The sequence below is a fragment of the Nonomuraea glycinis genome, from assembly GCF_014646515.1.
Classification (GTDB): Bacteria; Actinomycetota; Actinomycetes; order Streptosporangiales; family Streptosporangiaceae; genus Nonomuraea; species Nonomuraea glycinis.
In genome coordinates this window covers 113,851-169,953 of the sequence record NZ_BMNK01000008.1, presented here as the reverse complement: position 1 = coordinate 169,953, position 56,103 = coordinate 113,851, and the positions used below count along the sequence as shown (strand labels likewise).

Annotated in this window: 50 protein-coding genes, 1 tRNA gene and 3 pseudogenes (1 of these 54 only partly in view); 33 read left to right on the top strand and 21 right to left on the bottom strand. The window is 71.0% G+C overall.

From position 1 onward, the window contains the following. Window positions 1-30 precede the first annotated feature (30 nt). Complete coding sequence (locus IEY87_RS23370) at window positions 31-582, top strand: CGNR zinc finger domain-containing protein (protein ID WP_189140882.1); 552 nt, start codon at window positions 31-33, stop codon at window positions 580-582. Between the two features lies 1 nt (window position 583). Here IEY87_RS23370 and IEY87_RS23365 read toward each other — a convergent pair whose 3' ends face one another. Together IEY87_RS23365 and IEY87_RS23360 are read right to left on the bottom strand one after the other, a co-directional pair. Next, entirely contained in the window at window positions 584-1,105 is a 522-nt protein-coding gene (locus IEY87_RS23365; RefSeq protein ID WP_189140881.1) for a GbsR/MarR family transcriptional regulator, read from the bottom strand. Beyond that, window positions 1,102-1,986, bottom strand: coding sequence for an alpha/beta fold hydrolase (locus IEY87_RS23360; RefSeq protein WP_189140880.1), 885 nt, complete (start codon window positions 1,984-1,986; stop codon window positions 1,102-1,104). Before IEY87_RS23360 ends, IEY87_RS23365 begins: the two co-directional genes overlap by 4 nt. 147 nt (window positions 1,987-2,133) lie before the next feature. Here IEY87_RS23360 and IEY87_RS23355 point away from each other — a divergent pair, with 147 nt between their 5' ends. Beyond that, a complete protein-coding gene (locus IEY87_RS23355) occupies window positions 2,134-2,583 on the top strand; it encodes a VOC family protein (RefSeq protein WP_189140879.1) in 450 nt (149 codons plus the stop codon). A gap of 3 nt (window positions 2,584-2,586) precedes the next feature. Here the strand turns inward: IEY87_RS23355 and IEY87_RS23350 are convergent, their stop codons facing one another. Beyond that, window positions 2,587-2,910, bottom strand: a complete 324-nt coding sequence (locus tag IEY87_RS23350) for a putative quinol monooxygenase (RefSeq protein WP_189140878.1) — start codon at window positions 2,908-2,910, stop codon at window positions 2,587-2,589. A gap of 177 nt (window positions 2,911-3,087) precedes the next feature. Here IEY87_RS23350 and IEY87_RS23345 point away from each other — a divergent pair, with 177 nt between their 5' ends. From IEY87_RS23345 to IEY87_RS23330, 4 genes are all read left to right on the top strand, one after another. After that, window positions 3,088-3,663 (top strand): HD domain-containing protein, encoded by a 576-nt coding sequence (locus tag IEY87_RS23345; RefSeq protein ID WP_189140877.1) that lies wholly within the window; start codon window positions 3,088-3,090, stop codon window positions 3,661-3,663. A gap of 171 nt (window positions 3,664-3,834) precedes the next feature. Further along, window positions 3,835-5,808 (top strand): elongation factor G, encoded by a 1,974-nt coding sequence (locus IEY87_RS23340; protein ID WP_189140876.1) that lies wholly within the window; start codon window positions 3,835-3,837, stop codon window positions 5,806-5,808. A gap of 53 nt (window positions 5,809-5,861) precedes the next feature. Beyond that, window positions 5,862-5,935, top strand: a tRNA-Met gene (locus tag IEY87_RS23335). 231 nt (window positions 5,936-6,166) lie between these two features. Further along, window positions 6,167-6,643, top strand: coding sequence for a GNAT family N-acetyltransferase (locus IEY87_RS23330; RefSeq protein ID WP_189140875.1), 477 nt, complete (start codon window positions 6,167-6,169; stop codon window positions 6,641-6,643). Here IEY87_RS23330 and IEY87_RS23325 read toward each other — a convergent pair. Beyond that, on the bottom strand, window positions 6,631-7,356 hold the full coding sequence (locus IEY87_RS23325) for a GntR family transcriptional regulator (RefSeq protein WP_189140874.1): 726 nt from the start codon (window positions 7,354-7,356) through the stop codon (window positions 6,631-6,633). The genes IEY87_RS23330 and IEY87_RS23325 overlap by 13 nt on opposite strands. Window positions 7,357-7,461: 105 nt before the next feature. On the opposite strand from IEY87_RS23325, the gene IEY87_RS23320 reads away from it, so the two are divergent. Then, window positions 7,462-8,148, top strand: coding sequence for an N-acetylmannosamine-6-phosphate 2-epimerase (locus tag IEY87_RS23320; protein ID WP_189140873.1), 687 nt, complete (start codon window positions 7,462-7,464; stop codon window positions 8,146-8,148). 67 nt (window positions 8,149-8,215) lie between these two features. Next, window positions 8,216-9,178 (top strand): ROK family protein, encoded by a 963-nt coding sequence (locus IEY87_RS23315; RefSeq protein WP_189140872.1) that lies wholly within the window; start codon window positions 8,216-8,218, stop codon window positions 9,176-9,178. 233 nt (window positions 9,179-9,411) lie between these two features. Here the strand turns inward: IEY87_RS23315 and IEY87_RS23310 are convergent, their stop codons facing one another. Next, window positions 9,412-9,711: a hypothetical protein gene (locus tag IEY87_RS23310; protein WP_225277542.1), complete on the bottom strand. Its 300-nt coding sequence runs from the start codon at window positions 9,709-9,711 to the stop codon at window positions 9,412-9,414. A 142-nt stretch (window positions 9,712-9,853) separates the two neighbouring features. Here IEY87_RS23310 and IEY87_RS23305 point away from each other — a divergent pair, with 142 nt between their 5' ends. The 9 genes from IEY87_RS23305 (at window position 9,854) to IEY87_RS47015 (ending at window position 21,538) form a co-directional block, all read left to right on the top strand. Beyond that, the gene (locus IEY87_RS23305; RefSeq protein ID WP_189140871.1) at window positions 9,854-10,981 is read left to right on the top strand and encodes an epoxide hydrolase family protein; all 1,128 of its coding nucleotides are present in this window, start codon (window positions 9,854-9,856) and stop codon (window positions 10,979-10,981) included. Between the two features lie 156 nt (window positions 10,982-11,137). Then, window positions 11,138-12,448, top strand: a complete 1,311-nt coding sequence (locus IEY87_RS23300; protein ID WP_189140870.1) for an MFS transporter — start codon at window positions 11,138-11,140, stop codon at window positions 12,446-12,448. Beyond that, window positions 12,448-14,478: a molybdopterin oxidoreductase family protein gene (locus IEY87_RS23295; RefSeq protein WP_189140869.1), complete on the top strand. Its 2,031-nt coding sequence runs from the start codon at window positions 12,448-12,450 to the stop codon at window positions 14,476-14,478. The genes IEY87_RS23300 and IEY87_RS23295 overlap by 1 nt, the downstream gene beginning before the upstream one ends. After that, window positions 14,475-15,869, top strand: a complete 1,395-nt coding sequence (locus IEY87_RS23290; RefSeq protein ID WP_189140868.1) for an FAD-dependent oxidoreductase — start codon at window positions 14,475-14,477, stop codon at window positions 15,867-15,869. The genes IEY87_RS23295 and IEY87_RS23290 overlap by 4 nt, the downstream gene beginning before the upstream one ends. Next, complete coding sequence (gene nirB / locus IEY87_RS23285) at window positions 15,866-18,295, top strand: nitrite reductase large subunit NirB (protein ID WP_189140867.1); 2,430 nt, start codon at window positions 15,866-15,868, stop codon at window positions 18,293-18,295. The genes IEY87_RS23290 and nirB overlap by 4 nt, the downstream gene beginning before the upstream one ends. Further along, window positions 18,292-18,618 (top strand): nitrite reductase small subunit NirD, encoded by a 327-nt coding sequence (nirD, locus tag IEY87_RS23280; protein WP_189140866.1) that lies wholly within the window; start codon window positions 18,292-18,294, stop codon window positions 18,616-18,618. The genes nirB and nirD overlap by 4 nt, the downstream gene beginning before the upstream one ends. Before the next feature lie 54 nt (window positions 18,619-18,672). Beyond that, on the top strand, window positions 18,673-19,407 hold the full coding sequence (locus IEY87_RS23275) for a class I SAM-dependent DNA methyltransferase (protein WP_189140865.1): 735 nt from the start codon (window positions 18,673-18,675) through the stop codon (window positions 19,405-19,407). Then, window positions 19,407-20,414 (top strand): iron-containing redox enzyme family protein, encoded by a 1,008-nt coding sequence (locus IEY87_RS23270; RefSeq protein WP_189140864.1) that lies wholly within the window; start codon window positions 19,407-19,409, stop codon window positions 20,412-20,414. Before IEY87_RS23275 ends, IEY87_RS23270 begins: the two co-directional genes overlap by 1 nt. Continuing rightward, on the top strand, window positions 20,414-21,538 hold the full coding sequence (locus tag IEY87_RS47015; RefSeq protein WP_308112977.1) for a glycosyltransferase family 2 protein: 1,125 nt from the start codon (window positions 20,414-20,416) through the stop codon (window positions 21,536-21,538). The genes IEY87_RS23270 and IEY87_RS47015 overlap by 1 nt, the downstream gene beginning before the upstream one ends. Here IEY87_RS47015 and IEY87_RS47010 read toward each other — a convergent pair. Beyond that, window positions 21,454-21,684, bottom strand: a pseudogene (locus IEY87_RS47010) (hypothetical protein); the annotation flags it as partial. The gene IEY87_RS47015 and the pseudogene IEY87_RS47010 sit on opposite strands and share 85 nt — an antisense overlap. A gap of 294 nt (window positions 21,685-21,978) precedes the next feature. Here IEY87_RS47010 and IEY87_RS23255 point away from each other — a divergent pair. Both IEY87_RS23255 and IEY87_RS47215 read left to right on the top strand, forming a co-directional pair. Next, a complete protein-coding gene (locus IEY87_RS23255; protein ID WP_189140862.1) occupies window positions 21,979-22,551 on the top strand; it encodes a YybH family protein in 573 nt (190 codons plus the stop codon). A 118-nt stretch (window positions 22,552-22,669) separates the two neighbouring features. Then, a pseudogene (locus IEY87_RS47215) lies at window positions 22,670-22,774 on the top strand (methyltransferase domain-containing protein); the annotation flags it as partial. Window positions 22,775-22,942: 168 nt separating this feature from the next. On the opposite strand, the gene IEY87_RS45925 reads toward IEY87_RS47215, so the two are convergent. Continuing rightward, window positions 22,943-23,179, bottom strand: a complete 237-nt coding sequence (locus tag IEY87_RS45925; protein WP_225277543.1) for a hypothetical protein — start codon at window positions 23,177-23,179, stop codon at window positions 22,943-22,945. A gap of 122 nt (window positions 23,180-23,301) precedes the next feature. On the opposite strand from IEY87_RS45925, the gene IEY87_RS23245 reads away from it, so the two are divergent. Then, complete coding sequence (locus IEY87_RS23245; RefSeq protein ID WP_189140861.1) at window positions 23,302-24,108, top strand: hypothetical protein; 807 nt, start codon at window positions 23,302-23,304, stop codon at window positions 24,106-24,108. Window positions 24,109-24,115: 7 nt separating this feature from the next. On the opposite strand, the gene IEY87_RS23240 is transcribed toward IEY87_RS23245, so the two are convergent. After that, window positions 24,116-24,775, bottom strand: coding sequence for a FadR/GntR family transcriptional regulator (locus IEY87_RS23240; RefSeq protein ID WP_189140860.1), 660 nt, complete (start codon window positions 24,773-24,775; stop codon window positions 24,116-24,118). A 148-nt stretch (window positions 24,776-24,923) separates the two neighbouring features. On the opposite strand from IEY87_RS23240, the gene IEY87_RS23235 reads away from it, so the two are divergent. Continuing rightward, the gene (locus tag IEY87_RS23235; RefSeq protein WP_189140859.1) at window positions 24,924-26,843 is read left to right on the top strand and encodes a Xaa-Pro dipeptidyl-peptidase; all 1,920 of its coding nucleotides are present in this window, start codon (window positions 24,924-24,926) and stop codon (window positions 26,841-26,843) included. Window positions 26,844-26,914: 71 nt separating this feature from the next. Here the strand turns inward: IEY87_RS23235 and IEY87_RS23230 are convergent, their stop codons facing one another. The 3 genes from IEY87_RS23230 to IEY87_RS23220 form a co-directional block, all read right to left on the bottom strand. After that, the gene (locus IEY87_RS23230; RefSeq protein ID WP_189140858.1) at window positions 26,915-29,734 is read right to left on the bottom strand and encodes a hypothetical protein; all 2,820 of its coding nucleotides are present in this window, start codon (window positions 29,732-29,734) and stop codon (window positions 26,915-26,917) included. Between the two features lie 116 nt (window positions 29,735-29,850). Then, complete coding sequence (locus IEY87_RS23225) at window positions 29,851-30,579, bottom strand: maleate cis-trans isomerase family protein (protein WP_189140857.1); 729 nt, start codon at window positions 30,577-30,579, stop codon at window positions 29,851-29,853. Window positions 30,580-30,782: 203 nt separating this feature from the next. Beyond that, entirely contained in the window at window positions 30,783-31,532 is a 750-nt protein-coding gene (locus IEY87_RS23220) for a hypothetical protein (protein WP_189140856.1), read from the bottom strand. 223 nt (window positions 31,533-31,755) lie between these two features. Here IEY87_RS23220 and IEY87_RS23215 point away from each other — a divergent pair, with 223 nt between their 5' ends. Then, window positions 31,756-33,030: a helix-turn-helix domain-containing protein gene (locus IEY87_RS23215; RefSeq protein WP_189140855.1), complete on the top strand. Its 1,275-nt coding sequence runs from the start codon at window positions 31,756-31,758 to the stop codon at window positions 33,028-33,030. 150 nt (window positions 33,031-33,180) lie between these two features. Beyond that, window positions 33,181-34,014: an SAM-dependent methyltransferase gene (locus IEY87_RS23210; RefSeq protein WP_189140854.1), complete on the top strand. Its 834-nt coding sequence runs from the start codon at window positions 33,181-33,183 to the stop codon at window positions 34,012-34,014. Between the two features lie 51 nt (window positions 34,015-34,065). Here IEY87_RS23210 and IEY87_RS23205 read toward each other — a convergent pair whose 3' ends face one another. Continuing rightward, window positions 34,066-34,884, bottom strand: coding sequence for a DUF4253 domain-containing protein (locus IEY87_RS23205; RefSeq protein ID WP_189140853.1), 819 nt, complete (start codon window positions 34,882-34,884; stop codon window positions 34,066-34,068). A gap of 130 nt (window positions 34,885-35,014) precedes the next feature. Between IEY87_RS23205 and IEY87_RS23200 the strand changes: the two genes are divergently transcribed. From IEY87_RS23200 to IEY87_RS23190, 3 genes are read left to right on the top strand one after another with little or no spacing between them, the layout of a single operon-like run. Beyond that, the gene (locus tag IEY87_RS23200; protein WP_189140852.1) at window positions 35,015-36,580 is read left to right on the top strand and encodes a carboxylesterase/lipase family protein; all 1,566 of its coding nucleotides are present in this window, start codon (window positions 35,015-35,017) and stop codon (window positions 36,578-36,580) included. A gap of 26 nt (window positions 36,581-36,606) precedes the next feature. Beyond that, window positions 36,607-37,212 carry a response regulator transcription factor gene (locus tag IEY87_RS23195; protein WP_189140851.1) on the top strand — a complete coding sequence of 202 codons (606 nt, stop codon included), beginning with the start codon at window positions 36,607-36,609 and terminating at the stop codon, window positions 37,210-37,212. Then, the gene (locus IEY87_RS23190; RefSeq protein ID WP_225277544.1) at window positions 37,209-37,787 is read left to right on the top strand and encodes an HAD family hydrolase; all 579 of its coding nucleotides are present in this window, start codon (window positions 37,209-37,211) and stop codon (window positions 37,785-37,787) included. Before IEY87_RS23195 ends, IEY87_RS23190 begins: the two co-directional genes overlap by 4 nt. Before the next feature lie 58 nt (window positions 37,788-37,845). Here the strand turns inward: IEY87_RS23190 and IEY87_RS23185 are convergent, their stop codons facing one another. Together IEY87_RS23185 and IEY87_RS23180 are read right to left on the bottom strand one after the other, a co-directional pair. Beyond that, window positions 37,846-38,490 carry a TenA family protein gene (locus IEY87_RS23185; protein ID WP_225277545.1) on the bottom strand — a complete coding sequence of 215 codons (645 nt, stop codon included), beginning with the start codon at window positions 38,488-38,490 and terminating at the stop codon, window positions 37,846-37,848. A gap of 68 nt (window positions 38,491-38,558) precedes the next feature. Next, window positions 38,559-39,566 (bottom strand): TIGR03118 family protein, encoded by a 1,008-nt coding sequence (locus tag IEY87_RS23180; RefSeq protein ID WP_189140848.1) that lies wholly within the window; start codon window positions 39,564-39,566, stop codon window positions 38,559-38,561. A gap of 223 nt (window positions 39,567-39,789) precedes the next feature. On the opposite strand from IEY87_RS23180, the gene ppgK reads away from it, so the two are divergent. Further along, complete coding sequence (gene ppgK / locus IEY87_RS23175) at window positions 39,790-40,548, top strand: polyphosphate--glucose phosphotransferase (RefSeq protein WP_189140847.1); 759 nt, start codon at window positions 39,790-39,792, stop codon at window positions 40,546-40,548. Here the strand turns inward: ppgK and IEY87_RS23170 are convergent. Beyond that, on the bottom strand, window positions 40,512-40,943 hold the full coding sequence (locus IEY87_RS23170; protein ID WP_189140846.1) for a MarR family winged helix-turn-helix transcriptional regulator: 432 nt from the start codon (window positions 40,941-40,943) through the stop codon (window positions 40,512-40,514). The two genes, ppgK and IEY87_RS23170, sit on opposite strands and share 37 nt — an antisense overlap. A 58-nt stretch (window positions 40,944-41,001) precedes the next feature. On the opposite strand from IEY87_RS23170, the gene IEY87_RS23165 reads away from it, so the two are divergent. Then, entirely contained in the window at window positions 41,002-41,358 is a 357-nt protein-coding gene (locus tag IEY87_RS23165; RefSeq protein ID WP_189140845.1) for a VOC family protein, read from the top strand. 234 nt (window positions 41,359-41,592) lie between these two features. Then, on the top strand, window positions 41,593-45,465 hold the full coding sequence (hrpA, locus tag IEY87_RS23160) for an ATP-dependent RNA helicase HrpA (RefSeq protein ID WP_189140844.1): 3,873 nt from the start codon (window positions 41,593-41,595) through the stop codon (window positions 45,463-45,465). A gap of 73 nt (window positions 45,466-45,538) precedes the next feature. On the opposite strand, the gene IEY87_RS23155 is transcribed toward hrpA, so the two are convergent. Continuing rightward, a complete protein-coding gene (locus IEY87_RS23155) occupies window positions 45,539-46,156 on the bottom strand; it encodes a Uma2 family endonuclease (RefSeq protein WP_225277547.1) in 618 nt (205 codons plus the stop codon). Between the two features lie 150 nt (window positions 46,157-46,306). Between IEY87_RS23155 and IEY87_RS23150 the strand changes: the two genes are divergently transcribed. Beyond that, window positions 46,307-46,978, top strand: coding sequence for an HAD family hydrolase (locus IEY87_RS23150; protein ID WP_189140843.1), 672 nt, complete (start codon window positions 46,307-46,309; stop codon window positions 46,976-46,978). 100 nt (window positions 46,979-47,078) lie between these two features. Here the strand turns inward: IEY87_RS23150 and IEY87_RS23145 are convergent, their stop codons facing one another. From IEY87_RS23145 to IEY87_RS23135, 4 genes and pseudogenes are all read right to left on the bottom strand, one after another. Continuing rightward, window positions 47,079-47,402, bottom strand: a complete 324-nt coding sequence (locus IEY87_RS23145; protein ID WP_189140842.1) for a DUF5709 domain-containing protein — start codon at window positions 47,400-47,402, stop codon at window positions 47,079-47,081. Window positions 47,403-47,736: 334 nt separating this feature from the next. Beyond that, a pseudogene (locus IEY87_RS47210) lies at window positions 47,737-47,952 on the bottom strand (hemerythrin domain-containing protein); the annotation flags it as partial. A 30-nt stretch (window positions 47,953-47,982) separates the two neighbouring features. Further along, window positions 47,983-49,236, bottom strand: coding sequence for an MFS transporter (locus IEY87_RS23140; RefSeq protein ID WP_189140841.1), 1,254 nt, complete (start codon window positions 49,234-49,236; stop codon window positions 47,983-47,985). A gap of 84 nt (window positions 49,237-49,320) precedes the next feature. Beyond that, window positions 49,321-50,484 (bottom strand): PucR family transcriptional regulator, encoded by a 1,164-nt coding sequence (locus tag IEY87_RS23135; RefSeq protein ID WP_189140840.1) that lies wholly within the window; start codon window positions 50,482-50,484, stop codon window positions 49,321-49,323. Between the two features lie 104 nt (window positions 50,485-50,588). Here IEY87_RS23135 and IEY87_RS23130 point away from each other — a divergent pair, with 104 nt between their 5' ends. Beyond that, window positions 50,589-52,700 carry a M6 family metalloprotease domain-containing protein gene (locus IEY87_RS23130; RefSeq protein WP_225277549.1) on the top strand — a complete coding sequence of 704 codons (2,112 nt, stop codon included), beginning with the start codon at window positions 50,589-50,591 and terminating at the stop codon, window positions 52,698-52,700. 301 nt (window positions 52,701-53,001) lie between these two features. After that, complete coding sequence (tnpB, locus tag IEY87_RS23125; RefSeq protein WP_189140839.1) at window positions 53,002-54,438, top strand: IS607 family element RNA-guided endonuclease TnpB; 1,437 nt, start codon at window positions 53,002-53,004, stop codon at window positions 54,436-54,438. 59 nt (window positions 54,439-54,497) lie between these two features. Here tnpB and IEY87_RS23120 read toward each other — a convergent pair whose 3' ends face one another. Further along, entirely contained in the window at window positions 54,498-55,373 is an 876-nt protein-coding gene (locus IEY87_RS23120; protein ID WP_189140838.1) for a hypothetical protein, read from the bottom strand. 74 nt (window positions 55,374-55,447) lie between these two features. On the opposite strand from IEY87_RS23120, the gene IEY87_RS23115 reads away from it, so the two are divergent. Next, window positions 55,448-56,103 carry the 5' portion of a tyrosine-protein phosphatase gene (locus IEY87_RS23115; protein WP_189140837.1) on the top strand. Its footprint extends 127 nt past the window's final position, so only the first 656 of its 783 coding nucleotides appear in the window; its start codon is at window positions 55,448-55,450; its stop codon lies beyond the right edge, outside the window.

The window sequence follows — 56,103 nt, the reverse complement described above, 5'->3', positions numbered from 1 at the left end:
ACTGCCTTTGATCGGTGAGATACTGGGGGCATGACCGAGGTCGAGCTGGTGGGAAACGCGCTGTGCCTGGACTTCGCCAACACGGTCAACGCCCGTCCGGTCGCCCGGCACGACTGGCTGGGCACGCCGGAGGAGGCGGTGACCTGGGCCGCCGCGGCCGGGCATCCGATCGGGGACCCGGACGGGCTCGCGGCGGCGCTGCCGGACGCCCGGCGGCTGCGGGAGACGGTGTTCCGGGTGTTCGAGGCGCTGGCGCAAGGAGGCAGGGCGCCGGGGCCGGATCTCGGCGCCGTGCTCGCGCTGCACGGTGACGGCATCGCCCATGGCGGGCTGGCGGAGGCCGACGGGGGTTTCCGGCTGACCTGGGGGACGCCGCGCACGGTGCGGGTGCTGCTGTGGGAGGTCGCGGCCTCGGCGGTCGAGCTGCTCACACACGGGCCGCTGGATCGGCTCGGCTCGTGTCCGTCGTGCTGCTGGGTGTTCCTGGACGTCAGCAAGAACCGCCGCCGCCGCTGGTGCAGCATGACCACCTGCGGCAGCCGCGACAAGTCCCGCCGCTACTACGCGGGGCGCTCCTCCTGAGTCAGGGCCGCTCGGCGCTGCTCCCTCGGCCGTCTACTTCGCCGCCGACGGGGGTGCGGGCCGCTCGGTGCTGCTCCCAGCGGGTCCAGAGGGCGGGGAGCTCGGCTTCGAGGAAGCGGTACAGCTCGGCGACGCCCGCCAGGCGGGCGGTGCGCTCGGGGGCGGCGCCGGCGAGGACGGCTAGGCCGCGCTCGGTCACCTCACGGAACGCCGAGGTCTTGGCGTAGCGGGCGGCGAGCATCCGGCTCCAGCCGTCCTCGGCGATGCGGAAGTATTCCTGCCGCTCGCCGCGCTTGCGGAAGCCCGTCACCAGGCCGCTCGGGGTGAGCAGGCGCATCGTGGAGCTGATGGAGCTGCGGCTGATCAGCAGGGCGCTCGCGAGCTGCGCGGCGCTCTGCTCCGCCGGGTCGCAGATGAGCAGCCACCCGACGACCCGTCCGGCGATGTACGGCAGGCCCTCCTCGGTGAAGAAGGCCGCCACGTCGTCGACGAAGTCGAGCTCGGCGCTCGTTGGCTCGGTCATGATCCCATTTTCTCCGGAAGTGGCCGGAGAAAGTCCGCGATGAGGGAGTTGACGCGGCCGGGGTCCTGCCGGTTCGCCCAGTGTCCCGCGCCCTCGATGAGCTCGAACCGTGCTCCCGGTACGGCCCGCGCGGCGGCCCGGGTGTGCTCCGGGTCCACGCCCGCGTCGCCGCTGCCCTGGATGAACAGCGCCGGGCAGGCGATCCTGGGCAGGTCCGGGCGCAGGTCGACGCGCATCCGGCGGAAACCGATCGAGCCGTTCTGCCAGTCGGAGGAGCCGGCGCCGTTACGCAGCACGTCGGCGTGGTACTCGTCCACGATCGCGTCGAAGTCGTCGACATGGCCGCCGGCGAAGAGGCCGCGCCGGGCGAACCAGGCGCAGGCGGCGCGGCTGCGGAAGACGAGCGACGGGAGCGTCCGGTTGAGCAGGGACCACCTGGCCGTGACCCAGAGCAGCTGGTGGACGACGGGCGGGAAGGAGATGACGCCCGCCGGGGCCAGGGCGACGAGGCGCGACACGCGCTCCGGGTGCTCGACGGCGTAGCCGAGGGTGATCGCGCCGCCCTGCGAGAGGCCGACCAGCGCGGCCTGTTCGAGGCCGAAGTGGTCGAGCACGGCCGTGACGCAGCCGAGCATCCGGTCGTGATCGGCGGTGCCGTTCCAGGGTCTGCTGCCGCCCTGCTTGGGCCAGTCGAGGGCGAGCACGCGGTGCTCGGCGGCCAGCGCGGGCAGGGCGTGCCGCCAGCTCAGGGCGGCGTTGTCGACGCCCGCGCCGCTGAGCAGGAGCACCGGCGTGCCCGCCGCGCCCCGGGTGATGACGTGCAGGTTTCCTTCGGGCTGGGGGACGAGCACGCTCTCGCCGAGCTCGGCGGTATCAACCATGGTCCCATTATTACGGTAATTGCAGTAGTTACTGCAATGTCAGGATCTGGGAATCTTCGAAAGAAGTTCTGGGAAGGGTGTCGATCCGGCGGGTGGCCGTTCGACGCGTCTGTGAAAGACCGGACAGCGAGCGCGAAGGACGCCACCATGCAGAAGATCAAGACTTACCTGTGGTTCGACAACCAGGCCGAGGAGGCCGCCACCTTCTACACCTCCCTCTTCCCGGACTCCGAGATCGTGTACGTGCAGCGCGCCGGCGAGGCGGTGATGACCGTGACGTTCACGCTGGCCGGGCAGGAGCACATCGCGCTCAACGGCGGCCCCCACTTCACCTTCAACGAGGCGGTCTCGCTGTACGTGGACTGCGAGACGCAGGAGGAGGTCGACGAGCTGTGGGCCAAGCTCACCGACGGCGGCGAGGAGAGCCAGTGCGGCTGGCTCAAGGACAGGTACGGGCTGTCCTGGCAGATCGTCCCGAAGGCCCTGCCCGAGCTGGTGCGGCAGTCCGACCCGGCCACGGCCGAGCGGGTCATGAAGGCCATGTTCGGCATGAGGAAGATCAGCGTCCAGGGACTCCTGGACGCCGCCGCCTCCTGAGGCTCACTCGACGGCCATCTCGCCGAGAAGCGACCAGTCGTCCTGCGGGATCGTCGCGTTGATGATCCGCGGCGTCTCGGCGAGGTGGCGCGGCAGGGTCCGCTGCGCGGTGCGGAAGTGCTCCGACTGCACGTGCGCCGCGCCGGCGTCGCCGTCACGGAAGGCCTCGACCAGGACGTACTCGGCCGGGTCGTCGAGGCTGCGGGACCAGTCGAACCACAGGCAGCCGGGCTCGGCGCGGGTCGCCCGGGTGAACTCGGCGGTGATCTCGCCGAACCGGTCGGCGGACTCCGGCAGCACGCGGAACTTCGCGGTGATGAAGATCATCAGGCTTCTCTCTCCTCAGGGCGGCGCATCAGACACCGATGCTAGGGGGAACGAGGGGGCGACGTCCTGATCAGCGCGCCCCGCCGGCGAGGTTCGCCCAGGGGTGTCCGGTGCCCGGTGCAGTGGGTACACCACGTCTACGCCGAAAGGGTGCAACGAGGTCGAGGGGGGATCGCCGTGACGGACGAACTGGCGGGAGTGGCCGGGGTGCTGTACGAGTTCGGGCTGCTCAAGCGGTACAAGCGCACCGGCTGGCTGGTGGCGGGCGTACGTGATCCGGAGAGCATCGCCGAGCACTCCTTCCGTACGGCGGTCATCGCCGGTGTCATCGCCAAGCTGGAGGGCGCCAACGCCGAGCGGGCGGCGTTCATGAGCTTGTTCCATGACACCCAGGAGACCCGCATCACCGACATCCCGTACATCGGCAAGCGCTACCTCAAGGCCGCCCCGAACGAGGAGGTCACCGCGGACCAGATGCGCGGCCTGCCCGCGCCGGTGGCGGAGATGGTGCGCGGGGCGGTCGGTGAGTACGAGGAGAAGACCAGCCTGGAGGCGGTGTGCGCGCGGGACGCCGACAAGCTGGAGTGCCTGATCCAGGCGGTCGAATACCGCGAGCAGGGGCACCAGAACGTGCAGCCGTGGATCGACAGCTCCCTGGCCGCGCTCCGGACCCCCACCGGTAAACGCCTGGCCGAAGAGGCTCTGCGCACCGGGACCCTGGACTGGATCATGCCGGTGCTCAACGGCGACTGAGGCACGCGGCGGCCGAGGGTGACGCCCGGCCGCCGAAAACCCGTTGTCCCGGCGGGCGTCCGTCTGGTGCACTACCGGAGCATCATCGATCGACCGAGGAGCAAGCGATGCGCGCAGCGTTCATGTCTGACCAGCTGAGAATGACCATCCACTCAGAGGACATGACGCTTGGTGAAATCGCTCAATCTAGGAATTCTGGCGCATGTCGACGCCGGTAAGACAAGTCTGACCGAGCGGCTGCTGCACGCCGCCGGAGTCATCGACGAGATCGGCAGCGTCGACGCGGGCAGCACCCAGACCGACTCGCTGGAGCTCGAACGCCGGCGCGGCATCACGATCAAGTCCGCCGTCGTCTCCTTCCCGCTCGCCGACGTGACGGTCAACCTGATCGACACGCCCGGCCACCCCGACTTCATCGCCGAGGTGGAGCGGGTGCTGAACGTGCTCGACGGCGCCGTGCTCGTCATCTCGGCGGTGGAGGGCGTACAAGCGCAGACCCGCGTGCTCATGCGGGCGCTGCACCGGCTGCGCATCCCCACCCTCATCTTCGTGAACAAGATCGACCGCCGGGGCGCCCAGGACGAGCGCGTGCTGCGGAGCATCCGCGACAGGCTGGCCCCGGCCGCCGTCGCGCTGGGATCGGTCACCGGCCTCGGCGCCCGCGACGCGCGCTACCTGCCCTTCGCCGCCGCCGGCGACGACCTGGTGAGCGTGCTCGCCGAGCACGACGACGCCCTTTTGGCGGCGTACGTGGACGGCACGCAGGCTCTCTGCCCCGGCAGGCTCAAGGACGAGCTCGCCGCGCAGTCACGCCGGGCGCTGGTGCACCCGATCCTCTTCGGCTCGGCGATCACCGGAGCGGGGGTCGCGGAGTTGATCGACGGGATCAGGGAGCTGCTGCCCGGCGTGGCGGGCGACACCGGCGGGCCGCCCTCGGGCACCGTCTTCAAGGTCGAGCGCGGCCCGGCCGGGGAGAAGATCGCCTACGTCCGGATGTTCGCCGGCACGATCCGGCTGCGGGACCGGGTGCCGTTCCGGGACGTGGCGGGGAAGGTCACCGCCATCCGGGTGTTCGACCGGGGCACGGCCGTACCGGCCTCCTCGGTCGAGGCGGGGCGGATCGGCAAGCTCTGGGGGCTCGGCGACGTCCGGATCGGCGACGAGCTCGGCCTGCCGCGCACCGAGCCCGCCGAGCGCCGTCACTTCGCCCCGCCGACGCTGGAGACCGTCGTGGTGCCCGCCAGGCCCGCCGACAAGGGCGCGCTGCACGTCGCGCTCTCCCAGCTCGCCGAGCAGGACCCGCTGATCGACCTGCGCCAGGACGACATCAGGCAGGAGACGTCCGTCTCCCTCTACGGCGAGGTGCAGAAGGAGGTCATCCAGGCGACGCTGGCCGAGGAGTTCGGGCTCGACGTCACCTTCCGTGAGACGAGCACCATCCACGTCGAGCGGCCCGTGGGCACCGGCGCGGCGGCCGAGTTCATCGCCAAGCCGCCCAACCCGTTCCTGGCCACCGTCGGGCTGCGCGTCGAGCCGGCCCCGATCGGCTCCGGCGTGGACTTCAGGCTGGAGGTCGAGCTCGGCTCGATGCCGTACACGTTCATCAGGGCCGTCGAGGAGACCGTCCGGGAGACCCTGCTCCAGGGGCTGCGCGGATGGCAGGTCACCGACTGCGCGGTCATTCTCACGCACACCGGCTACTGGCCCCGGCAGAGCCACGCGCACGCGGTGTTCGACAAGAGCATGTCGAGCACGGCGGGAGACTTCCGCAACCTGACGCCGCTGGTGCTGATGGAAGCGCTCAGGCAGGCCGGCACCCGAGTGTACGAGCCGATGCACCACTTCCGGCTGGACCTGCCCGAGGACGTGTTCGGCACGGTGCTGCCCGTGCTGGCCCGCCTCGGCGCCGTCCCCGGGACGTCCACCCCGCAGGGGGCGTCCTACCTGGTGGAAGGGGTCGTCCCGGCGGCCAGGGTGCACGAACTCGAGCAGCGGCTGCCGTCGCTGACCCGGGGCGAGGGCGTCCTGGAAAGCGCCTTCGACCACTATCAGGAGGTTCGCGGTCAGGCCCCGGCCCGGCCCCGGACGGACCACGACCCGCTCAACCGGAAGGAGTATCTGCTGCACGTCCTCCGGCAGGTCTAGGTGTTTCGTGGTTCGGGCGGTCCAGGAGTGCGTTATAGTTAAGGAGAAGCCGACGCGGGGTAGAGCAGTTCGGTAGCTCGTCGGGCTCATAACCCGAAGGTCGTAGGTTCAAATCCTTCCCCCGCTACTTATCGAAACGCCTTCCGAGGATCCTCTCGGAAGGCGTTTCGCGTATCCCGCCCAGCGAGGGTAGTCGTCCGACATGCGCTTGGGGAACTGGGACGTCAGGCCGCTCGGCGGGGCCGCCGGCTGCGTCACCATGATCATTCTGTCCATCGTGCTTTCGATCCTGCTGACGCTGGTCATCAACCTGCTGCTGTGACCGAAACCGGTCCGGAGGTCCTTTAGCCTGTGGCGCATGATTCGCTATGCCACCCCTGACGACGTGTCCGTGATCAACGAGCTGATCCGCGAGCTGGCCGACTACGAGAAGGCCCTGCACGAGGTGGAGGTCACCGAGGAGCAGTTGCGGGAGGTCCTGTTCGGGGAGCAGCCGTCCGTGTTCGCGCACGTCGCCGAGAGCGACGGCGAGGTGGTCGGCTTCGCGCTGTGGTTCCTCACCTTCTCCACCTGGACCGGCACCCGCGGCCTCTACCTGGAGGACCTGTACGTACGTCCCGGGCACCGAGGCGGCGGGCACGGCAAGGCGCTGCTGACGGAGCTGGGCCGGATCAGCGTCGAGCGTGGGTACGAGCGGCTCGAGTGGTCGGTGCTCGACTGGAACACCCCGGCGATCGACTTCTACGAGTCCCTCGGCGCGCGGCCGCAGGGCGACTGGATCCGCTACCGGCTGGCCGGGGAGCCGCTGCGGCGGTTCGGCGGTCAGGTCCGGTAGATCGTCAGCTGATAGGTGTAGCGGTCGCCCCGGTAGAGCGACTCCGCCCGCTCGATGGCCCGGCCACGGGCGTCGAAGGTGGTGCGCTGCACCAGGAACGCCGGTGAGAACGGCGGCACCCGCAGCGCCCGCGCGCTGTCCTGGTCGAGGACCGTCGCCCTGATCGTCTGCTCCGCCCGGTGCGGGACCAGGCCGTACCGGGCGTTCAGCTCCTCGTACAGCGAGCCGTCCAGCGCCTCGCCCAGGTCGTCGGGCACCAGGGCGGCGGGCAGGCAGCTGTCCTCCAGGCAGATCGGCTCGCCGTCGGCGGTGCGTACCCGGCGGAGGCGCAGCACCTCCTCCGCCGGGCTGATCCGCAGCGCGTAGCCGATCTCCGCCCCGGCGGGGACCCGCTCGGCGGTGACGGCGAGCGAGCCGGGGGTCAGGCCCCGCGCGCGCATGTCCTCGCTGAAGGAGGTCAGCTCGACGGACTTGGCGATGCGCGGCTCGCTCACGAAGGTGCCCGAGCCCTGCACGCGGTAGACCTGCCCCTCCAGCTCCAACTGGTCCAGCACCCGCCTGACGGTGAGCCGGCTGAGCGAGAACTCCTCGGCCAGGCTGCGCTCGGTGGGCAGCCGGTCGTGCGGGGCGAGCCGCTCGCGCAGGAGCGTACGCAGGTGCCGGCGGAGCTCGGTGGACTTGACCGGGCCGCGCGTCACCTCACCGTCCGTCATGAAGCCTCCTGCTTGACCGGCTTGTCGGAATTGGGCTATACCAATCACATCATATTTCTCCATATTTATGGAGAAATCGGGCAAGGCTACTGAGATTGGGCATGTATGGGCACCGACGGGGTCTCCGCGCTGGAACGGATCGGCGGCGGGCTCGTCGTCTCCTGTCAGGCGCCCGAGGGGCATCCGCTGAGAGACGCGGCGACCATCGCCCGGCTCGCCCGGTGCGCCGAGCTCGGCGGAGCCGCCGCGCTGCGGATCAACTCCGCCGAGGACATCCGCGCCGTCCGCCGGCGCACCGCGCTGCCGGTCATCGGCCTGCACAAGGTCCCGTACGCGCACCGCCACCTGATCACGCCGACCCTGGCCCTGGCCGAGGACCTGGCGGCGGCCGGCGCCGACGTCATCGCGATCGACCTGACCCACGAGTCGCCCGCCTCCGGAGCGCTGATCACCGCCGTCCGCGAGTCGCTGAGCGTCGCGGTGATGGCCGACGTGTCCACCCTGGAGGAAGGACTGGCGGCCTGGGAGGCGGGGGCGGAGGTGGTCGGGACGACGCTGTCGGGGTACACGGCGCGGCACCTGCCCACCCCCGGCGATCCCGACATCGCCCTGGTGGGGGAGCTGGCCGCGCGCGGCGTACGGGTGGTGGCCGAAGGGCGTTACCGTACGGCGGAGCAGGTGCGGCAGGCGTTCGAGGCGGGTGCGTGGGCCGTCGTGGTGGGCGGCGCGATCACCGATCCCGTCGCCATCACCGCCCGGCTGGCCTCGGCGGCCCCGGCGGGAGCCCGATGAGAACTCCTGTCACGTCCTGGGCGGGGATGCCGATGTCCCGAAATTTCTGGTTTTTGGGTAGGTGGAGGTGAACGGGTCCCCGCTGGTGGTGGCCGTCGACATCGGAGGCACCAAGATCGCGGCGGGTCTGGTGGACGCCGGGGGACGGCTGTACGAGCAGCGGAGAACGGCCACCCCGGCGGCCGAAGGCGGCGAGGCGATCATGGCGGCCGTGCTCGACTGCGCCCGTCCGCTCCGCGACCTCGGCGGCGACCGGGTCATGGCGTGCGGCATCGCGACGGCGGGTGTGGTGGACCCGGCCGGCCGCATCGCCGGCGCCACCGACCTGCTGAAGGGCTGGGCCGGCACCGACGTGCGGGGCATTGCCGAGCGCGGCCTGGGACTTCCCGCCCAGGTGGTCAACGACTGCCACGCGGCGGGCACGGCCGAGGCACGCATCGGCGCGGCACGCGGTGCGAGGACCGGTCTCGTGGTCGCCGTCGGCACCGGGATCGGTGGCGCGCTCGTGGCGGACGGCGCGACGGTGACGGGCCGGTCAGGGACGGCGGGCGCCATCGGTCACGTGCCGGCCCCGGTGGCCGGCGTGACGACGAGGGCCATGGGGGCGCCTGCGACGGCGACGGTCGTGGCCGGGCGTAGGTGCTCCTGCGGTGCGTTCGACCATGTCGAGGCGCATGCCTCAGGACCGGCGATCGAGCGCTCGTACAGGGAGGTGACAGGGCGGGTGCTGGAGTTGAGGGAGATCGCGTCCCTGGCCCGGTCGGGGCAGCCGCAGGCCCGTCACGTGATCACGGCGGCGGCGAGCCTTCTGGGGCGGGTGCTCGGCGGCGCGGCCAACCTGCTGGACCCGGACGTGATCGTGCTCGCGGGCGGCGTGTCCAGGCTCGGCTCACTGCTGCTGAGCCCGGTGCGCCGGGGCTTTCGGGCCGAGGCGCTGACGGGTGTGCGTGGTGTCCCCATCCGGGAGGCCGTTCTGGGGGAGAGGGCCGGCCTCGTCGGCGCTGGGTTGTCCGCGTTGTACGCGACGTGAGAGCGACTCTGTCAGAAGGGCTGGTGCGTCGATCCCGACGAACTGCCTGATGAGCTGTTGATCAGTGCCATTACGACTGCGGAGTTGTCGGTCGGCGTCCTGGCGGCAACGGGACCCCGGGAACTGGCACAGCGATTGAAGGTTCCGGTGTCCCGCCCGAAGTGAACCTCGGGCGAGATGGCAGGCCGCGGGTCGCGTCCCCCTGACGCGGCCCGCGGCCTGGTTCTTGGGCGTCAGACGCCGGAGCCGGCGCGGATCCGGTCCGTCGTGCGATGCGTGGTCTCGCCGCGCATGCCTTCCGGCATGTCCTCCTCGCCCTGGTGCGTCTCCTCGATGCGGAGCGCGACCCCCATGGCGAAGAAGGTCGGCGCCCACTGGCCTACGAAGATGCCCCACCGGTCGGCCCGGTCTATGCCGGCTCGTTCGCCCTCTTTCGAGGCGAACCAGGTGGCGAAGGACAGGGCGATCGACCCAAGTCCAGCCAGGTACATGTGATTCGACTTAATGCCCATCTTGTGCAGCTTTTTGATCATGTTTCCCCCCTTGCGTTTGCTGTTACCCCAGGTTGGAGCCGATAACCCCAGCCCGGATCGGGCCCGGCGTATCCAGCGGCCTGGGGGAAAGCTCCTGGCATCGAGGCAAGAAGTCTTCCGCTATCGCTGGGATCGTTTCCGTATGAGCGAAGAGATCAGGACCTTCCGCGTCGACATCCCCCAGGCCGACCTCGACGACCTGCGCGAGCGGCTGAGCCGTACCCGGCTGCCCGTCCAGACGCCGGGGGCGGGCAGCGAGCGCGGCCTGACCGCCGCGCGGCTGCGCGAGCTCGCCGACCACTGGGCCACCGGCTACGACTGGCGCGAGCACGAGGCCCAGCTCAACGCCCACCCCCAGTACGTCACCACCATCGACTCCCAGGACATCCACTTCCTGCACGTACGCTCACCCGAGCCCGACGCGACCCCGCTGATCCTCACGCACGGCTGGCCCAGCTCCGTCGTGGAGTTCCTGGACGTGATCGGCCCGCTGACCGACCCCCGGGCGCACGGCGGCGACCCGGCCGACGCCTTCCACCTGGTCATCCCGTCGCTGCCCGGCTACGGGTTCTCCGCCCCGCTGACCGGCACCGGCTGGACGCTGGCGCGCATCGCGCGGACCTGGGCCACGCTGATGGCCAGGCTCGGCTACGACCGCTACGGCGCGCAGGGCGGCGACTGGGGCGCGGGCGTGTCCAGGGAGCTGCGCTTCGCCGACCCCGAGCACCTGATCGGCGTGCACGTGAACTACCTGATGACCTTCCCCACGGGAGAGCCGGGCGAGCTGGCGGGGCTGAGCGAGTCCGACCAGGCCAGGATCGAGGGGCTGGAGCGGTTCACCGGCGAGCTGGGCGGATATATGGCCATCCAGTCGACCCGGCCGCACACGCTGGCCTTCGGGCTGGCGGACTCGCCGGCCGGGCAGCTCGCCTGGATCGCGGAGAAGTTCGACGACTGGACCGAGGCAGGCGTCGACCGGGACCGCCTGCTCACCGACGTCTCGATCTACTGGCTGACGAACACGGCCGATTCGGCGGCGCAGCTCTACTGGGAGTTCTCCCACGCGTGGAGCATGCCGGAGCAGTCGCCCGTCCCGGTCGGCGTGGCCGTCTTCGCCCACGACTACGTCCGGCCGGTGCGCAGCCTGGCCGAGCGCACCGACAAGGTCGTGCACTGGACGGAGTTCGCCGACGGCGGCCACTTCCCGGCCATGGAGCAGCCCGAGGCGCTGGTCGCCGACATCCGGGCGTTCTTCGGAGGGCTGGACTGACAGCTTGGATTACCAACGTGTTTCCGCCGTGACGCATATGTATTGCGTGTTGCGCGGGTGAGTTACATGTAACTCCCGCACAGCCACGGATCGTCGGTGTGCGTAACCCCGGCTTCCTAACGTTCGAGTCCTGGCCACCCGAGCGTAGGAGGAACGATGGCGCGCTGGATCGCCGAGTGGCATCCCGACAACCCGACTTTCTGGCAGAACACCGGCCGGAAGGTCGCCCGTCGGAACCTGATCTTCTCGATCCTGGCCGAGCATCTCGGCTTCACCGTCTGGACGCTGTGGAGCATCGTGGCCGCCCAGATGGGCGCCTACGCCTTCTCCACCGACCAGCTCTTCTGGTTGATCGCGCTGCCGAACCTGATCGGCTCGGTGCTGCGGGTGCCGTACACCTTCGGCCCCGCCAGGTTCGGCGGGCGCAACTTCACCGTCGTCAGCGCGCTGCTGCTGATCATCCCGGCGGTGCTGCTCGGGGTGGCGGTGAGCGACCCCGCGACGCCGTACTGGATGTTCCTGGTGATCGCGGCGCTGGCCGGGTTCGGCGGCGGCAACTTCGCCTCCAGCATGGCCAACATCACCTACTTCTACCCCCGGGAGAAGCAGGGGGTGGCGCTCGGGCTGAACGCCGCGGGCGGCAACATCGGCGTCAGCTCGGTGCAGCTCGTCATCCCGCTGGTGATCGGGGCGTTCGGGCTGGCCGCGGCCGGCTGGTTCTGGATCCCGTTCATCGTGCTGGCCGCCGCCTGCGCGTGGTTCTTCATGGACAACCTGACCAGCGCCAAGGCCAGCCCGCGCGAGCAGATGGCGGTGGCGGGCAAGGCGCAGACGTGGATCATGTCGTTCCTGTACGTGGGCACGTTCGGCTCGTTCATCGGCTACTCCACGGCCTTCCCGCTGCTGAGCAAGAGCCTGTTCCCCGGCTCGCCGTGGGCGGTGGTGGCCTTCGCCGGGCCGCTCGTCGGCTCGCTGATCAGGCCGGTCGGCGGCTGGCTGGCCGACAAGTTCGGCGGCGCCCCGGTCACCCTGTGGAACTTCGCCGCCATGGGCGGCGGGGTGCTGCTGGTCTGGCTCGGCTCCGTCTCGGGCAACTTCTGGCTGTTCTTCCTGGCCTTCCAGCTGCTCTTCCTCACCTCCGGCATCGGCAACGGGTCCACCTACCGCATGATCCCGGCCATCTTCCAGGCCAAGGCGGTGGCCGAGCGCGGCACCGACGAGGCGGCCCTGCTGTACGGCAAGCGGCAGGCCTCCGCGGCCATCGGCATCATCTCCGCCGTCGGCGCCCTCGGCGGGTTCCTCATCAACCGGGCGTTCGGCATGTCGTTCGCGGCGACGGGCAGCCCGTCCCTCGCCTTCGCCGCCTTCGGGATCTTCTACCTGGCCTGCGTGGGGGTGACCTGGTGGTGCTACACCCGCACGGTGGGCGTCACCCGGGCCCCCAGCCTGGCCTACGCGAGGGTTTGATGGACGCACCGGTGAAGACGCACTGCCCGTACTGCGCCCTGCAGTGCGGGATGGCGATCGGCGGCCAGGGCACCGAGATCACCATCACCCCGCGGACCGACATCCCGGCGAACGCGGCCGGGGCGCTCTGCCAGAAGGGCTGGACGGCGGCCGAGCTGCTGACCAACGGCGAGCGACTGACCAGCCCGCTCCTGCACGGCGAGCCGGTGTCCTGGGAGGTGGCGCTCGACCACGTGGCCGAACGGCTCAGCGGCATCGCCGCCGAGCACGGCCCCGACGCCGTGGCCGTGTTCGGCGGGGGCGGGCTCACCAACGAGAAGGCGTACCTGCTCGGCAAGTTCGCCCGGGTCGCGCTGCGTACCAGCCAGATCGACTACAACGGCCGCTTCTGCATGTCGTCGGCCGCGGCCGCCTCGATCCGGGCGTTCGGCATGGACCGCGGCATGCCGTTCCCGATCACCGACCTGGCCGGGGCCGACGTCATCCTGCTGGCGGGCGGCAACCCGGCCGAGACGATGCCGCCGTTCGTCCGCCACCTGGACGGCGCCCGGCTGATCGTCATCGACCCGCGCCGCACCCCGACGGCCAAGCTCGCCTGGCTGCACCTGCGGCCCACGCCGGGCACCGACCTGGCGCTCGCGCTCGGCCTGCTGCACCTGGCCATCGCCGAAGAGCTCGTCGACGAGGCGTACATCGAGGAGCGGACCTCGGGCTTCGACGCGGTGCGCACCTCGCTGGCCGCCTGGTGGCCCGAGCGGGTGGAGCGGATCACCGGCGTGCCGGTGCCGCGCATGCGCGAGGCCGTACGCGCCCTCGCCGCCGCGAACAGCGCGTACGTCCTGACCGGCAGGGGAGCCGAGCAGCACGCCAAGGGCACCGACACGGTGACCGCGTTCGTCAACCTCGCCCTGGCGCTGGGCCTGCCCGGCCGGCAGGGCTCCGGGTACGGCTGCCTCACCGGGCAGGGCAACGGCCAGGGCGGCAGGGAGCACGGCCAGAAGGCCGACCAGCTCCCCGGCTACCGCAAGATCGACGACCCGGCGGCACGGGAGCACGTCGCGGGCGTGTGGGGCGTGCCGCCGGAGGACCTGCCGGGGCCGGGCCGCTCGGCCTACGAGCTGCTCGACGCCCTCGGCACGCCGGACGGGTCGCGCGCCATGCTGGTGTTCGGCTCCAACCCGGTCGTCTCGGCGCCCGCCTCGGCCCACGTCGCCGACCGGATCAAGGCGCTGGACCTGCTGGTGGTCTGCGACGTGGTGCTGTCGGAGACGGCGGCGCTGGCCGACGTGGTCCTTCCGGTCACGCAGTGGGCCGAGGAGACCGGCACGATGACCAACCTCGAAGGCCGCGTCCTGCTGCGCAGGCAGGCCGTCGAGCCGCCGGCCGGCGTCCGCAGCGACCTGGAGGTCATCGCCGGACTGGCCCGCCGGCTCGGTCACGACTTCGCCGACGAGCCCGGCAAGGTCTTCGAGGAGCTGCGCCGGGCCAGCGCCGGCGGCCCCGCCGACTACTCCGGCATCACCTACGAGCGGATCGCGGACGAGACCGGCGTGTTCTGGCCCTGCCCGGCGCCCGAGCACCCCGGCACGCCGCGGCCGTTCCTCGACTCCTTCGCCACCCCCGACGGCCGCGCCAGGTTCGTGCCCGTCGAACACCGGCCGCCGGTGGAGGACATCGACGAGGACTACCCCGTCTACCTGACGACGGGCCGCGTGCTGGCGCACTACCAGAGCGGCGCGCAGACCCGCAGGATCGCCTCCCTCACCAAGGCCGCGCCGCAGCCGTACGTGGAGCTCCATCCCGATCTGGCCGAGCGGCTGAAGATCGAGGCGGGGGACCAGGTGCTGGTGACGAGCAGGCGCGGCGAGAGCCGGGGCGAGGCCAGGATCAGCGACGCGATCAGGAGCGACACCGTGTTCATGCCCTTCCACTGGGAGGGGGCGAACCGCCTCACCAACCCGGCGCTCGACCCCACGTCCCGGATGCCCGAGTTCAAGGTCTGCGCCGTCAGAGTGGAGCGAGACGCATGAGGCTCGTCGTGGTGGGAAACGGCATGGCCGGATCACGGCTGGTCAGTGAGGTACGGGCGCGCGACCCGCACCTCACGATCACCGTGTTCGGCGCCGAGGAAGGCCACCCGTACAACCGGGTGCTGCTGTCGAACGTGCTCGCCGGCAAGGCCAGGGCCGAGCAGCTCCGGCTGCACGAGCTGTCCTGGTACGGCGCCAACCGGGTGGAGGCGGTGTCGGGCAGCGCGGTCGCGTGGATCGATCGGGAGACCCGCGCCGTGCACACCACCGACGGGCGCCGCGAACCGTACGACCTGCTCGTCCTGGCCACCGGCAGCGAGGCGTTCGTGCCCCGCATCCCCGGGGTCGAGCGGGCCATCCCGTTCCGCACCCTCGACGACTGCGACCGCATCCTCAAGGCCGCCGAGCACAGCCGCCGGGCGGTGGTCGTCGGCGGCGGGCTGCTCGGCATCGAGGCGGCCCGCGGCCTGGCCGGGCGCGGCCTGCCGGTCACCCTGCTGCACCTCGCCGACCACCTGATGGAGCGCCAGCTCGACCCCGAGGCCGGGCTGGTGCTCGGCGAGACCCTCACCGGGCTCGGCGTGGACATCCGCACCGGCGTGGTGGCCGAGGCCGTCGAGGAGGACGGCGTCCGGCTGGCCGGTGGCGAGCTGGCCGACGGCGACCTGGTCGTGCTCGCCTGCGGCGTCCGCCCGCTGACCGGCCTGGCCGCCGAGGCGGGCCTGGAGGTGCGCCGCGGCATCGTCGTCGACGACGAGATGCGCACCGACGACCCGTCGATCTTCGCCATCGGCGAGTGCGCCGAACACGACGGCAACGTCTACGGCCTGGTCGCGCCCGCCTGGGAGCAGGCCGCCGTGGCCGCCGACGTGATCACCGGCGGCAAGTCCCGCTACCGGGGCTCGCGGCTGGTGACCAGGCTCAAGGCGAGCAGCGTCGAACTCGCCGCGATGGGCGAGACGCAGCTCACCGACGAGCACGCCGAGGTGGTGCGCTTCAGCCACCGGGCGAAGGGGACCTACCGCAAGCTCGTCATCCGCGACGGCCGGCTGGTCGGCGCGATCCTGCTGGGCGACAGCGACGCCGTCGGCACGCTCACCCAGCTCTTCGACCGTGGCGGGCCGGTGCCGGGCGACCGGGCCGGGCTGCTGTTCCCGGGGCTGGCGGCGGCGCCGGTCGCGGAGAGTCCGGTGCTGATGCCGGACGCGGCCAAGGTCTGCCAGTGCAACAACGTGACCAAGGGTCAGATCCGGGCGTGCTGGGAAGCGGGCGCCAGGAACGTGGCCGGGGTGGCCGCCGCCACCAGGGCCACGACCGGCTGCGGCACCTGCCGTGACGCCGTGGAGGGGATCGTCGGCTGGTTGTGCGAACAAGAAGGGATCTCCGCGTGAAGAAGATCGTTGTGGTCGGGTACGGCCCCGCCGCTCACCGGCTCGTGGAAGCCCTGCTCCAGCGCGGCTTCGACGGCCGCATCACGGTGATCGGGGAGGAGCCCCGCCCGGCCTACGACCGGGTGGCGCTGACCTCCTACCTGTCCGGCGTCAGCGCCGAGGACCTGTCCTACCCGGTGCCGGAGCAGGCCGTGGTCAGGCTCGGCAGCCGCGTCACCGGCATCGACCGGCAGGCCCGCGTGGTCACCGTCGAAGGCGGCGCGCGGGAGCCCTACGACGTGCTGGTGCTGGCCACCGGGTCCGCGCCGTTCGTGCCGCCGGTGCCCGGCGCCGAGCACGCCTACGTCTACCGCACCATCGACGACCTGGACGCGATCAGGCTGGCGGCCAAGGAAGCCGCCGACGGCGTCGTCGTCGGCGGCGGGCTGCTCGGCCTGGAGGCGGCCGACGCGCTGCGCTCGCTCGGACTGCGCACCCACATCGTCGAGATGAGCCCGTGGCTGATGCCCCGCCAGGTGGACGAGGGCGGCGGCTCGGTGCTGAAGGCGCACATCGAGGAGCTCGGCCTGAGCGTGCACGCGGGCGCCGGCGTGCAGGAGATCGTCACCGACGACAAGGGGCAGGTCGCCGGGCTGCGCAAGCCCGACGGCACGATCATCGACGCCCAGGTGGTCGTCTTCTCCGCCGGCATCAGGCCGCGCGACGAGCTGGCCAGGGCGAGCGGGCTGGAGGTGGGCGAGCGCGGCGGCATCGTGGTCGACTCCGCGATGCGCACCTCCGACCCCGACATCTACGCCATCGGCGAGTGCGCGCTGTCCGGCGGCATGATCTACGGGCTGGTCGGGCCGTGCTTCACCATGGCCGAGGTGGCCGCCGACCGGATCCTGGGCGGCGGGGCCGGCTTCGAGGGCGCCGACATGTCCACCAAGCTCAAGCTCCTCGGCGTCGAGGTGGCCCAGTTCGGCGCCATGACGGGGGCGCTCGACGTCACCTACATGGACCCGGTGGCCGGCGTCTACAAGCGGCTGTTCATCAGCGACGACGCCCAGACGCTGCTCGGCGGCATCTGCGTCGGCGACGCCTCGCCGTACACCTCGTTGCGCTCCTTCGTCGGCAAGCCGCTGCCCGCACCCCCGTCCGACCTGCTGTTCACCGGCGGCGGCGCGCAGCTCGAGCTGCCGGACGACGCGCAGGTCTGCTCCTGCAACAACGTCAGCGCGGGCGCGGTCCGCTCGGCCATCGCCGACCACGGCTGCGCCGACGTGCCCGGCATCAAGGCCTGTACGCGGGCCGGCACGACCTGCGGGAGCTGCGTGCCGATGCTCAAGCAGCTTCTGGAGAAGTCGGGCGTCGAGGTCAGCAAGAACCTCTGCGAGCACTTCGCCTACTCCAGGGCCGAGCTGTTCGACATCGTCCGGGTGCGCGGCATCACCACGTTCTCCGAGCTCATCGCCGCGCACGGGGACGGCCGGGGCTGCGACATCTGCAAGCCCGCCGTCGCCTCCATCCTCGCCTCCCTGCACAACGGGCACGTGCTCGACGGCGAGATGGCGACGCTGCAGGACACCAACGACCGCTTCCTGGCCAACATCCAGAAGAACGGCACCTACTCCGTCGTCCCGCGCATCCCCGGCGGCGAGATCACCCCGGACAAGCTCATCGTCATCGGCGAGGTGGCCCGCGACTTCGGCCTCTACACCAAGATCACCGGGGGGCAGCGGATCGACCTGTTCGGCGCCAGCGTCGACCAGCTCCCGGAGATCTGGCGCCGGCTGGTGGACGCCGGGTTCGAGTCCGGCCACGCCTACGGCAAGGCGCTGCGCACGGTCAAGTCGTGCGTCGGGTCCACCTGGTGCCGCTACGGCGTGCAGGACTCCGTGGGCCTGGCCATCGAGCTGGAGCTGCGCTACCGGGGGCTGCGCTCGCCGCACAAGCTCAAGTCCGCCGTCTCCGGCTGCGCCCGCGAGTGCGCCGAGGCCAGATCCAAGGACTTCGGCATCATCGCCACCGAGCAGGGCTGGAACCTGTACGTGGGCGGCAACGGCGGCTTCAAGCCCCGCCACGCCGACCTGCTGGCCGGGGACCTGAGCACCGAAGAGCTGCTCAGGACCATCGACCGCTTCCTGATGTTCTACATCCGCACCGCCGACCGGCTGCAGCGCACCGCCGCCTGGGTGGAGTCGCTCGACGGCGGCCTCGACTACCTGCGCTCAGTGATCATCGACGACTCGCTGGGCATCTGCGCCGACCTCGACGCGCACATGAGCCAGCACGTCGCCACGTACCAGGATGAATGGAGGGCAACGTTGGAAGACCCGGAGAAGCTCAGCAGGTTCGTCAGTTTCGTCAACGCGCCGGGCGTCCCCGACCCGTCGATCGTCTTCGCCACCGAGCGTGGCCAGATCAAGCCGGTGGTGCTGTCATGAGCTGGGTGAACGTCTGCGGCTATCAGGTCCTGCAGCCCGAGCGGGGCGTGTGCGCCCTCGTCGACGGCCGGCAGGTGGCGCTGTTCCGCACCCACGACGGTGTGGTGCACGCGCTGGGCAACCAGGACCCCTTCAGCGGGGCGTACGTGCTCTCGCGCGGCATCGTCGGCACCAGGAAGGGCGAGCCGACCGTCGCCTCGCCGCTGCACAAGCAGGTGTTCTCGCTGGTCACCGGGCACTGCCTGGACGAGCCCGCGGTCACCGTGCCGGTCTACCAGGTCCGCCTGGACGGCGAGCTCGTGCAGGTCGCGGTGAGCGTTTAGCCGACCTGCCCCAGGGCATCCACCTGCTGAAACCTGGGGGACAGGGGGTGCAGGGTGCCGGCGTTCGACGCCTCCGCCTATGGTCGCGGCATCGCGGACATCTACGACGCCACCGTGCGTGACCTGCCGACCGAGCAGGCCGTCTCGCGGCTGTACGAGCTCGCCGCGGGCGGCCCGGTGCTGGAGTTCGGCATCGGCACCGGCCGCCTGGCCCTGCCCCTGATGGCGCGGGGCCTCACGGTGGCGGGCATCGACGGCTCGGCCGACATGGTCGAGGTGCTGCGTGCCAAGCCGGGCGGTGAGCGGATCCCGGTGACCATCGGCGACTTCGCCACGGCCACGGTCGACGGCGAGTTCGCCCTGGTGGTGCTCTCCACCAACACCATCTACGCGCTGCCGTCGCAGGACGCCCAGGTGGCGTGCTTCGCCAACGCCGCCGCGCACCTGCGTCCCGGCGGGCGGTTCGTGGTCGAGGCGTGGGTGCCCGACCTGACCGCCTTCACGGGCGGCAGCGCGCTGCGACTGCTGTCCATGAGCGAGGAGGTCGTCGTCGCCGAGGCGGCCCGGCTGTCGCCCGCCGAGCAGCTCATGCACACGACCAGGGTGCGGCTGAGCGCCGAAGGGGTGCGCATGCTGCCCGCCGACCACCGCTACGCCTGGCCGGCCGAGCTGGACCTGATGGCCAGGCTGGCCGGGATGCGACGCGAGCACCGCTGGTCGGACTGGACAGGAAGTCCGTTCGGTGACGAGAGCCGCGCGCACGTGTCGGTCTACCTCTGGAGTGCCTGATGCGCCTGCCCGCCGCCCGTGGCCCGATCACCGCTGAGCTCTTCGCCCGCCTCGGCGGCTCGCCGGACCGGATCGGCCCGCTGCCCGACTGCCCGCCGGGCGCGGTCCTGGACGACGACCTCCAGCTCGCCCTGTTCGCCTGTTACGAGCTGCACTATCAGGGCTTCGACGGGGTCGACGACCGCTGGGAGTGGGAGCCGTCGCTGCTGCGCGCGCGTGCCGTGCTCGAGAGCCGGTTCGAGGACGCGCTCGCCCAGGCCGTGCCCCGGCCGCAGCCGGTGGCTCCCGAGCACGTGCGCCGGGCGCTGACCGCGCTCACCGTCGCCGACGAGGGGCCGCCGATGGCGCAGTTCCTGCAGCGTACGGCCGAGCTGGAGCAGTTCCGCGAGTTCGCCGTGCACCGCTCCATCTACCAGCTCAAGGAGGGCGACCCGCACACCTGGGCGATCCCCCGCCTGCAGGGCGGCCCCAAGGCCGCGCTGGTGGAGATCCAGGCCGACGAGTACGGCGGCGGCCGCCGCGAGCGGATGCACTCCGAGCTGTTCCGCACCACCCTGCGCGGCCTCGGCCTCGACGACTCCTACGGCGCCTACCTCGGCCGCGTGCCCGGCATCACCCTGGCGATCTCCAACGCCATGTCGCTGTTCGGCCTGCACCGGCGGCTGCGCGGCGCGCTGGTCGGCCACCTGGCCGCGCTGGAGATGACTTCCTCGCTGCCCAACCGGCGCTACGCCGCCGGCCTGCGCCGGCTCGGCGGCGACGACGCCGCCGCCCGCTTCTACGACGAGCATGTGCAGGCCGACGCCGTGCACGAGCAGGTCGCGGCCAACGACCTGTGCGGCGGCTTCGCGGCCGCCTTCCCGTCCCTGGTCAACGACATCCTGTACGGCGCGGCCTGCGCGCTGACGCTCGAACGACTCTGGGCCGAGCAGGTCATGGACCGCTGGCAGTGCGGCGCGAGCTCGCTGCTCGAACCCGATCTGGCGGACCTCGTCGCGGGACAGTGATGGACCTCGACTATGTGCTGCCGCTGCGCTGGAGCGACGACGCCGGGCTGGAGGAGCTGACCGGCTACCTGCGCCGCCTGGCCCGGCACGCTCACGTGATCGTCGTCGACGGGAGCGCCGGGGAGCTCTACGACCGGCACGCCCGCCGCTGGCACGGCCTGGTCACCCATGTCCGTCCCGACGGCGGCCTGCGCTGCGCCAACGGCAAGGTCGCCGGCGTCGCCACCGGCCTGCGGCTGGCCCGCGCGGACCGGGTGGTGATCGCCGACGACGACGTCCGCTACGACGAGCGCGGCCTGCTCGGCATGTGCCGGCTGCTCGCCGAGGCCGACCTGGTGCGCCCGCAGAACTTCTTCGACCCGCTGCCCTGGCACGCCCGCTGGGACACCGCCCGCACCCTGCTCAACCGGGCGCTCGGCACCGACCATCCCGGCACCCTCGGCGTCCGCAGGTCCTTCTACCTGCGGATGGGCGGCTACGACGGCGACGTGCTGTTCGAGAACCTGGAGCTGGTCCGCACCGTGCGGGCCCACGGCGGGCGCGTCGTCACCGCGCCGGACCTGTACGTGCGCCGGCTGCCCTGCGAGGTCCGGCGCTTCTGGTCCCAGCGGGTCCGCCAGGCCTACGACGACCTGGCGCAGCCCGTCAGGATGGGGCTGTTCCTGTCGGTGCTGCCCGCGCTGACCGCCGCGCTGCTGCGCCGCCGCTATGGCGTGGTGGCGGCGGGCGCGGGGCTGGCCGTGATCACGGCCGAGGCGGGGCGGCGCCGGGCGGGCGGACGAGCGGTCTTTCCCGCCGCCGGGTCACTGTTCGCGCCGGTCTGGGTCCTGGAACGCGCCATATGCAGCTGGCTGGCTCTCTGCGCGGCACTCACCGGCGGCGTGCCGTACGCGGGACGCCGGGTGCGGCGGGCCGCCCACTCCACCCGCTGGCTGCGCCGTCACGCGGTCTCACCGCCGGGCGCCCGGAACCCGGTCACCTTGTGCGAGCCGTCGCAGAACGGCTTGACCGAGGAGTGGCCGCACCGGCACAGCGCCACGGTCGCCCGGTCGCAGGCGATCGGCTCGCCGTCCGGGGTGCGAAGCTCGAACGGTCCGCGCAGGAGCAGCGGGCCGTCCTCGTAAGCCGTCACCGTGACCGGCTCATCCCTGTCGTGCGGCATGTGTCCCGGCTGCCCGGTGAAGCGCTTCGGAAACGCCGCTAGGAGCGGCGGTCCAACTCCAGGGGTGGGTAGACGTGCGCGCCTGGATGGGCCGCTGGAAGGACGCATCGCCGTTCGGCGTCGGCGCTGTCGCAACGCTCCGCGTCTTCACGCTGGGGCAGAGGTTCAGGGGGATGAACGCTTAGGCTCGCCTTATTTTTCGGCACTGGCACGACGGTATCGGCGGCGCACCGGGGCTCAGGTCTCTAACCGGCAACGATCGTGGCTCTGAACGATCTCTCCAAATTCAGTGAAGGGTGACAGTGATTAAGGTTCGCGCCCGTGGCCGGAGGTGGTAAAGGGCCTGTGCGAACTGGATAAAGTGCGCATTCGCCCTTGATCGGGGCGGGAATCAAAGCGGCTATGAGCACGACTTCTCTGCGCAGGGGCATCCTGCTGGCCGCCATCGTCCCAGCCCTCCTCACCGCCGGCTGCGCCGCCGGCGGCACCGGACAGGCGATGAAGGGCGCGGCCAGTCCGCCGACCGCACCGTCCGACACGGCCACCGACACCGGTCCGCCGGCCGACATGAGCCCGCCCGCCACCGACACCATGAGCCCATCACCGTCCGGCACCATGTCGCCCTCAGGGGGAGCCGACGCGGCGGCGCCCCGCGCCGTCGTCGAAGAGTTCTTCAGCGCGATGGCGGACAAAGACACCGACAAGGCCGTGGCGCTCTTCGCCCCCGACGCGGTGGCGGCGGTGGACGGCGAACCGACGGCGGAGGGCACTGAGGGGTTGCGCAGCCTCATCAAGGGTGAGGAGGAGGAGACCACCGGATCGCCCACGATCGAGGAAGCGATGGTCGTGGACTCCTGGGCCTTCGTCCGTGCGACCAAGGGGGAGGGCGCCGACGAGACGCGGGCGTTCTTCGTGCTCAGCAAGGAGAACAGCGACTGGAAGATCGACCGCCTCATGACCAACAGCGCCTCCTGACGCCTCCGCACGCCGCCGCACCACCCCGCCGCGGTGACCGAGGTCGTCGCCGTCGAGCCGGACCATCTGCTGGCGCGCCGCCGCCGAGCGGGCCGCGGCCACCGCCCCGGTCCGCGTCGTGGTGGTGCCGCGGCAGGCCGACTCGCTGCCGTACGAGGAGGACGCTTTCGACGCGGTGGTGATGTCCCTCGTCCTCTGCTCGGTGCCGGACCAGCTGGTGACGCTCATGGAGGCGCGGCGGGTGCTCAGGCCCGGCGGCGAGCTGCGCTTCTTCGAGCACGTCCGCTCGCCCGGCCCAACGTCGCGTGACCTCGGGTGTCGTACGGGCGTGCGGGGTGGGGTGGGATGCTGTGCGCGGGCGGGTGGGGTTCGCCCGGTGGCGTCGTGGGCGTCAGGTGCCTTTGGGCATGCGTGGGGAGATGCGGCCCTGGTCGACCAAGGACAGGTAGGCGCCGAAAGCGCCCTGGATCCACAGCTGCGCCTGCGTCGTGGTGAGAGTGAGCTCTTCCCCCTCGTGGGAGACGATCACGTAACCGTCCAGGGGGGCACGCCGCCATGCGAGCAGCATCCCCTCGTACACGAGCACGTCGAGCATCCCCGTCAGATATTCGCGGCCGGTGGCGAACACCGCGCGAGCCTCCTCGCTACTCCGCCTGATCCCCGTCTACCCCCGATTGTGCATCGTCCGGACGCGCAATGGGGAGGGGAACCTGAGCGGCTTGGCCGGTGTATTCAGGCCGGAGGTGTGACATGAGGAAATACGTGGTCATCCTGGCCGCCGTCGCCGCGCTCCTCACGGGAGGGCTGCCCGCTTCGGCGGCCGGCGGGTGGGCGGTGACCTATCTGGACCCGGTGCCCGGCGCGCTCGCTCCCGGGACCTCGTACACGATCGGGTTCTGGGTGCTCCAGCACGGGGTTCATCCGTTCGAGGGTGACCTGGGCACGACGGGGCTCACGCTGACCGACGCCAAGGGGCGGCCGACGACCTTCACGGGCACGCCGCTACCGGAGGCGGGGCACTACGTCACCGCCGTGAGCCTGCCGAAGGGGACGTACACGATCGAAGGCGTTCAGGGGATCTTCGCGCCGTACGAGGTCGGCACGCTCACGGTGCCCGGCGGCATCGAGATCCGGCCGGTGCCGCCCGAGCTGCGGGACGCCGGGGCCACGGAGCAGGACCACTGGGGCGCGATCCGGCCGCCGGGCTTCCCGGCGGGCAAGGGGACGCCCGCCCAGACCTCCGCCGCGCCGACCTCGGCCCCTGCCGCCGCGCCGAGCGCCGCACAGGTCGCTGCCGAGCAGGAGTCGGCCACCGCGGTGCAGGAGCGTGTCGCGGGTCAGGAGGGTGGCGGGTTCCCGCCGTACACCCTGTTGCTCGCCGCCGTCGGCGGCGCGCTGTTCACTCTGCTCGCCGTACGGCTGGCGCGTCGCAGGCGTGAGCCGGATCCGTCCGAGCCCTCGGGGAGGTCCTCGGGTGAGACCTCGGAAGGGCTGTCTGACGGGGGCGGGGACGGGCGTTCGGGTGAGGAGGGGGACGTCGTCGTCTTCAACGGGTGAGGGGCTCTCACAGGTCGCGTTCGTGCTTGTCCAGGATGCCCACCGCGACCGTCACCGCGCCGGCCGCGTCGCGGTCCGCGATGGCGCGTAGCAGGTCGTGGTGGGAGGGGTCCGGTTCGAGCGCGGCCTGCTCCATGCTCCGCACGCTGTCGCGCAGTGCCTCGCTCATGCTCCGGTAGAGGTCGCTGAGCAGGGGGTTGTGGGCGGCGTCGGCCACCTTGAGGTGGAAGGCGACGTCGGCGTCCGCGAAGCCGTCCAGGTCGCCCGCCCGCGCGGCGGCGTCCCTGAGCTCCAGCGTCGCCCGTATCCCGGCCAGGTCGTCGTCGTCGCGCTTGGCGGCGGCCAGCCGGGCGGCGACCAGGTCGAGCCCGCGCCGCACGTCGAGGATGTCCAGGGCCGCCGCGGTGTCGAGCCGCCGCCGGAACGCCACCTGGGACTCGTCGGTGGCGGTCACATAGGTGCCGTCGCCCTGCCGGGTGCTCAGCAGGCCGGCGTGCACCAGCACCCGCAGGGCCTCCCGGACCGACAGCCTGCTCATCCCGAGTGTCTGCGCCAGCCGGGTCTCCGAGGGCAGCTTGGTGCCCACCGGCCACGCCCCGCCGGTGATCTGGTCGCGAAGCTGCTGGATGGCGGCGTCCACGAGGGAGGTCCGCGCCACGTTCCGCATGTGCCTCCTTTGATCGCGTGTCCACTTTAGGACGCCGGGTGACCCGTGAGCCCCGGACTGTCCTCCGGACGCCCCGCGAACAGATCTTGTCAGGGTCGCGGATGTCTGAGAAGTTGCACATACTTCTCCACCGTCACGGAGGTCACGCGTGCCACGATTACGCCCGGCCCTCATCGCCGTCGCCCTCATCCTGGGTACGGCCACCCCGGTTCACGCGGGCGCCGGACCCGCGATCACCATCGAGAACGGCCGTACGCAGCCGGTCTTCTCCTATGCTGACGCCGTCCGCGAGCACGTGTACGTCGAGTCGAGTGTCGACAGTGACGCCGACGGCCGGCTCGACCGGGTGCGGGTCGACATCATCAGGCCCAAGGAGTCCGGTCCGGGGCTCAGGGTGCCGGTGGTCATCGACGAGAGCCCCTACTACGACAACTCGGGGCGGGGAAACGAGGCAGAGCGGAAGGTCTACGACGCCGCCGACAATGTCACGAAATTTCCCCTGTACTACGACAACTTCTTCGTGCCGCGCGGCTATGCCGTCCTCAACGTGGACATGCTGGGCACCACCCGTTCCGACGGCTGCCCCGACCTCGGCGGCAAGGCCGACGTGCTGGGCGGCAAGGCGGTCATCGACTGGCTGAACGGCCGGGCCAAGGCGTACCGGGCGGACGGCGCCCCGGCCGTGGCCGACTGGACCACGGGCAAGTCCGCGATGATCGGCAAGTCGTACGACGGCACCCTCGCCAACGCGGTGGCCGCCACCGGCGTGCGCGGCCTGGAGACCATCGTGCCGATCTCGGCGATCAGCTCCTGGTACAAGTACCAGCGCTCGAACGGCGTGATCTACAACTACGACTATGCCTCCTGGCTGGCCAACTACGTCGACACCGACCCCGAGGCCAAGTGCCAGGCGGTCCGCGACCGGATGGACGCCGAGGACGGCGACGACACCGGCGACCACAACGCCTTCTGGGACGAACGCGACTACATCGACGGCCTGCTCGGCGACGCCTCCAAGGTCAGGGCGAGCGTCTTCGTCGTGCACACCACCAACGACCTGAACGTCAAGCCGGACAACTACTCCACCTGGTGGCAGGCGCTGGCCGAGCGGAACGTCCCCCGCAAGATCTGGGTGGGCCAGTACCAGCACGTGGACCCGTTCGACTTCGAGGGCCGCAGGGACCTCTGGGTGGACACGCTGCACCGCTGGTTCGACCGCTGGCTGCACGGCGTACGCAACGGCATCGACCGCGAGCCGCGCGCGGACGTGCAGGTCGGCCCCACGCAGTGGATGACGCAGCGCGACTGGCCGGCCCCGCACGCGCTCAAGGTGGCGCTGCGGCCCGCCGCGGACGGCACGCTCAAGCTGGGGCGGGACCGGAACGCCACCGCCACGTTCACCGACCTGGCGCTGACCGAGTCCGAGCTGGTGGCCGACGTGGGCACGGCCAAGCCCGGCCGGGTCGCGTTCACCACCGGCGCGCTCCCGCTGAGCCTGCGCATGTCCGGCGCCCCCGTCGCCGACCTGCGGGTCAAACTCGACAGGCCCACCTCCAACCTGACCGCCCTGCTCGTCGACTTCGGCGACGACGTCCGCCTCGACTGGCGGCGCGGCCAGGGCATCACCACGCTCACCGACGAGGACTGCCACGGCGAGAGCACCACGGCCGACGACGGCTGCTACCGCAAGGTCGTCACCAACGTGGTGAACCGGCCGCTGGAGATCGTCGCCCGTGGCTGGATCGACGTCCGCAACCGAGACTCGCTGAGCCGGCCCTCGCCGCTGCCCGTGGGGCGGTACGGCCAGGTCAAGTGGCAGACACTGCCGCACGACTACACCTTCAAGAAGGGCCACAGGATCGGGCTGGTGATCGCGGGCACCGACGCGACCTACAGCTCCGAGACGGGCACCGGGGCGAACGTCACGGTGGACCTGGCCAAGAGCAGCGTGGTCCTGCCGTTCGTGCTGGGCACGCCGCTGACGGAGGTGCCGCAGGACGGGTCGAGGTTCCGCGGCCCGCAGGAGCCGAACCTGCCGGAGCCGGAGCCGGGGTTCACGTTCTTCTGAGGTGACGTGTGAAGGCCCTGGGCGCGCAATCGCGGCCAGGGCCCGCACATGTGGCTGGTGCATCCGGTGCGTCATTCGTTCTTAGGGCAGTTGCTCCAATAGCCGCCTCCGTTCGTGTCGGGGATGTACGCGCCTTTGTTGCTGGTGACCGTCCAGGAGACGAGCATCGTGAGGGTGCCGTCGGCGGCCGTGGTGCCCTCGGTGCCGCGGCCGTCGCCGGTGGCCGTGCCGGACCAGCCGATCGTGACCACGCCCGACTCGGTCACGGGCGGCCCGGAACAGCCCGGCCGCTCTGCGGGGGCCGCGACGGTGAAGGTGTTGCCGGAGATCACGATGCCGTTCGAGGCGGTGACCGAGGTCACCTGGCAGTCGCCGGTGCACGACAGCTTGAACGTCCCCGTACGCCGGGTCCCGAGCTGTACGGACTCCGGGGACAGCCGCGCCACCGGGGCGGGCGGCGCCTTCCCGGCCGGTGCGGCGTCGCGCGGCGCCCCGTCCTGAGGGGTGGCCGCCCCGGTGGGCGCGGCCGGGCCGGTCGCCTTGGCCGTGCCCGTGGGCGACCTCTGATCGGTCGCCCCAGCCGTGGGGGCGGCCGACCGCAGGGTGGGGGCCTCCTTGGCGGGGTCGGCGGCCTGGGCCGGGGGAGCCGCCGCGGAAGGGCCGGGCGCCAGGGCCGTCGGGCCGGTCACCGAGGCGGCCTTCCCCGACGTCTGGTGCCGGAAGACGGACCAGGTGAGCCCTCCGGCCACCATCACCAGACCGATCACCAACGCCATCCGGACCAGCCAGCGCAGGGAGATCCGCGCCTCGGGATCGTCCTCGTCAGGCCGCCCCTCCCAGAACTCCTCCCACTGCTCGTCCCCCACCTCCCACACCTGCGACTTACCGGCCTCCGGGACAACCCCCCGCTCAGGCTCCCGAACGCGCGCCCCGCCGGCCTCCTGGGCGGCCACCCGCTCGGGCTCGCGCACCCGCGCCCCGCCGGTCTCCGGGACGACCATCCGCTCGGGCTCCCGGACGCGCGGGGTGTCGGGGTTTCGTACGTTCTGGCGGTCAGGGCTCTGCGTGAACAGGCGGTCGGGCCGGCTCGCACCCGGCCGTGGGGGTTGAAGCGCCCATATCTGCTCGCGCTTCGCCTGCGGGTCCCGTACGGGCGGCGAGGGTCTCACTTGCGCCTGCTCGGCTTCTCGTACGGGACGGTCGGTCTCTCGTACGGGACGGTCGGCTTCTCGTACGGGACGGTCGGCTTCTCGTACGGGACGGTCGGCTTCTCGTACGGGACGGTCGCGTTCCTGTGCGGGACGCTCGCGGGAAGGGCGTTCGCCGGAGAAGACGAGTTTGTCCCCAGGTTCGGCGCTTCGGCGCGGGGTGCTGTCGTCCGGGGCCTCGACCTGGTCGGCGGCTGTCTTGAGGAGCCGGCGGGCGAGGTCGGGCGGCTCCTGCGCTGAACGGCTTTCCTGCCGGGTGGGGGTACGCCGCTGCGACGGGATCTCCGGAAGGCCGGTGGGTCGGTCGCGTAGTTGGTCGGGTCCCGCGAGGGCGGTGGGTCGTTTCCCCTGTTGTTCGGGAACCGTGGGGCCCGGGGGGTGGTGTTCGCCTGGTTGGTGTGCCGTGTCCAGGAGGGCCGTGACGGACGGAGAGAGGGGTTCTCTGCCACGTCGGGTGCCGCCTGCGGGGTCCCGGCTGTGTGGCGTGCCGCCGGTCGCGATGCCTGGGGGAACGCCGGAAGCCGCCGCTGTCGGCGCGGTGGTGGTGATCGCGGCTTGGATGCCGTTGGCCGCCGCCTGCGCGGGGATGTCCTCGCTCGCGGGCCTCAGGGGAGCACCGGGTGCTGTTCCGAAGGGCGCCTTGCCGATGGGGGCGGACAAGGGAACGCCGCCCCTTCCCGGCGTGCCCGCACCGTCTCCCGGCCCGTCCCCTGGCGCGGCGCCGGACGCGATGCTGCCGGACGACACCCTGGAAGGCGTGCCGCCGGTCGCGGCACCTTTGGGGGCACCGGCGGGGGCGGTTGCGGTGAAGGGGGCGGTGCCGGTTCTGGGGGGTTCCTGGCCGGTGGCGGCCGCGCCCGCCACCGGCCAGGAGGGTTCCCTGGTCTCCGTCGTGGGGCCGGGGACCAGGGAGATCATCGCCGGAGGGGGTTCCACCAGGCCGCGGGCCTGGTGGGGGAATCCGTCCGGTCGCCAGAGGGGGTCGTCGGCGGGCAGCGGCCGGCCCCAGGCGGGCTGGTCGCGCAGCGTGCTGGGCACGGCGGCCAGGGGCAGGCGGTGCAGCAGAGTGGTGGCCCGTACGGTCCGAGGAGCCGCCCGGCAGCCCGAGCAGGACAGGATGTGCCGGGCGATCCGGGTACGGTTCCGCCTGCCCGGCGCCTTCGTCCAGTCGGTGACGCGGGTGGCCAGCCGAGGGCACCCCTCGCGGGTCCTGGCCGCGCGGACGGCGGCGAACCACTCCTCCAGGGTGTCGGCCGCCTCGGCGACGATGGCCGCCACCTCGAACGCCTCCGCGTCGAAGATCACGGCGATCTCCGCGTTCGTGAGGCCGTGCCGTACCGACAGATCCAGCAGTTCCCGGTGCGGCCCGTCGAGGGCCATCAGGCCCTCGGGCACCAGGTCGGGGGCCACGCCGGGCCGTGACCACGAGCCCGTGCTGGCCGGCCTGGTCGTCGCGATGGCGGCGCGGTGGGCGCGGGCGAGGGCGTACAGCCAGGGCCGCAGCAGCCGCGGCTCCGCCAGCCGGTCCCCGTGCGCGTGCGCCGACAGCAGCGCGTCGGCGACCGCCAGCTCGGCGTCGGAGCCCGCCAGGGCCGTGCGGCAGTAGTCGTAGAGGTGGCGTCCGTGCTCGTCGCACAGCTCGCCGATGCGCTCGCGCGCCTCGCTCGACAGCGTCCGCCACATCTGATCGACACTCTCCTCACGTCAGCGCGGTGACCCGCGCCCGGCCTCGCCCCGGCCTGCTCCCGGAGAGGCCCGCTAGACGGGCTCCACGGCGGCGGGGTACCGGTCGGGGTCGTTCATGAGGCTTTCCCGTGGGCGGCCGCGCGGTGCGGCGTCCGGTTCAGCGTGACCGGCTTGCCCGTCGCCCGGGACAGCGCCCACCAGGCACTGCACAGGTTGGACGTCAGCAGGACCCGGTCGTTTCCCGCGCCCAGGGTGCCCAGCGCCGGCAGCGTGGCCATGCCGCTGCCGGTGAACAGCAGCACCGCGTCCAACGGCAGCCGGGCCTGCTTGACCTGGTCGACGAGCTCACCGGGAGTCATGGAGTACGGCGCGTAGCCGCCCTGCGCCCGTACCGGCAGCACGCTCGCGATCCGCAGCCCGGCCGCCTTCCAGAACCGCTCCGCCAGCTCGGTGAGCCACGGCTGGTACGGCGAGATCAGGTGGATCTCCTCCAGCCCGAGATGTCCGACCGCCTCCAGGACCGCGACCGTGGCCGAGGCGAACGGCACTCCGCACTCCTCCGTCAGCCGCAGGCACCCTTCGCGGTCCTCGTCGGGGTCGAGCAGGTAGCGAGGGCTGTCGCAGGCCATGATGAGCGCGTCGAGCGGCAGGTCGCCGAAGGAGTAGGCCATCGCGGGCAGCGCCTCGTTGTAGCTCTCCAGCCGTTCGGCCAGCGCCCGGCCGGGCCGTACGGGGAAGCGGCTGACGTGCATGTCGGCCCGGGAGCCGAGCAGGCGGGTCAGCTCGGGCTCCGCCGACGGGTTGCCGGGCGGCACCATCACGCCCACCCTGCCCCGGCTCATTCTGACCTCCCGCGTCGCTGTCGGTGCGGCCGGCGCCGGTGCACGGACCCGACCGTGGCCACCGGCGTCCGCCGTTCGCGTGCGGCGACGCCGTGCGGCGGCCGGTACGGGCCACGAACCTCGTCAGTGCGCATCATCACTCCTGTCGGTGCCGGTTCGCCCCGGCTACGGGGAGGCCGGGGTGAGCGGGCGGATCATCACGCCTAGGCGGCGTAGCTGTCCGCTGGGATGGCGGGGACGGAATCCAGGAGGAAGCCGGGTGGCCGGTTGGGCACACTGGCCGCGACCATGCGCTCCGACAGGCCCGTGGTCAGGCGGGTGAGGCCGATGCTCGGCGGCGCCTGCCCGCCGGCGACCGTGGTGGCGACCCGGCCCGCCAGGGACAGGTGCTCGCCGCAGCGCTGCCGCACCGTGGCCTCCAGCCCGGCGACCTGCGCCAGCCTGAGCCGCAACGGCTCCAGCGAGGCGATGCGCTGCAGGCCGTCGAGGTCGGCCAGCCGGCCGGGCCAGCGCAGCTCCTCGCGGATGCGGGCTTCCACCTCGGGGACGATCCGTTCGGCCGGCAGCCCTTCCTGGCACAGCCGGGTGGCGATGGTGACGGCCATGAAGGACGTCAGGTCGAAGTCGGCGAGCCGCCCCGCCAGGGCGGCGTGCAGCACCCTGACGCGGTGCGTCAGGCAGTCGGCACTCCAGCCGAGCACGAGCAGGCGGTCGGTGCCCGTCTCGGTGTGCCAGCCGGCGAGCCGGAGCTCGTGAGCCATCCGATGGTAGATGCTCCACCGGTCACCGTCGCCGTCGATCCAGATCTGGACGCCGCCTAGTGGCAGATCCGTGACATGGATCGGCGTGCCTTCGGGTGTTGCCCGGGCGCAGATGCGCTCGACCACCCGCTCGTGTGCCGGTGGAGCCGTATTCCTGGTGAACCAGGGACTGACCTGGTGATCAACGGTCACGTCCTGCCACCTCCCTGTCGGGCCCCGAGAAGAGGCTCCGGCTGTCAGGTATCAGTTTCCACGTGTCGTACGATACTGGCCAAAGGCACGATGCGGTGTCAACTCTCAGTTTTCGGATTACGTGAGGCGCGGAATGCGGCGACAATGAGCTGTAGCGGGCAGGCGGTTGCGTGCCCGACCAGGCCAACGCCGGAAGAGCGTTCACGGGTAGCAGGAGGATCGCGTGGCGAAGTTCGCTGAGCGGCTGGATCTCGCGCTGAACAAGCGGAGTTTCACAGGTGCTCAAGTCGCTGCCGCCCTCACCGAGGCCGGCATCCCCATCACCCGCGCGTACGTCAGCCAGTTGCGCACCGGCAAGCAGACCAACCCGACGCTTCAGGTGCTCCGGGCGCTGGCCGCTTCCCTGCAGGTGAGCGTGGGGTGGCTGGTGGGTGAGGATTATGTGGAGTCCGGCACGGTTGACGATCTGCAACTGCGGGCGGGCGGGATCGGCCTGACCGCCTCCGGGCTCTCCGAGGAGTCAATGGCCGTGCTGCGGGGGGTCATCGAGCTCGCACGCCAGGCCGAGGGGCTGCCCGAGCATCCGGAGCCCGCCATGGAGATCCCCGACGCGGCCGCGCCGCTTCGCGAGCCGATGCGTCAGGCGCTCGGCGAGCGGCTCCGCTCCCTGCGGCTGGCCTCGCAGCTGTCGCCGGAGAAGGTGGAGACCGCGCTCGGCAAGGGCTCCGTGGCGGTCGAGGCGATCGAGGAGGGCAGGCTCGCGCCCGCCCCGGCCACCGTCGAACGCCTCCTCACCCTCTACGGCGTCTCCCCGATGCCGGCCCGCGAATACGTGCTGTCGCTGGCCCGGGGCGAACGCGAGCTGGAGTGGTACGACTCCGACTGGGTTCCCGTGTGGCTGGCCACGACCTGTGCCATCGACGCCCGCGCCTCGGTCATCCGCACCTACCACACCCACTTCGTCCCGCCGCTGCTGCAGACGGAGACGTACGCGCTGGCGGCGATCGCGGCGATGGACATGGGCTCGTTCCGGCAGACCACGGCCGACGCGGCGGTGGACATCCTGGTGGCCCGCCAGAAGCTGATCGGCAGCCCGGGCGGGCCGGTCGTGTGGGCGGTCATGGACGAGGGCGTCCTGCTCCGCTCGATCGCCACCCCGCAGGTGATGCTCGACCAGCTCGACCGGCTGATCGAGTACACCAAGCGGCCCAACATCTCGCTGCACATCGTGCCGATGGAGGATCCGGCCTACGTGCCCCGCACGGGTCCGTTCACCCTGTGGCGCTTCCCCGAGGCGTTCGAGCCGGACATCGCCTGCTCCCACGCGCTCGAAGCCGACGAGCTGATCACCGACGCGGTGATCGTCGAGGCCTATCACCAGGCGTTCGCCAAGCTCTCGGTGACCACGACCACCCGCGACGAGACGCTTGACCTGCTCTACTCCCATCGGGAACGGCTTTCCCGGGCCCCGGCGAATGAGATCATTCGCGAGCACTGATAGTGAAAAGCCATATTTCCTGAAACAACTTCGGCATGTGTTGTTTTGTATGGTCTTTTCGGGATCATTATTGACTTGGTCATCCGAGTGGGGTCAGAGACCGGAAGTATCTTTCCCATGAAAGTGGCGAGGGGAAAGGGGCGGGACTGAATGCGTCAACGTGCCATCCGTAATCTGGCCAATCTGGACACCGCGCATGCCAGGGTCACCCGGATACTCGACGCCGCCACCGGCGGCAAGAACAATTTCCGGGCGGACAGAGACGCGGTGCACCGTTACGACGTCTCCGCCGCCGTCACCACGGCGGCCGCGCGGGCGATCCAGGGCTATCTGTCGCGAGCCGTACGTCATCTGGCCATGGTGGGCATCGACCAGTTCCTGGTCGTCGGCAGTGGGGTGCCGAGCGGCCTGCCGCAGGGCCGCCAGCTGCACGACATCGCCCGCGAGAAGCCGAGCGAGTCCTGCGCCCGGGTCGTCTACATCGAGAGCGATCCGATGGTGCTGGCCAACGCGCAGGCCACCATCGAGCCCATCACCGACCTGGTCCGGGTGGTCGAGGGTGACGTGCGGGAGTTCGACGAGATCCTCGACGACCGCATCGTGCGCACCTTCGTGGACTGGAACAAGCCGATGGCGTGGCTGCTGGTCTCCACGCACAGCCTCAGCGACGACGAGCAGGCCCGGCACATCATCAAGCGGCTGCGCCAGTCCGTGCCCGTAGGGAGCTATCTGGCCCTGCTGCAGACCACCTTCGACGGCATCCCCGCCGAGCTGCTGCCGGCGATCAACGATCTGCTGGCGATGACCCTGCCCGGACACGCGGTCCGCGCCCGCGAGGAGGTGGAGGCGCTGCTGGACGGCCTGGACCTGCTGGAGCCCGGACTGGTGTGGGTCCCGCAGTGGCGGCCCGACCGGGACACCACCGACTGCGCGGACCAGCCGTCGGCCTCGGGCAACTACGCGGCGGTGGCCCGCCTGCCCTGAGCGGCGAGCCCCACCGCCGGGCCGGTGCCGCTCTCGTGGGAGAGGCCGGTGTCAGTCCCACCAGAAGGACCAGGTGTGACCGCCGATGATCTGCTCGGCGTACCCCTGAAGATCCCCCGCCCCCTGCACCACGTTGTCGGGGCAGAACGCCCAGTGCTCCGCCGCGACGTGCAGCGCGTGCTCCGGCTCGACCGGTGGCGCGGCCACGCTCAGCTCCAGGGTGTTGAAGCCGACGCACACCACCCGGACCCCGAACCGGTCCTCCCAGCTGCGCACCACCGCCGCCAGCGGCACCATCCACTCGTTGTGGTGCAGCGCCCCCTGCCAGCCCATCACGGCCAGCGCGTCGGCGCTGCGGGTGGCGGCGACCAGGCCGAGCGGCATGCCCTGGTCCGCGAGCTCCCCGGCGTACCAGTCGGCGACGGCGTCCGGATCGGCCACCGGCACGCCCGGCGGCGCGGGCCCCGGGCAGAGCGCGCCGTAGGGATACAGCTCGTCCAGGGCCGCCTGCGGCATCTTCGACACCCACTCCTGCCACACCTCGGTCATGAACCCCTCGGCGGTGAAGTGCTCGATCAGCATCGGCTCGTCGGGCACCACCTGGCCCACCGACCAGGGCTGGGCCGACTCGTCCAGCAGGACCGGCCAGAGGCCGCTGCGGCGGTGCTCGGCGCGGAAACGGCGCCACTCCTGCGCGCTCACCGGCTCGTCGCTCAGCCAGAACGCGGGCCGCGCCGCCTGGCCCTGCCCCGTGTAGCCAGGGTCGGGCCAGACCACGGCCCCCTCGGGCAGGCCGATCGACAGGGATCGCCCCCTGCCCCCATCGGCGAACAGCCGGCACAGCTCGCGCGGGAGCTGATGATCGTTCATGCCCTACCGTTCCGATACCGAATCCTGTCTCGGAGATGGTAATGCCGCCGCTGCCTTCAGGACTTTTGTCCCGGCCGATCCCGTATCCACGAATCTTCCGGGCCATGCCGGTGTCGGCGACCGTGGACGCATGAGAACTCTGCTGACGCTGGCCGTACTGCTCACAGCGTGTGCCACGACCGACACCGGGCCGGGCGCCCGCTCCGATCCCGCGGCCGTGACGACGAGTGCTGGGACGGGTGCCCGGCCTGATCCCGCGGTCGTGATGACGGACGCCGGCGCGGTCCGTGGCGCTGCCACCGGACGGCATCGGCTGTTCCAGGGCATCCGCTATGCCACGGCGGCGCGCTGGGACGCGCCGCGGCCCGCGCCCGCGTGGCGAGGCGTCAAGGACGCCACCCGGCCGGGCGCCATGTGCCCGCAGGTGGGCTCTGTCTACGCGCCGATCCGCAGTGAGACGGAGGACTGCCTGTTCTTGAACGTGACCACGCCGGCCAAGGCGGCGACGGGACGGCCGGTGATGGTGTGGGTGCACGGCGACGGCGCGCTGGGCGCCGGGCACTTCTCCGACGCGCGCAAGCCGGCCGATCGGGGCGTGGTGGTCGTGACGATCAACTACCGGCTGGGCGTCTTCAGTGGTTTCGGTCATCCGGGGCTGCGCGACTCCGGCACCTATGGGCTGCAGGACCAGCTGGAGGCACTGCGCTGGGTACGGCGCAACGCGGCGGCCTTCGGCGGCGACCCGCGCAACGTGACGGTCTTCGGTGTCTCCTACGGCGCGCTGGCGATCGGCGGGCTGCTCACCGCGCCGGCCGCGAAAGGACTGTTCGACCGGGCGATCATGCAGAGCGGCGAGACCATGATGGACATGCCCGCCGGGAGCATGGTGCCGGGCCTGCCCGCCCAGCCGTCGTTCGCCTGGCGGAGCGAGGCGGAGGTGATCGCCATGGGGGAGCACTTCGCCGGTCAGCTCGGCTGCTCCGACCTGGCCTGCCTGCGCCGGCTGCCGGTCAGGAAGATTCTCGACGTGCCGCAGATCATGAACGCCTTCCAGAGCTACGCCTACGGCAACGGCGTGCTGCCGGACTCTCCGGCCACGGCCATCCGCGAGGGACGCTTCCACCGGGTGCCGGTGCTGGCGGGCGCGACCCGGGACGAGCACAGCCTGTTCGTCGCGATGAACTACGACATGCAGGGCAAAACTCCAGATTATTCAGCTCTGGTACGGGAAGCGTTCGGCAAGAAAGCCCCGCATATTCTCCGGAAATATCCGGTAAATCGGTATAAGTCCCCCAGTTTGGCGTGGTCCGCCGTCCTCACCGACCGGATGTGGGCCCGTGCCACCCACGAGCAGAACACACTCCTGGCCCAGCACGTCCCCGTGTACGGCTACGAGTTCGCCGACCGGAAGGCGCCGATGTTCCTGCCGCTGGAGGCCGGCTTCGCGTGGGGGGCCTACCACGCCGCCGACCTGCCGTACCTCTTCGAGGACGGGAAAGTGACCCTGGCGGCGGGCCAGCGGAAGCTGTCCGGCCAGATGATCGGCTACTGGACGAACTTCGCCCGCGGCGGTGACCCGAACGGGCCTGGCCTGCCCTCCTGGCCACGCCTGCCGGACGGCACGCTGTCCCTGGAACCCGGCGCCGTCCGGCCCGTCGACTACGCTGCCAGGCACCAGCTGAGCTTCTGGAAGTGACGGTTGCGGGACGAGCAGGGACGGCCGTGATCAGGATCTTGATCGCCGAGGACCAGGGCATGATGCGCGACGCCCTGGCGCTCCTGCTCGACCTGGAGGACGACCTGGAGATCGTCGCCCAGGTGGCCGCCGGGGACGAGATCGTGGCCGCCGCCACGGCGCGCCGCCCCGACGTGGCGCTGCTCGACATCGAGCTGCCCGGCCGCAGCGGGCTGGACGTGCTGCCCGAGCTGCGCGCGGCGCTGCCGGAGTGCGCGGTGCTGATCCTGACCACGTTCGCCAGGCCCGGCTACCTGCGCCGGGCCATGGAGGCCGGGGCGGCCGGGTTCCTGGTCAAGGACGGGCCGGTGGAGGAGCTGGCGGCGGCCGTCCGCCGGGCCGTCACCGGCGAGCGGATCATCGACCCGGCGCTGGCCGCCGCCGCGCTGCACGCGGGGCCGAGCCCGCTGACCGGCCGGGAGCGTGAGGTGCTGACCGCCGCGCTGGACGGCTCCACGATCGCCGACGTCGCCGCCCGGCTGCACCTGTCGGAGAGCACCGTGCGCAACCACCTGTCGTCGGCCATCGGCAAGACCCACACCCGCAACCGGATCGAGGCGGCTCGGATCGCCCGGCACAATGGTTGGCTGTGACCTCCTTCGACGCGATCCTGTGCGACCTCGACGGCGTGCTCCGGCAGTTCGACCACGCGGTCCAGGCGGACCTTGAGGCCCGCTACGGCCTGCCGCTCAGAAAGACGGCCTTCGACCCGGCCCTGATCCTGCCGGCCACCCTCGGCCACATCACCGAGGAGCAGTGGGTGGCGTCCGTCGCGGCGGCCCTGGGCGGCGACGAGCGCGCCAGGGCCGCCGCCGCGGAGTTCGCCGCGGTGCCGTTCCGGGTGGACGAGGAGGTCCGGGCGCTGCTGGCCCGGGCGCAGGAGCGGGTGCCGGTGGTGCTGGTCACCAACGCCATGGACACCCTCGAAGGCCACCTCGACCAGCTCGGGCTCACCTACTTCGCCGACGCCGTGGTCAGCAGCGCGCGGGTGGGCGTGGCCAAGCCCGACAGGCGGATCTACGAGATCGCCGCCGAGCTGGCCGGGGCCGCGCCCGAGCGCTGCCTGTTCGTCGACGACCGCCTGGAGAACGTCGAGGCCGCCATCGCCCTCGGCATGACCGGCGTACACTTCCGCGCCCCCGCCGACCTGGCGGCGGCCCTGGCCTGACCGAGTGCGCCAGGCTTGGCCGAGTGCGGCGGGCTTGGCCGAGTGCGGCGGCGCTCGGTCAGCTGAGCGCCATGTCGAAGAAGCGCCGCTCCAGCTCCACGGCCTGCCCGAACACCTCCAGCACCCGCCGCCTGCCGTCCTCGTCCAGCGCCGTGCCCAGCCGGTCCAGCTCCCCGCGCAGGAAGCCGACCCATTCCCGGAACTCCGGGCCCTCATGCAGTTCGATCCACTCCCGGTGCACGAAGCTCTCCGGCAGCGGCTCGACCGCCCTGGACGCCCAGCCCAGATAGGTCCACTCGGCCACGCACAGCACCGCGACGATCAGCGGGTAGTCCAGACCGGCGCGCGCCTCGTCCATGAGCCGCCGGAACGCCACGGTCACCGGCTCCGGCGGCGCCTGAGTCCGGCCGCCGAGCGCCGCCAGCGCCCGATGGAAGTACGTCTTCTCCTCCGTGGTCGCCACCTGCCCGAGGAACCTCCCGTACGGGACCCGTGCCTCGAAGCTGTCGGCGCTCGCCACGGCGGCGCCGAGCAGGGCCGTGAAGGAGTCGACGAACTGGAAGTCCTGCTCCAGGTAGCGCCGCATGTCGTCGTCGGTGGCCTCGCCCGTGGTGATCGCCCGTGCGAACGGGTGCGTCACCACCGACGTCCAGTCCGGCTCGCACCGCTCTCGCAGCCAATCGCTGAATCTCTGCTCGCTCACGGCCACGACTGTAGGGCCCCGGTTCCGGCACGGCTCGCGCGACCGTGCCGGAACCCCCGGCCCCCTTCCTAGTAACCGCCGTAAGGCGACTGGCTGGACTTGGTGGGTCTGTGGGTGGGGTTGTGCGTGGGCGACGTGGTCGACGGCGACGAGCCCCTCGAACCGGCCGGCCGGATCACGCCCAGCAGCCCGTGCTTGCCGCCGTCGACGCCGGCGGAGAACCACAGGGAGTTCGCGCCGCCGTTGGCGGCGGTGCCGGGCTCCAGGTCCCACAGGCCGGGCAGCGCGATCTTGCGGCCGTTGTTGTCGCGCAGCGCGCCGAGGTGGCGGTTGTTGCGGTAGGCCTGGATGGTGCCGTCACCGAAGTTGCCGACCAGGAGCGAGTCCGCGTACTGACCGAGACCTTCCGGGGCCTTGACGATCGCCCACGGCGCGTTGAGCCCGAGGCGGGAGATGCGGCCGGTCAGGCGGCCCTCCAGGTTGTAGCGGCTGACGAAGCCCTTGCCGCTGCCGGCCACGGACTTGCCGGTCTCGGCGTCGCGCAGGGCGTAGGCGACGTAGACGCTGTCGTTGATGACCTCCACGTTGAACGGCGAGTAGGTGCGGGGGACGGTCCGGTCCCGGAACGCCGAACGCGACAGGCGTACCCGCTTGAAGTCCTCGTCGAAGGCGTCGATACGGCCGCCGGCGAAGTCGGCGGCGAGAAGGAAGTCGCCGTCGTCGGTCTCCGCGAGCGCCAGGCCCTTGTAGTCGGCGCCGCGGGTGAAGGCGCCGATGATCGCGTTCTTCGGGTCGACCTCGGCGTTCCAGCCGGTGATCGCGCCGCTGGGGCTGGCGAACAGGAACGTGGCGGGCTTGCCCTTGACGGTGAAGCCCTCGCCGGGGTTGACCACCTGGCCGGTCGGGGCGCCACCGGGGATCCAGACCTCTGTCTGCTGCTTCCTGCCTTCGCCGGAGTAGACCGTGGCACTGCCGGTGCCCGCGTTGGAGACCCACAGGGTCTTGCCCATGGCCAGACCCCATGGATTGACCAGTTTCGGATCGGTGACCGCGGCCTTTCCGCTGACGTCCGACACGAGGTTGACGACGTCGAATTTCGTCCTGGTATTCGTAGTGGCCTGTGCGGGGGCAGTGAGAGGGGCTCCCATGACAACCGCGACAGCGCAGAGTGTGATGATGCGTGACCGCATCTGTACCTCCTTGTTAGCGCTTGTGACGCAAGGTACGTAAGAGTCGGGGCCGAGGTTCATCCAGTCTGCGAAAGGCGTTTTTCCGCCCCTGTCAGGGGAGGGGAAGAATATGGAAGTTCTGGGCATCGACATCGGCGGATCTGGGGTCAAGGGTGCGCCGGTGGATATCGAAGCGGGCGAATTCACCCAGGAGCGATTGCGCATTCCCACGCCACGGCCCGCCGAGCCCGGTCCGGTCGCGGAGGTGGTGGCCGAGATCGTCGCGCACTTCGGCTGGACGGGACCCGTCGGCGTGACGTTCCCCGGTGTGGTGATGGACGGCGTGGTGCGGACCGCCGTCAACCTGCACCCGTCCTGGGTGGGGGTGAACGCCGCCGAACTGTTCGGCGGGGCGAGCGTGCTCAACGACGCCGACGCGGCGGGCCTGGCGGAGATGACGTTCGGCAAGGGGCGCGGCGAGCGCGGGACGGTGCTCATGCTGACGTTCGGCACCGGCATCGGCAGCGCGCTGTTCGTCGACGGCACACTGGTGCCCAACACCGAGCTGGGGCACCTGGAGCTGCACGGCAAGGACGCCGAGCAGCGCGCCTCCGACCGGGCCAGGGAGGAGCACGACCTCGGCTGGCACGAGTGGGCCAAGCGGGTGCGGGAGTATCTCAAGCACGTCGAGATGCTGTTCTCCCCGTCGCTGATCATCATCGGCGGCGGGGTCAGCAAGAAGGCCGACAAATTCCTGCCGCACCTTCACCTGGACACGCCGGTGATCCCCGCCGAGCTGGAGAACCAGGCGGGCATCGTCGGTGCCGCCCGCGCCGCCGCCCGCTCCTCCGGTCAGCCGGACAGCGACTCCGCCATGTCGGAGAGCTGAGCCAGGAGCACTTCGGTCTCGCGTGCGTCCAGGTGGGCCGTCAAGCGCCGCTCGACGGCCAGCATGCCCGCCCTGGCCGCCTTCAGCCTGGCCGCGCCCTCCTCGGTTAGCCGCAGCGGCAGGGCCCTGCCGTGCGGGGCGGTGGCGGGCCGGGTCACCAGGCCCGCGCCGTGCAGGTTGCGCAGCACCACGTTCATCGACTGCCTGGTGACGAACGCGTCCCGGGCCAGGTCGGCGTTCGACAGGCCGGGGCGCAGGTCGAGCAGCTCCAGGCAGATGTACTGGGGGGTCGTCAGGTCGTGCTCGCGCAGGGCGGCGTCCATGGCCGCGCGCAGCACGGCCTGGACCCGCTTGAGCTGGTAGCCGACGAGCCGGCCGAAGTCCTCTTGCTCCATGTCAGTAGTTTGACATAGGCTCTGCTTGTCAAAGTCCTGACATATAGAGGAGTTCGCCATGAGCGTCACCGGAATCGACTTCGTCGCCCTGCAGGTGCGTGACTTGGAAGCCGCGGCCGCCTTCTACGAGAAGCGCCTGGGCCTGAAGCGCGCCCCTGGGCCGGCGCACGCGGTGGTGTTCGACGCCGCGCCGATCGCGTTCGCCGTCCGAGAGCCCCTGCCCGGCGTGGAACTGCCCGAGCGTCCCGGGACCGGCGTCGTGCTCTGGTTCAAGTCCGATGACGCCCAGCGCCTGCACGACGAGCTGGCCGGCGCCGGTGTGCCGATCGTGGCCGCGCCGGTGGACGGGCCGTTCGGCCGCACCTTCTCCTTCGCCGACCCCGAGGGCTACGTGGTCACCGTGCACAGTCAGTGAACACAGCGGTACGGCCATGCCAAAAGGTGATCAAAAAAGCGCTGTGCGGAGACAACCAGAAGGCATGGCCCGGTGTCTCATTAGGTGACCGTGGTCGCCCAGGACGCAACTCTGGGGAGAGTGGGCCCGTCGTGAGCGATCACGGTCAGATATTGGGATGCGACCTGCGGTGGCGCTGAGGCACGATGGGTCGTTGGCTCCCGGCACGCGGGGCTCAAATATCCTGAAAGCAGTATGGGAACTCCTGCGTTGTCCTCTCCGCTCTCCGACCTCCATTCCCGCCTGCCCGACCTGATGCCGCGCGACCAGCGGCGACTGCGGCGCAGGCTCGACGGCGTGCGCCGGGTGCGCTCCCGCGAGGCACGGGAGAAGATCACCGCGGAGATCCTCGCCGACGTCGAACGGGCCGAGCGGCGGCTGGCCGGCCGCCGGGCCGGCATGCCCACGGTGACCTATCCGGAGAACCTGCCCGTCTCCCAGCGGCGCGACGACATCCTCGCGGCGATCCGTGACCACCAGGTCGTGATCATCGCCGGTGAGACCGGGTCCGGCAAGACCACCCAGATCCCCAAGATCTGCCTGGAGCTCGGCCGTGGCGTCCGCGGCCTGATCGGCCACACCCAGCCGCGCCGCATCGCCGCCCGCACCGTCGCCGAGCGCATCGCCGAGGAGCTCGGCACCGAGCTCGGCCAGGCCGTCGGCTACAAGGTCCGCTTCAACGACCAGGCGAGCGACCGCACGCTGGTCAAGCTGATGACCGACGGCATCCTGCTGGCCGAGCTGCAGACCGACCGGCTGCTGGAGCAGTACGACACGCTGATCATCGACGAGGCGCACGAGCGCAGCCTCAACATCGACTTCATCCTCGGCTATCTGAAGCAGCTCCTGCCCAAGCGCCCCGACCTCAAGGTCGTCATCACCAGCGCGACCATCGACCCCGAGCGGTTCTCCCGCCACTTCGACGACGCCCCGATCATCGAGGTCTCCGGCCGCACCTACCCCGTCGAGGTCCGCTACCGCCCGCTCAACGACGAGGACGACCAGACCCAGGGCATCGTGGACGCCTGCCGCGAGCTCATCAGCGAAGGGCCGGGCGACATCCTGGTCTTCCTCAGCGGCGAACGGGAGATCCGCGACGCCGCCGACACGCTGGCCAAGGCCGAGTTCCGCAACACCGAGATCCTGCCGCTCTACGCCCGGTTGAGCGCCGCCGAGCAGCACCGCGTCTTCCAGCGGCACACCGGCCGCCGCGTCGTGCTGGCCACCAACGTGGCCGAGACCTCGCTGACCGTTCCCGGCATCAAATACGTCGTCGACCCCGGCTACGCCCGCATCTCCCGCTACAGCCACCGCACCAAGGTGCAGCGCCTGCCCATCGAGGCCGTCTCCCAGGCCAGCGCCAACCAGCGCAAGGGCCGCTCGGGCCGCACCTCCGACGGCATCTGCGTCCGCCTGTACGAAGAGGACGACTTCCTCGCCAGGCCGGAGTTCACCGATCCGGAGATCCTGCGCACCAACCTGGCCTCCGTCATCCTGCAGATGACCTCGATCGGGCTGGGCGACATCGAGGGATTCCCGTTCGTCGAGCCGCCGGACCGCCGCCAGGTGAAGGACGGCGTCAGCCTGCTGCACGAGCTGGGCGCCTTCGACGCCCAGGGCGCCATCACCGCCACCGGCCGCAAGCTGGCCAACCTGCCGGTCGACCCGCGCCTGGGCCGCATGGTGCTGGAGGCGGAGAAGAACGGCTGCCTGCGTGAGGTCATGGTGATCGCCTCCGCGCTGTCCATCCAGGACCCGCGCGAGCGCCCCGCGGACAAGCAGCAGCAGGCCGACGAGAAACACCGCCGCTTCGCCGACCCCGAGTCCGACTTCCTGTCCTACGTCAACCTGTGGAACTACCTGGGCGACAAGCAGAAGGAGCTGTCCTCCAGCGCGTTCCGCCGCCTGTGCCGGGCCGAGTTCCTCAACTACCTGCGGGTGCGCGAGTGGCAGGACATCTACAGCCAGCTCCGCCAGGCGCTCGGCGCCCACCCGGGCACCCAGACGGCCGACCCCCGGCAGGTGCACGCCGCGCTGCTGGTCGGGCTCCTGTCGCACATCGGCGTCAAGGACGTCATGGACAAGCAGCGGCCGGCCGAGGGCCGCAGGCCCATCCAGGAGTACATCGGCGCCCGCAACGCCCGCTTCGCCATCTTCCCCGGCTCGACGCTGGCCAGGAAGCAGCCCCAGTGGGTGATGTCGGCCGAGCTCGTGGAGACCTCACGGCTGTGGGCGCGGGTCAACGCCAAGATCGAGCCCGACTGGGTGGAGCCGCTCGCCCAGCACCTGGTCAAACGCAACTACTCCGAGCCGCACTGGGAGAAGAACCAGGGCGCGGTGATCGCGCTGGAGAAGGTCACGCTGTACGGCGTGCCGCTCGTGGTCGGGCGCAAGGTCAACTACGGGCGGATCGATCCGGAGCTGTCCCGTGAGCTGTTCATCCGGCACGCCCTGGTCGAGGGCGACTGGGACAGCCACCACACCTTCCTCAAGGCCAACCGCAGGCTCCTCGACGAGGTCGAAGAGCTGGAGAACCGGGCCCGCCGCCGCGACATCATGGTCGACGACGAGGCCCTGTTCGACTTCTACGACGAGCGGCTGCCCGCCGACGTGGTGTCGGCCCGGCACTTCGACTCCTGGTGGAAGAAGGCCCGGGCCGAGCAGCCCGAGCTGCTCACGTACTCGCCCGAGATGCTCGTCAACGAGGGCGCGGACGTCAGCGTCCGCGACTACCCCGACAACTGGCGGCAGCTCGGCCAGCGGATGAAGCTCACCTACCAGTTCGAGCCGGGCGCGGACGCAGACGGCGTGACCGTGCACGTGCCGCTGCAGGTGCTCAACCAGGTCAACTCCGACGGCTTCGACTGGCAGATCCCGGGCCTGCGCGAGGAGCTCATCACCGCGCTGATCCGGTCCCTGCCCAAGCAGCTGCGGCGCAACTTCGTGCCCGCCCCCAACTTCGCCAAGCAGGTGCTCGCCGCCGTCAAACAGGGCGCCGAGCCGCTGCTGGAGGCCGTCGAGCGGGAGCTGCTGCGGCTGACCGGGGTGCGCGTGCCGCACGACGCCTGGCAGCTCGACCAGGTCCCCGACCACCTGCGGATCACCTACCGGGTGATCGACGAGCGCAAGCGGACCGTCGCCGAGGACAAGGACCTCGACGCGCTCAAACGCCGCCTGGCCCCCCGCCTGCGCAAGACGCTCTCGGCGGCGGCCGACGACCTGGAGCGGACCGGCCTGCGCACCTGGAGCTTCGGCACCCTGCCCCAGGTGTTCGAGCAGGGCCGGATGAAGGGCTACCCGGCGCTGGTCGACGCCGGCGAGTCCGTCTCCATCAAGATCTTCGAGACGGAGGCGGAGCAGCGCCGCGCCCACTGGCCGGGCACCCGCCGCCTGCTGCTGCTCAATGTCACCAACCCGGCCAGGTCCCTGCTGGGCGGCCTGTCCAACCAGGCGAAGCTGGCCCTGTCCCGCAGCCCGCACGGTGGCGCGGTCGCGCTCTTCGACGACGTGGTCAACGCGGCCGTGGACAAGCTCATGCGCGACGTCGGCGGCCCCGCCTGGGACCCGGCCGGCTACGACCGCCTCTACCAGCACGTGCGCGCCGACCTGCACGAGACGGCGGCCGAGGTGCTGGCCAGGGTGGAGCAGATCCTCAGCGTCTGGCACGCGATCGGCGCGCGCCTCGACGGCCTGCGCGCCGGCGCCTCCACCGATGATGTACGGGAGCAGCTCGGCAAGCTCGTCTACCCGGGCTTCGTCACCGCCACCGGCCACGGCCGCCTGCCGGACGTGCTGCGCTATCTGCGGGCCATCGAGCGCCGCCTCACCAAGCTGCCCGAGGAGCCCTGGCGCGACGAGGAGTGGATGGACCGGGTCCACAAGGTCGAGGACGACTATCAGGACCTGCTGGACCGGCTGCACCCGGCGCGGCGCGCCGATCCGGACGTGCGGGAGATCCGCTGGATGATCGAGGAGCTGCGGGTCAGCTTCTTCGCCCAGACCCTGGGCACGTCGACCCCGGTGTCGGAGAAGCGCATCGGCAAGGCGATGGAACGGCTCATGCCATGACGGTCCGCGCTCAGGCCACGGTGTGGATGCCCCTGACCTCCTGTGCTCGGCCGACGGTGTGGACGCCCCGGATCTAAGCCCCGGTCTTGAAGATGGAGGTGTCGAGCTCGATGTCGATCGGCTTGGGCAACTGGATCGGGGCGCCGAGTGCCACCTGGTTGACCGCGCGATAGACGCCGTCGTCGATGTCGCTGTAGACGGTGACCGAGGGGGACTTGGCGATCGGGTCGATCAGCAGATAGATCGGAATGCCGCCGGTCGCATAGAGCAAGGGCTTCTCCGTGCGGTCCCGGCCGGCGCTGCCGTGCGAGACCACTTCGGCGACCATGATCAACGCTGTGGAACGTAGTTCGCGGGTCCCCCAGAGCGGGCAGTCAAGGGGGGCCAGCACGAAGTCGGGCTCGACCGGCTCACGGGGCCCTTCGATGCACACATCGACATTGCCGGCCCATGCCTCCCAGCCCTTCTCATCCATGATCGATGCGAGCGCGCGGTTGAGGCGCATCGCGTGACGACCATGCTCGGGGGTGCCGACAGGGCTCACGATCAGGTTCCCATCGATGACGTCGGCCCGGAAGCCGGGGAGCTCGGGAAGTGCGTCGAACAGCTCACGAGCGGTCTCCGGCATCCGCTTCGTGCTGGTCGGCGCGAACGTGGTGTGCTCGTCATGCCGGGTCACCATGGCAACCATGGAATCTGTCCCTTCGTATTCGAACGGGCACGCTCAGTATTCCACGCCCTGTCGCCGGATGCACTCGCGCGCGGAGGGCCGGGCGGACAGGTTCGCCCAGGGCTGAGCCGGTGTCGGGGCGGGGGTCCGTACAGTTGAGGGGTTGTCCGGATGAAGGGGGATTTGGTGATCAAGGCTGTGGTGTTCGACGTCGGGGAGACGCTCATCGACGAGACGCGGATCTGGACGCGGTGGGCCCGCCGACTGGGGGTGAGCCCGTTCGTGCTGATGGGGGCGCTCGGTGGGATGGCGGCGCTGGATCGGTCGCATCGTGCGGCGTTCGAGCTGGTGCGGCCCGGTCTCGACATCGGCGCGGAGCTGGAGGCGTGGGAGCGGGACGAGCCGGACGATCTGCGCAACCATTTCGACGCCGACGACCTCTACGCCGATGTGCGGGAGGCGCTGGCGGGGCTGCGGGCGGCCGGATATCAGGTGATCGTGGCCGGGAACCAGCCGACGAGGGCCTATGACGCGCTGGTGGCGATGGAGCTGCCGGTCGACTCGGTGCACACCTCCGACGGCTGGGGGGTGGCCAAGCCGGCGCCCGAGTTCTTCGCCAAGGTGGCGGCGGTCGCGGGCAGGGAGCCGGGCGAGATCCTTTACGTGGGGGACCGGCTGGACAACGACGTGCTGCCCGCCTCGGCGGCGGGGATGCGGACGGCGCTGCTGCGCCGGGGGCCGTGGGGGTTCCTGCACGCGGAGCGGCCGAAGGCGGCGCAGGTCGCCGACGTCATCGTCGACGACCTGCACGGCCTGCTCCCGGCGCTGAGGGACACGGTCTGAGACAAGGGCCTGCTCCCGGCGTCGAGGGACACGGTCTGAGACAAGGGCCTGCTCCCGGCGCTGGGGGACATGGCCTGGGACAGCCGACGGGCCGCGCGGGCTATCCCATCTCGTCGTCGCGCTCGATGCGGATGGCCCGCTCCTCCGACGACAGGTCGCCGCCGTCCGCGCCCCAGTCCTGGCCGAGCTCCCGGCCCTCGGAGTCGGGTTCCAGCCCTTCGTCCGGCTGGGTGAGCCGGTGCCCGGGGCGCCGCACCCGCGTCCGTTCAGGCGCCTCCCGCCTCAGCCGCTCGTCCAGGGTGTCCACGTGCTGCGGGTCGTCCTCGCGAATCTCGTGGTTCATGCCCTGGTCGTCGGTCCATTCCGAGACCTCGATGTCCTGCTCGTCGCTGTATCCGAATCGGTCCGGAGGAAGTTCACTCATAGTCGCCCCCTACCCAACCGGCGGGCCGAAACGCTAGGACGTGGACTGGCGTAGTGCCTGTTCCAGCTCTCCCTTGTCCATCTGGGACCTGCCGGGGATGTCGGCTTTCTGTGCCTGCTCGTACAGCTCGGCCTTGGTGGCCTCGCTCAAGGGGCCGCCGTTCAGGGCGCGTAGTTCCTCGTCGCGGCGCTGGGCGAAGGCCTCCCGGACTGCCGGGCGAGCTTCGGCAGGAGCTCGCTCTCCTCCTCCTCGACGTGGTGGTTGACCGAGTCGACGAGTTTCTCCAGCGTCTCGCGGAACTCCTTGGTGCCCGGCCGGGCCGGACGAGGGCGTCGAGCAGCACCTCGGCCTCCTTGTGCTCTTCCAGGCCGTGGTGGGCGTCGATGCTGGGGTAGACCCGGTCCTCCTCCGCGCGGGCGTGGGCGATGAGGAGCGCGTGCAGCTCGGCCACGGTGGCGCTCGGGTCGCCCTTGCCGGACGTGAGGCGGGCGAAGAGCTCTTCGACCTTGCGGTGGTCACGGGTGATCAGAGTGATGACGTCGGTAGCCATGCCGTCCGTCGCTACCCGCGATCGCGTGGATCAGGCGTTCTCCAGCGCCGGGCGCAGGGTGATCGGCCGGCTGACCGGGCGGCGGGCGAGCCTGGCCAGCGTGAGGGCCGCGAGCAGGGTCGCGGCCAGGCACGCGACGCCGCCGGTGTGCAGGGCCGCCCTGGGCCCGAACGCGTCGCTGAGCCAGCCGAGCGCCGCCCCGCCGAGCGCGCCGGAGGCGGCGCCGACCATGCCGACCGCCGCGATGACCCGGCCGCGCATGGCGTCGGGGCTGTCGAGCTGGGCGCGGGCGGAGACCGCGGTGTCGACCAGGATGGCGCCCGCCGCGATCGGCAGCATGGCGCCGGCGAACGTGGCCAGGGACGGCATCAGCCCGCTGAGCGCCTGCAGCAGGCTGATGGCGAAGGCGGCGATCAGCAGCAGCCGGATCGACAGCCGCGGCCGAGAGGCGGTGAGGAACCCGCCGGCCACGGTGCCGATGGCGAACACCGTCGACAGCAGGCCGTAGCCGCCCGCGCCCGCCGCCAGCGGGCCCGCGCTCATCGCGGCCATGGTCACCTGATAGTTGCGGCCCAGGCTGCCGAGGACGAGGGAGAGCGCGAGGACCACCAGCAGCCAGGGCGTGCGCAGCACGTACCGCAGGCCCTCCCTGATCGCGCCGGGCTGCCGCTCGGCGGCGGCCAGCCGGTGGAACTCCGCCGGGCGCATCAGCGCGACTCCGGCGATGACCGCGAAGAAGGTGAGGGCGTTGACCAGGAAGAGGCCGCCCTGGCCGGTGAAGGGCAGCAGCACGCCCGCCAGCGACATGCCCAGGATGCGGCCGCCGGAGTTGATGATCGAGCCGAGCGCCATGGCGTTCGGCAGGTCGGCCGGGGGCACCACCTCGGCGCCGAACCTGCCGAGGGCCGGCCCGCCGAGCGCGGAGACCACCCCGCCGGCCAGGGCCACGGCGTAGATGGGCAGCACCGACTCGGTGCCGGCGAACGCGATGGCGGCCAGCGCGGCCGCGAGCGCGGCGTGCGCGAGCTGGGAGACGATCACCACCGGGCGGCTCGGCAGCCGGTCCGCCAGCGCCCCGCCCCACATGCCGAGCAGCAGCGTAGGCAGCGCCTGCATCACGAGACTGAGCCCGACACTGGCCGCCGAGCCCGTCAGGGTCAGCACGAGCCAGTTGACGCCGAGCACCTGCATCCAGGTGCCGGTGATGGAGACCAGGTCCGCACCTGCCCAGAGTCGGTAGTTGTGATGACGTAGCGCGCGGAACGTTGAGGAGTCGAGTGACAAGACTTGTCCAGTGCTTGAAGGTGCGGACAGGTCCCAGAACACGGTGCTCACCAGGCCAGATTTCCGATTTGCCCGAAAAGTGAACTAAATCACCTTGTGCGAAGGTTTAGCGGCGGGCTTGTAGCTGCCGGCCAGGCGGGCCAGCTTGAGGCTGAGGTGCAGCGCCAGTCGCTCGCCGCCGTCCTTCAGGTCGGTCCCGGCCAGCTCCTCCACCCGCTGCAGCCGGTAGTAGAGCGAGGTGCGGTGCAGGCGCAGCGCGCGGGAGGTGGCGACCGCGCTGCCCGCCAGGTCCAGGTACGTCTCCAGCGTCTCCAGCAGCGGCAGGTGCTGCTCCTGGCCCAGCAGCGGCGCCAGGCCGGGGTGCAGCTCGCGGTCGGGCCACTGGGTGAGCATCCGGTAGACGCCCAGCCGCTCCCACGGCACCGAGCGGCCGAGGTCGGGCACCCGGGCCGCCACCTCGGCGGCGTGCCGCGCCTCCGCGTAGGAGCCGGCCGCCTCGGCCAGCCCCGGCCTGGGCCGCCCGACGCCGACGGCCACCGGCACGGACATGGCCGCGTGCAGGTCGTCCGGCGAGACCGGGGGACCCGCGACGAGCAGCGCCGCGTGGTCGTAGCGGACCAGGTGCAGCGGATGGTGGCCGCTCAGCCGCCGGCGCAGCGCGAGCAGCCCCTGCTCCAGCGCCAGCCGCTGCGCCTCGTCCGGCTCGTCCGCCAGCGGCCTGGCCACCAGCACGGTCACCGCCAGCGCCTGCGGGAAGGCGCCCGCCTCGATGAGCTGACGGGCCGCGTCGCGCTCGCCGAGCAGCAGCCCGGTGACGGCCTCCAGCTCCCGATGGGAGGCGAGCCCGCTGGCCAGGCTCTCGTGCAGCAGCCCCAGGGCGAGCACGGGCGCGGCGGCGGCCGCCTCGTCGACCTGCGTGGCCGACATGGCCGGCTCGGCGTCGATGAACCAGAGGAAGCCGAGCAACCCCTCCTCATGCCGTACGGGAACGCAGACGCGGGGCAGCAGGCCGAGGCGCGGCGCGCCCGGGGTGCGCAGCGGGACGGGGGAGTCGTGCACGCCGGCCGCCCGTAACCACTGCCGCACCTCGGGCGTGCTGGTCCGGCGCAGGATGGAGTCGCGGCGGATGTCGTCCATCGCGCCGTTCTGCTCGCTGTAGGCGACGACGCGCTGCACCCGATCCTCGAGCAGCAGCGGGCGGCCGAGCCGAGCGGCGAGCTCGTCGACCATCCGCTGAAGGTCTGCCACAGATGCCCCCATATGGGTGTTTCAACAAGTGTCGGAACCAGCACTACACGTCTTCCCTACAGTTGTCCGGTGATCTCGGTCAATAAGCTCTATAGCGTCGATCCGTGATAGCCCCGAAGAAGCTCTTGAAAGGGTTACTGGCGGCCCTCGTGATGGTCCCGCTGAGCCTGATGGCGACCCCCGCTTCCGCAGCACCCCCCGCTGACGATCCCGAGCACCCCTGGCGGCACGACCACTGGCCGCAGACCCAGCCTTGGCAGCGCGACGCGCCCGAAGACGACGCCCAGCTCCGGCGCGGTCACCCCACCGGCGGCATCAAGCCGATCGACCCGCAGAACTGGGAGAACCCCGACCACATGACGTGGGCGGACTACAAGAAGATCCCCGGCACCAAGTGGAGCGACCCGAGCGCCAAGGGCTCCAAGCGCACCTTCAAGGGCGCGCTGGTCCTGCTCGACTACCCCAACCAGCCGTTCGTGGTGACCCAGCCGCAGGGCTCGACGATCTTCGCCAACCCGAGCGCCCAGGCCCACGACGTGCCCCGTGACCAGGTGGCGAAGTTCTACCAGGACTTCCTCAACACGCCCAACGAGATCAACAAGGGCCACACCATCCACGAGTACTGGATGGAGGACTCCGGCGGGCGCTACGGCGTCGAGCTGACCGGGTTCGGGCCGTACACGATGCCGGGCAAGGACCACGAGTACGCCATGGAGTTCCAGGGCGGCACCGGCTGCCCGTCGGGCGACTCCTGCGACAAGGACCTGCGCGCCCACGGCAACGCCGCCTGGCTCGCCGACGTCGGCCAGGAGGTCGCCGGGCAGTTCGACTTCGTCTTCTACCTGAGCGCCGGCCAGGACGAGTCGTCCACCTGGCAGGAGTTCGGCATGATGAAGTTCCCCACCAAGGAGGACGTGCCGGACGCGTGGGGCCCCGAGAGCGACGACAGCCTGCCCAACTGGTCCGACACCCGCTACGTCGAGTGGACCTCCTGGCAGGCCGGATCCACCTTCTGGCCCAACGCCCGCTTCGGCGTCGACTCCGTCCAGGCCGAGAGCTCGGGCATGGGGGTGTACGCCCACGAGCTGAGCCACATCATGGGCATCGCCGACAACTACAACAACCCGTACGGCGTGCCCCCGCGACGGGCGTACACCGGCATCTGGGAGATGCTCAGCCGCGGCAGCTTCAACGGCCCCGGCGGCCCGCACTCCCGCTGGCTGATCCCGCCCACCTCCGGCGCGTCCATGGGCGCCCAGCACATGCTGCGCAACAAGATCAAACTGGAGATGGTGGACGAGCAGCACGTCCTGCGCCTGTCGCGCGAGGCGCTCGACGAGTCCGGCCTGGTCACCGCCCGGGTCACCGCCCGCGCCGTGCAGCCGGGCAGGAACGGGCTGACCGGCGTCAACATCGCCTTCGACACCGGCGACAAGAGCCCGGCCTGCGACCCGCGGACCGACCCGCTCTGCGACGGCGGCGGGTACGACAACTACACGGTCGAGGTCGTGGACCGGATGGGCACCGACTCCTTCACCCCCGACTCCGGCGTGCTGCTGGCCAAGACCAAGAACGCCGACCGGGCCCCGTTCGAGTGGGTGATCGACGCCAACCCGCAGGACATCGGCATGACCGACTACGTGATGCCCGACGGGCTCAAGGTGCCGATCACGATCGGCGACTACCGCCAGTTGTCCGACGCGCTCTTCCACGCCGGCACCGACTCCGGCAGCGAGTACGAGTACGTGGACCAGGCCAACCGGCTGCACTTCTACGTCACCGACGTCGAGCGGGACCGCAAGGGCGTGCTGTCCTACACGGTCGCGATCCGCTCCCTGGACGGCGCGGGACCGCAGCGGCGCGGCGTCAGGCTGCTGCCCGCCGCCGGCATCCCGTCCGGCAAGAACATCTCCACCTGTAAGTTCCCGCTGTTCAACACCGGCAGGCCGGCCCCCGCGCGGGGACAGCACCCGGAGGACGTCAGCGCCCACCTGAACACCGACGTCTACCGGCTCAAGGCCGAGGTCTCCGGCAAGGGCTGGACCGCCCAGGTGCCCAACGCCCTGGCCGCCGTCGACTTCGGCGAGCACGCCACGGTGACCGTCAACGCCGTGCGCGACACGGGCGGCGCCCGGCTCGGCCGGGTCAAGCTGACCGCGACCTCGGAGAGCGATCCCGGCAAGACGGTGACGGCCACCTGTCACGTGATCGGCTGACAGGTGAACGATGGGGTACGGTCGGCGCGGACCGTACCCCATCGGCGTGAATCACCTTTGAGGAAGGGTTGGTAACCGCTGTGGTTCGTATCAGTGTTCGTCCGTCTTTATCTGGGTTTCTCTAGCGCGATCGCGGGCTGTCACGTGGTGATCGGGGTCGGCTCAGTGGCCTGCGAGTCGATGGACGGCAGGAGAGGGGCGCTGGAAGAGCCTGCGGCTTCGCGCCGTGTCTGGCCAGCGCCGCCTACCCCATCCCTCAATCGTCACGATGCGCGCGCAAAGCCTTACCCAGTGTGCAGTCATGCTGCTAGAGTCGTTCGCACACACTCTCGAATACGCGGGGGAGGGGATCGTCATGCGGGTCGTGCAGGCCTACCGTTTCGCGCTGGACCCCACCCCGCGTCAGACCGCCGCACTGGCGTCGCATTGCGGAGCGGTGCGAGCGGCCTTCAACTGGGGCCTGGCGCAGGTGAAGGCCAATCTGGCGCTGCGGGAGGCCGAACGCTCCTACGGCATCCCCGACGACCAGCTCACCCCGGCCCTGTCCTGGTCCATGTACAGCCTGCGCAAACGCTGGAACCAGGTCAAGGACGAGATCGCCCCGTGGTGGGCGGACAACTCCAAGGAGGCCTACGCGTGCGGGCTGACCCGCCTGGCCGACGCACTGGCGAACTGGCACGACTCCCAGCAAGGTAAGCGCAAGGGCCCAAAGATGGGCTTTCCCCGGTTCAAGACCAAACGCCGCGCGGCCCGGTCGGTGCGCTTCACCACCGGGACGATCCGGCTGGACGGCCACACCCACGTGGTGCTGCCGGTGCTGGGCCGGATCAAAACTCACGAATCGGTCACCAAGCTCGCCCGCCTGCTCGCCGAAGGTGCGCGGATCGCTTCGGCGACGGTGCGGTGGCAGGAGGGCCGCTGGCATGTCAGCTTCATTGTGCACGCCGAACGCCCCCCAGGCTCGCCCACCCTGCCGGAGGCGGTGATCGGGGTGGACCTCGGCATCAAGACGCTGGCGGTCTTCTCCGACGGACGCCCGCCGGTCCCCAACCCCCGCCACCTCAACGCCGCCGCACGTAAACTACGCCGTCTGTCGCGAGCGGTCTCCCGCAAACACGGCCCCGACCGGCGCACCCGGCAACAGCCCTCGAAGCGGTGGCTGCGGGCGAACGCCGCCCGCAACCGGGCGGAGTATCGGGTGGCGGCGCTGCGCCGCGACGGCATCCACACATTGACCACGAGCCTGGCCCGGACGTACGGCACCATCGTGGTCGAGGACCTCAACGTGGCCGGGATGATCCGCAACCGGCGGCTGGCCCAAGCTGTCTCCGACGCCGGGTTCGGTGAGGTCCGCCGCCAGCTCACCTACAAGACCGGCTGGAACGGCGGACGGCTGCTGGTGGCCGGCCGCTGGTTCCCCTCCTCCAAGACGTGTTCATCCTGCGGTGCGGTGAAAGCCAAACTGCCGCTGCGGGTGCGTACCTACCTCTGTGAGGGGTGCGGTCTGTCGATGGATCGTGACGAGAACGCAGCGCTCAATCTCGCTTCGCTGGTGGAGCGTACGGTCGCCGGGAGTGGCCCGGAGACTCGAAACGGACGTGGAGCCGACCGTAAGACCCCGCCTGGCGGGGCAGGTGGCCGTGAAACGTCAACCCCGCACCGGGCACTCGCTGCCCGGATCAGACGGGGACCTTCGCCCACACCGGGCGAATCACTGAGAATCCTTGAAACTCAATGAACGGAATGCGGTACGTGTCGGAGCACGGCGACAACGTGGCAAGCCCGGGGTGGTACCGCTCAGACGAGCGGGGTCCTGATCAGCTCGCCCGCCGCCTGCCTGGCCTCGTGGATGCTCCGCTCGAACAGCATGCGCACCTGCGTGGCCTGGTCGGCGAGCTCCTTGATGTGAGCGTGGGCCAGCTCGTCGCGCACGGTCTCGGCGACCAGCCGCTGATAGTCCGGGGTGCGCGCGGCCAGCGCCTCCAGCCGGCGGTGCGCGTGGAAGACCTTGTCCGCCTTCACCACCTGCTTGGCGTAGCGCTCCAGGTTGCGCACCCGCTTCGACAGCGACGTCCAGGCCGCGTCGAGGGCGGTGCTGTACGGCTTGAACGCGTCCTCCAGGCCCGTGGGCAGGTCGCGAGGGACCAGTTTGCGGTGCTCGGCGTGCATGGCCGACAGCTTCGCCAGCCGTTGCGCGATCTGCCACACCTCCTCGGGCAGCGACACCCGGTTGTCCACCGTGTCGATCAGCCCGGCCTGGTGCACCTGGGACCTCAGGACGGCCGCGCAGGCGTCCTGGGCGCGGCGCAGCAGCACCTGGCAGGGGTAGTCGAGGTCCTCGGGAAGGAGGTAACGGTCCGCGTACTGGTGGGCGAGCCCCAGCCGTCGCCTGGCGTCGCGGTCGGCGCCGTCGGTCACCAGCCAGCGCAGCATCGCGATCATGGTGACGCCCGCCCCCGCGACGGCCGTCGCGGCCAGGCTGCCGGTCACCAGCCCGACCACCAGCAGGAGGCCGGGCAGCAGGAACAGCCAGGCGGAGCTGGTCGACGACGTCGTCCGCCGGCCCGTGCGCGCCATGCGGAGCACGTGGGGGTTCAGCCGTAACTGGGCCGCGATATCCGGGGGCAAAGTCGGATCGATCACCAGCCGAGGGGGCAGAGCTCGCGGAACCATACGTTCATGCTGCGTTATGAACCTCGAATCCGCTGAGATTTCGGTGGACATATAGGGTCAACCTGGTGAACGCGATGACGAGATGGATCGATCTGACGGGCGCCGTCAACGTCCGTGACCTGGGCGGACTGCCAACCCGTGACGGCGGCGTCACCCGAAGTGGCCGGATCATGCGCGCGGACAACCTTCAGGGACTCACCGAAGCCGACGTGTCCCGGCTGGTCGGCGACCTGAAACTCCGGCATGTCGTCGACCTCCGCTCCACCCCCGAGGTCACGCTGGAAGGCCCCGGCCCGCTGACCACGGTGCCCGAGGTGACCCACCACCACCTGACCCTGTTCGCCGAGGGAGGCAGGCACACCGACGTCGAGGCCGACCGCATCGACGGCGACCGGGTGCTGCCCTGGAACGAACGCCAGGAGGACAGCGAGCTGCGCGTCACCGGCTTCTACTACGGCTATCTGCGCGACCGGCCGGACGCGGTGGTGGCGGCGCTGCGCGCGATGGCGCTGGACGACGGCGCGGCCGTGGTGCACTGCGCGGCGGGCAAGGACCGTACGGGCGTGCTGTCGGCGCTCGCGCTCGACGTGGCGGGCGTCACCCGGGAGGCGATCGTCGCGGACTACGCGGCCACGGGGGAGCGCCTGGAGCTGATCCTGCGGCGGCTGCGCGGCAGCCTCACCTACCGGGACGACCTGGACTCGCGCCCGGCCGACGACCACATGCCGCG

Excerpts from the sequence above, each read along its gene's own strand:
- IEY87_RS23370 (WP_189140882.1), top strand. The coding sequence starts at position 31 with ATGACCGAGGTCGAGCTGGTGGGAAACGCGCTGTGCCTGGACTTCGCC.
- IEY87_RS23225 (WP_189140857.1), bottom strand. The coding sequence starts at position 30,579 with ATGAGCCGGGGCAGGGTGGGCGTGATGGTGCCGCCCGGCAACCCGTCG.
- IEY87_RS23230 (WP_189140858.1), bottom strand. The coding sequence starts at position 29,734 with ATGTGGCGGACGCTGTCGAGCGAGGCGCGCGAGCGCATCGGCGAGCTG.
- hrpA (WP_189140844.1), top strand. The coding sequence starts at position 41,593 with ATGGGAACTCCTGCGTTGTCCTCTCCGCTCTCCGACCTCCATTCCCGC.
- IEY87_RS23240 (WP_189140860.1), bottom strand. The coding sequence starts at position 24,775 with ATGCGGAACGTGGCGCGGACCTCCCTCGTGGACGCCGCCATCCAGCAG.
- IEY87_RS23365 (WP_189140881.1), bottom strand. The coding sequence starts at position 1,105 with ATGACCGAGCCAACGAGCGCCGAGCTCGACTTCGTCGACGACGTGGCG.
- IEY87_RS23165 (WP_189140845.1), top strand. The coding sequence starts at position 41,002 with ATGAGCGTCACCGGAATCGACTTCGTCGCCCTGCAGGTGCGTGACTTG.
- IEY87_RS23150 (WP_189140843.1), top strand. The coding sequence starts at position 46,307 with ATGAAGGGGGATTTGGTGATCAAGGCTGTGGTGTTCGACGTCGGGGAG.
- IEY87_RS23355 (WP_189140879.1), top strand. The coding sequence starts at position 2,134 with ATGCAGAAGATCAAGACTTACCTGTGGTTCGACAACCAGGCCGAGGAG.
- IEY87_RS23200 (WP_189140852.1), top strand. The coding sequence starts at position 35,015 with ATGAGAACTCTGCTGACGCTGGCCGTACTGCTCACAGCGTGTGCCACG.
- IEY87_RS23330 (WP_189140875.1), top strand. The coding sequence starts at position 6,167 with ATGATTCGCTATGCCACCCCTGACGACGTGTCCGTGATCAACGAGCTG.
- IEY87_RS23170 (WP_189140846.1), bottom strand. The coding sequence starts at position 40,943 with ATGGAGCAAGAGGACTTCGGCCGGCTCGTCGGCTACCAGCTCAAGCGG.
- nirD (WP_189140866.1), top strand. The coding sequence starts at position 18,292 with ATGAGCTGGGTGAACGTCTGCGGCTATCAGGTCCTGCAGCCCGAGCGG.
- IEY87_RS23210 (WP_189140854.1), top strand. The coding sequence starts at position 33,181 with ATGCGTCAACGTGCCATCCGTAATCTGGCCAATCTGGACACCGCGCAT.
- IEY87_RS23155 (WP_225277547.1), bottom strand. The coding sequence starts at position 46,156 with ATGGTTGCCATGGTGACCCGGCATGACGAGCACACCACGTTCGCGCCG.
- tnpB (WP_189140839.1), top strand. The coding sequence starts at position 53,002 with ATGCTGCTAGAGTCGTTCGCACACACTCTCGAATACGCGGGGGAGGGG.
- IEY87_RS23290 (WP_189140868.1), top strand. The coding sequence starts at position 14,475 with ATGAGGCTCGTCGTGGTGGGAAACGGCATGGCCGGATCACGGCTGGTC.
- ppgK (WP_189140847.1), top strand. The coding sequence starts at position 39,790 with ATGGAAGTTCTGGGCATCGACATCGGCGGATCTGGGGTCAAGGGTGCG.
- IEY87_RS23360 (WP_189140880.1), bottom strand. The coding sequence starts at position 1,986 with ATGGTTGATACCGCCGAGCTCGGCGAGAGCGTGCTCGTCCCCCAGCCC.
- IEY87_RS23120 (WP_189140838.1), bottom strand. The coding sequence starts at position 55,373 with ATGGTTCCGCGAGCTCTGCCCCCTCGGCTGGTGATCGATCCGACTTTG.
- IEY87_RS23205 (WP_189140853.1), bottom strand. The coding sequence starts at position 34,884 with ATGAACGATCATCAGCTCCCGCGCGAGCTGTGCCGGCTGTTCGCCGAT.
- IEY87_RS23325 (WP_189140874.1), bottom strand. The coding sequence starts at position 7,356 with ATGACGGACGGTGAGGTGACGCGCGGCCCGGTCAAGTCCACCGAGCTC.
- IEY87_RS23295 (WP_189140869.1), top strand. The coding sequence starts at position 12,448 with ATGGACGCACCGGTGAAGACGCACTGCCCGTACTGCGCCCTGCAGTGC.
- IEY87_RS47015 (WP_308112977.1), top strand. The coding sequence starts at position 20,414 with ATGGACCTCGACTATGTGCTGCCGCTGCGCTGGAGCGACGACGCCGGG.
- IEY87_RS23255 (WP_189140862.1), top strand. The coding sequence starts at position 21,979 with ATGAGCACGACTTCTCTGCGCAGGGGCATCCTGCTGGCCGCCATCGTC.
- IEY87_RS23270 (WP_189140864.1), top strand. The coding sequence starts at position 19,407 with ATGCGCCTGCCCGCCGCCCGTGGCCCGATCACCGCTGAGCTCTTCGCC.
- IEY87_RS23310 (WP_225277542.1), bottom strand. The coding sequence starts at position 9,711 with ATGATCAAAAAGCTGCACAAGATGGGCATTAAGTCGAATCACATGTAC.
- IEY87_RS23245 (WP_189140861.1), top strand. The coding sequence starts at position 23,302 with ATGAGGAAATACGTGGTCATCCTGGCCGCCGTCGCCGCGCTCCTCACG.
- IEY87_RS23320 (WP_189140873.1), top strand. The coding sequence starts at position 7,462 with ATGGGCACCGACGGGGTCTCCGCGCTGGAACGGATCGGCGGCGGGCTC.
- IEY87_RS23145 (WP_189140842.1), bottom strand. The coding sequence starts at position 47,402 with ATGAGTGAACTTCCTCCGGACCGATTCGGATACAGCGACGAGCAGGAC.
- IEY87_RS23305 (WP_189140871.1), top strand. The coding sequence starts at position 9,854 with ATGAGCGAAGAGATCAGGACCTTCCGCGTCGACATCCCCCAGGCCGAC.
- IEY87_RS23350 (WP_189140878.1), bottom strand. The coding sequence starts at position 2,910 with ATGATCTTCATCACCGCGAAGTTCCGCGTGCTGCCGGAGTCCGCCGAC.
- IEY87_RS23300 (WP_189140870.1), top strand. The coding sequence starts at position 11,138 with ATGGCGCGCTGGATCGCCGAGTGGCATCCCGACAACCCGACTTTCTGG.